The organism is Erythrobacter mangrovi (assembly GCF_013260645.1).
GTDB classification, from domain to species: domain Bacteria; phylum Pseudomonadota; class Alphaproteobacteria; order Sphingomonadales; family Sphingomonadaceae; genus Qipengyuania; species Qipengyuania mangrovi.
On sequence record NZ_CP053921.1, the window covers coordinates 1,399,724 to 1,453,769 of the forward strand.

Here is a 54,046-nt window from a genome sequence, read left to right on the forward strand (position 1 = left end):
TCGCGAAGCTGGCGTGCGTACGCTTGAGCGCGAGCTGGCGCGCCTTGCTCGCAAGAGCTTGCGCCAGATCCTCGAAGGCAAGGTCAAGAGCGTCACCATTACGCCCGACAACCTTGCCGACTTTGCCGGCGTGCGGAAGTATAAGCACGGCATGAGCGAGGACGAGGCGCAGGTTGGCGCCGTAACTGGCCTGGCCTGGACGGAAGTCGGCGGCGAACTCCTCACGATCGAGAGCGTCACCACCGTGGGCAAGGGCGAGGTGAAGACCACCGGCAAGCTCGGCGAAGTGATGAACGAAAGTGTCGCGGCGGCCTTCAGCTTCGTTAAGGCCCGCGCGCCTCACTACGGGATCAAGCCGAACCTGTTCCAGCGCCGCAACATCCATGTCCACCTTCCGGAAGGCGCAGTGCCCAAGGACGGTCCTAGCGCGGGTATCGGCATGGTCACGTCGATTGTCTCGACGCTGACTGGCGTCCCCGTGCGGCCCGATGTTGCGATGACCGGGGAAGTCACCCTGCGCGGCCGCGTGCTGCCGATCGGCGGCCTCAAGGAGAAGCTCCTCGCTGCATTGCGCGGCGGTATCAAGAAGGTCCTGATTCCGGAAGAGAACGTCAAGGACCTCGCCGAGATTCCCGCCAATGTGAAGGAAGGTCTGGAGATCGTTCCTGTCGCCCATGTCGACGAAGTTCTCGAGCATGCCCTGTGCGCCAAGCTCGAGTCGATCGAATGGACCGAGGCGGACGACCTGGCCAGCCAGCCGGACCACCCGCACGCGCCGCCACCATCGCGAACCGCGCACTGATCGAGATCATGCTGCGACGCAGCGACTCGGGGTTGCTTCCGAGTGGTTTTTTCAGTTGCGGATCGGAACCTTTCTTGCGCGCTTGATGCCAAACGCTGCGTTAACTGCGAAACCGGTGAAATTTGCCTCGCAAACGACGCATTTTGGCCGATTTTGGCTTTGACACCCGGGCCAAAAAACTCTCAATTCGTCTCCCTTCGCGCAGGCGATTCACAGCCCATTTTTTACAAGAAAAACGAGGGGGGTTCCCGACAATGAACAAGAACGACCTGATCGGCGCAGTCGCCGACGCCAGCGGCCTTTCCAAGAGCGATGCTGCGGGTGCGGTTGAAGCGGTGTTCGATTCGATCACCAAGGCGCTTACCAATGGTGACGAAGTTCGCCTGGTCGGTTTCGGTACGTTCTCGGTTGCCAAGCGCAAGGCATCGACCGGCCGCAATCCGCGAACTGGCGAACCGATGACGATCAAGGCCTCGAAGCAACCCAAGTTCAAGGCCGGCAAGGGCCTGAAGGACTCGGTCAACTAAGATTAGCATTGAATTCGCGCGCCGCTCCGTCAGGTGGCGGCGCGTGAAACGAAAAACGCCGCACCGGCAAGCGCTGGTGCGGCGTTTTCCTTGATGGAGGCCCGGGCAATCAGTCGAATACGATAAGCGCCGTCGGGGCTTGCGCGGTGTTTGGCGAAACGGACCAGCTCAATACTTGGCCTCGCGAATGGGGGGCCGGTCCTTCGTCGGTATTGTTGGCAAGGATATGTCCGTCGGTGACGATGCTGAATGTCCCATCCAGTATAGCTATTCGTCCAACCTCACTTTCATCACCCATCATGGCGAGCTGGGTGAGGCCTGTCATCCCAGACGGCATGCCCTGGAACGGGCTGCCGTTCTTCTCAGCACCGAATGCAGGTGCATCGACCCGCACCTGGTTTCCATCCCGCAGCACGATCGTGACGAAGGCATTGGCCATCGGAAGCTTCTCGACCGTCGGAAAGCTGAAGTCGTGGCTCAGTTGGCCGGCAATGTGAAAGTCGATGTCGAAGATACCATCACCGACATACTCGACCTTGTCCCATCCGCGCTGGCGCTCGAGCTTCTTCGCGAACTCCTGCGCTGCTTGTGGGTCGGTGGGATCGATCCCGCCCAGCAGGACCTTTAGCTCCTCGGCGTCCTTCTTGCGCTTGGCAGCACGGTCCTCGGCACCAGCGTCCCAATCGGCCTGCTGCTCGGCTATCTCTTCCGCGGTGCAGTCACGCTCTTCGAAGGTTTCGTCGTCGAGGCAATTGGGCGTGAAGGTTTCTTCCTCTTCGCCCATTTCTCCAAGCTTGCTGAGCGCCAGCATCTGGATTTCGCCGTCGTAGCTGTACGAGAAACTGCCATCCTTCATCAGCGTAAGTTCGCTGGTGAACTTGCCAGGGGAGAACAGGCAGCCGGTCAACATAAGTGCACTTGCACCGGCCAGGGCCAGGCCCCGGATCGTCTTGAATTCCATCACTCCCAATCCCCCCAGAATCGTACCTAGCGTGTGGCTACGGCGTATAGCGAGATCGCCGCGGCATTCGAAACATTCAGGCTTTCGATTTCCTCACCGATCGGCAGCTTGGCCAGCGCGTCGCAGTGCTGTTCGATGTTGTGCCGCATGCCTTCTCCTTCCGCCCCCAGAACGAGTGCGACAGGGCCCTCAGGAAGTGCTTCGGCCAATGTAGAAGCGGCTGCGCCGGTCAGGCCGATGCGCCAGTACCCAGCCTCGGCTATTTGCTCGAGCGCGCGGGCAAGATTGACCACGCGTACCCAGGGTAGCACTTCGAGCGCGCCGGAGGCCGATTTGCCGATCACTCCGCCTTCGGGCGGGGCGTGGCGATCCTGCGTTACCAGCGCGGCAGCACCAAACGCAGCGGCCGAGCGCATGATTGCGCCGACATTGTGCGGGTCGGTGACTTGGTCCAGCACCACGATTGGCCGGGACGAATCACCATCGAGCACTTCGTCGAGGTGGATGTCCTCCAGCGGGGCGCATTCGAGCACCAGCCCTTGGTGGGGCGCATCCTTCGCCACCAACCGGGCAAGGTCGCTGGCATCGGCGTATTCGAGCGGGAAGTCGTGGGGCAGCTCGCCGTCGAGCGATTCGATGCCTTCGCGCGTAGCCCACAGCTTGCGATGGACGCGCTCGGGGTTCTTGAGCGCTGCCTCGACCGCGTGCCGTCCCCACAAGCGCACCTGCCCCGTGCCTGCACGACCGCTGCCGCGCCCACCCTTCATTCGACCAGCCCTGCCGCGTAGAGCCTTCTTGCGTTCGCCTTTTGCCATCGGTTTCGTCCTGTATTCCAGCTTGGCTGCGGCCTGTGCCAGTGAGGCCATTGACAGGCAAGCGCCGCTTCGCCAAAGGGGCGCCTCTCGGCACGGGGTCCGGCTTCGGATCCCTCGATTTCTTCGTGAAATGGCCCGTGTGGACAGGTGGCCGAGTGGTTAAAGGCAGCAGACTGTAAATCTGCCCGCGCAAGCGTACGCTGGTTCGAATCCAGCCCTGTCCACCACCCGCCAACGGAAGAAACCAATTCAATCCTGCCACGCGATGGCGGCCGTCAGGAAACGGGATCGTTCGACCTGAGCTCGACGAATGGTGAGAACTTCGTCTCGCGTTTGACGAAGTTCGTTTCGTAACGACGCACGACCTGATCGACCTCCAGCACTTGTTCGATGACACAGTTGAATTCGGCCATGTTGTCGCAATCGACCAGCATCAGCAGGTCGAAAGCTCCGGCGAGTTCATAGCAGAACTGGACCTGCGGTGCCGCGTCAACGCGGCGCAACAGGGCAGCTTTGCCTCGTTGGTCTGTATGCTCGCCCAATTGAATCATCACGATTGCACGCAAGCGCCGTTCCGTAAGGCGTGGCGCAAGCAGCGCGACGGTTCGGGCAATCCAACCTTCGCGACGTAATCGCCTCAGCCGCCGAGCGAGGGCTGAAGGTGAAAGGGGGACTGCGCGGGCAAGCTCGTCGGCCGTCTGCGCGTCATTGCGCTGAACCAGGTTGAGCAGGGTTAAATCGAATCGGTCCAACATCGAGAGCTTCGTGCCAAAATTTGGCAGCATGCGCACTAATTTTGCGTACATTTGCTGCGCGAGAACTCCTACTGTATTGTTCAACTAAGGCAGTGGAGTTCTCGAATGCATCGTTTGGTTTTTCTGGCTGTTGCTGCAGCCACCCCTGGCGTTCTCGCTGCACAGAGCGCTGGCTCGGCAGCCGTTACTACCGAGGCGACGGTAGAACCATTCGACAAGGCGATCGCCCTCGAGGCCGTCGGCGTACTGGCAACCAAGCTGGAGCAGAACTTCGTGTTTCCAGCAGTTGGGAAAGCCTATGCCGCGATGCTCCGCGAGAACCTTGCGCTTGGCAAGTACTCGGAATTTGCCGACGTTCAGGCCTTTGCTGACGCCGTAACTCGCGACCTTCAGGCCGTGCAGAAGGATGGACACCTAAAGGTTCATATCGTTCCCCCCGAAGAGCGCTTGGGCCCCGGCAATGAGAACGATGCGGCTGCCTCCGAGCCTGCCGGGCCGCCGCAATCCATGAACACCATCTCAAGGTCGGGCTGGATTGCGGATGGCGTAGCCTACATTCGCTTCGAGAGCTTCTTTGGTACCGACGAAACCATGGACGCGCTTCGTGCATTCATCGCCGAGCATAGAGGTGCAAGATCGCTGGTCATCGATATCCGTACGCACCGGGGCGGAGGCCTCGATGAGATGGACCTGCTGTTTCCGCATCTCTTCTCCAAGACCACAGGTTTGCTGGCTATGGATACGCGCGCCTCCGTGATCGAGAATGGTGGAGGCCTGCCTCCGCAGGAAACCCTGCGCCTTGTCGCCGCACCGGAAGGCATAGTGCGGCACGAACATGTGGTCACGCCTGCCAACGATGGGGCATTCCAGAATACCAAGGTCTATGTGTTGACGGCGAAACGGACCGCATCGGCAGCCGAGCACCTCGCGTTGGCGCTCAAGCGGGCGGGTCGCGCGACCTTGATCGGCGAGACCACACGCGGCGCGGGCAATTTCGGAGGAATGGAGCCGCTCGATGCGAGCTTTACCTATGCCGCCTTCATTCCGTTCGGTCGCACGTTTGACCCGGACACGGGGCAGGGCTGGGACGGCATTGGGATCGAACCGAATATCGCCGTTCCCGCCGATCAGGCATTGGACGAAGCGCTCCGGCTTGCCGGAGTTGGTCTTTCAGGCGAAGCGGCATTGGCAGCCATGAAGTAGCCTGCGGGTGCTCGCTTCGGTATCCTGATGACGTGGGTTGCGGGATCGTGGACCCTGCCGGCGCCGTCACGGTTCTGAGGAGATCAACGTCAGATTCGTCTGTCGCCCATCGAGGAAGCGGACCGTCGAACCATCGAAGAACGCGTCTTCCTCGGTGCGGAAATCCACGACTTGGCCATCCCATTCGGGCACGGCATTGTGGGACGTGAGCTCAATCGACCACGTTGTATGCGGGCGGATGTGGTAATTGCCGCGAGGGTCGCCATTCTGGTTGTCCCAGAAGCCGATTGCTGTTCCAGCGCCGTGGCCGTGAAAGCCGATTGGGTGGCTGTAGATCGAAGGATTCAACCCTTCCGATAAGGCCTGCTGACGAGCCAGTGCAAGGACCTCATTGCCGCTTCGGCCCGTCTGGAATGAGGCGCGCAAAATGTCCTGCACTCGATTGCTGGCGGCAAGGCCTCGCGTCAGCCCTTCTGGTGCTGCGGTCTCTCCTGGCTTGAGCACGTAGGCGAGGTGCTGCGTGTCGGTGTTGAGCCGGAGGTAGGTTATCCCGAAGTCGGTCCACAGCAGGTCGCCCGGTTGAATGACTACCTCGCCTTCGAGCATTCCTGTCGCGCCGCGGCGCTGGATGCCGACCGATGGCTGGAACCAGGTGTCGAGGCCCAGTTCGGCGAGTTGTTGGCGGTACCACCACACGACGTCGTTGGTGGTGGTTTCTCCGGGAGTGATGACCTTTCGCGAGAAAGCCTCTTCGATCAGCGCATGGGCCAGGCGCACGATGCCGGGGTAGATCGCCAGCTCCTCGGTACTGCGCGACTCAAGCCAGCGTAGCGACAGCGTTTCGCCCGACACGATCCGTTGACGATATGCCTCTGGCAGGGCTGTCAGCATCGCATTGTACTGGCTCAACGTCAGGCCATCGGCGAAGGCGGTGAGATCCGACGTATTGATCGCGATGGTCGCCGGATCGCGGTCTGCGATAATGTCCGCAACCGCCCGCCACTGGTCCGGCTCGTCCGCGGGGTCCCAACTGGGCTGGAACAATTTACCCAGGCCGTAGCGGCTGACGGTCAGCCGTTCCACTGACCGTCCATCGCCAGGGTCGAAGAAGACCAGGATGGTGCGCCTGCGGGCATGCATGCTCTCGGCATCGAGCATGGTCGCGATCACCGGATCCTCGAAATACTCCCGCGCGGTGACGATCCACATTGCTGTGCCGGTCTCGCGCATGATCTCCGGAATGACGGTTTCCAGCCGCTCGGCGAGGATGCGGTCGATCACCGCAGCACGATCGCGCATTGGCAGGATTGGCGGGTATTCGGGCGCGACCTGCTCATCGTCGCTCATCGGCAAGATGGGGGCCGCTGGGATATCCGCTGATGCAGTCGCGGCATTGCCGCATGCACAAAGCGCGACCGCAGCAAGGATCGTCTTGCAGTCCGCTTTATACCCCTTAGCCGGCACGCATGGCCAGTTCGTCAGCGTCGAGGATGATGACCTCTCGCCGGGCGGGAAGATCGATCAACCCGTCCTTCTTGAGCTTGGTAAGCTGGCGACTGACCGTCTCGATGGTCAGTCCGAGCACGTCGGCGATCTGTTGGCGAGAAAGGGGCAGGCTGACGGCCTGCGGCCCTTCGAGCCCGTTAAGAGCGCAACTCTTGTCTTCCAGGCGATCGACCATCTCGATCAGGAAGGTTGCCAGCTTCTGTTCGGCATTCATCCGACCCAGCAGCAGCATCCAGCGCCGTGTGCGATCGAGTTCGGCCAGCGTACGCTCGAGAAGCTTGTGCTCAAGGCGAGGGTGCTCACGCGCGAACCGGTCAAAGTCGCGGCGCTCGAACACGCAGACATGCGCTTCGGTCAGGGCCTCGACGCCATAGGGCGTAGTCTGGCCGAAGGGGCGGCCGAGGAAATCCGATGGGTAGACCAGGCCCAGAATCTGTTCCTTGCCGTCGGCGGTCTGGGTCGAAAGCTTGAGCACGCCCTCGATAACATTGGCAACGAGGATCGCTTCATCGCCTTCCCACAAGAGCTGCTCGCCGGCCTCCAGGCGGCGGCGGCGCCCGATGTCGTTGAGCAGGCCTATTTCCCGATTATCGAGATCGCCGCAAATGGCGCGATTGCGGATTGCGCAGGCATCGCAGAAATTGGTTGGGCGATCGGTGGCGGGAGCATCCATACCGTCGGCCATAATGCGAAGGGACGCGAGTGCCAACCTTTGCGGTGCGTCTTGCCCCAAGGCGAGGCGGCGCTTAATCCGGCATCCCATGAATCAGGACACCACGATGACCGGACGCCCCGTCATTTCCGCTACCGGGTTGTTTACGCCCGTGGAAAGCATCACCAATGAGGAACTGGTTGCTAGCTTCAACGAATATGTGAAGCGACACAATGAGGCCCATGCAGAGGCAATCGCCGCAGGCGAAATGGAGCCGCTGCAGGAAAGCTCGGTCGAGTTCATCGAGAAGGCGAGCGGAATCAAGGCCCGTCATGTGATGGCCAAGGAGCCGGTGCTTGATCCCGACATCATGGCCCCGCGCTGGCCCGAGCGCTCGAATGAAGAGCTGTCGATCCTGGCCGAAATTGGGGTCAAGGCGGCACGGGATGCCCTGGCGCGCGCCGGGCGTGATCCCAAGGATGTCGATGCGGTACTCTGTGCCGCCTCGAACATGGAGCGGGCCTATCCGGCGATGGCGATCGAGATCCAGCAGGCATTGGGGATCGACGGCTTCGGGTTCGACATGAACGTCGCGTGTTCCAGCGCCACATTCGGCATCCAGACAGCCGCGGACTATATCCGCTCGGGCAATGCCCGGAGCGTGCTGGTGGTCAGCCCGGAAATTACCAGTGGCCACCTCAACTGGCGTGACCGGGACAGCCATTTCATCTTCGGGGACGTCGCTACAGCAGTGCTGGTCGAGGATGCTGCAATCGCGCCTGCGGTGCATTGGGACATTCTAGGTACTCGCCTCAAGACGGTGTTCTCCAACAATATTCGCAACAACTTCGGTTTCCTCAATCGTGCGAATCCCGGCAGCGAGGGGAGCGCGGACAAGCTCTTCGTCCAGGAAGGCCGCAAGGTGTTCAAGGAAGTGGTCCCGATGGTCGCCGAAATGATCGTATCGGAAGCGGGCAGGCTGGGGCTCGATCCGCATGCGTTGCGGCGGCTTTGGCTGCACCAGGCAAATGCTGGCATGAACCGCCTTATCGCGCACCGCGTGCTGGGCCATGAAGCAAATGCAGACGAGAGTCCGACCGTTCTCGATACCTATGGCAATACGTCGAGCGCGGGCTCGATCATTGCCTTCCACCTTCACAATGAAGACCTCGCCCCAGGTGATACAGGGCTGATTTGCAGCTTCGGTGCCGGGTATTCGGCCGGCACGGTGTTTGTGCGCAAGGCCGCGTGACGGGTTGTGGCACCGCGCCGCTAGGCTTAAGTGGCCCCCATGGCAGGTGATCTCCTAGACAACCGCGGCCGCGGCGACGTCCGCTGGTCGTTCCCCTCAATCCATCCCGAAGGACGCAAGTTCGGCGTTATCGCCGTCGTGATCAGCTTGGCTTTCCTGTTGGGCCTCGACTGGGAGATAATCGGCTGGCCGCTGTTGCTCCTTTCAGGAGGGGTGTTCGCCTTTTTTCGCGACCCGGAACGCGTGGTCCCGCAGGATGATCGCGTTATCATCGCTCCGGCCGATGGGCTGGTTTCACTGATTACCGAGGTCGAGCCGCCCGCAGAGATGATGGTCGACGACGGGACGGGGCACGACGGGCTCAGCCCAGGCAAGGTGACGCGCATCTCGATCTTCATGTCGGTGTTCGATGTACACATCAACCGCGCCCCGATCGCTGGCACGATTCGCCGCGTGATCTACATTCCGGGCAGTTTCCTCGATGCCGGTCTCGACAAGGCCAGCGAAGAGAACGAACGCCAGCATATCCTGATCGAGCGGATGGATGGTCTCAAGATCGGCTTTACTCAGATTGCCGGCCTGGTGGCGCGGCGTATCGTGCCCTTTGTGAAGCCCGGTGACACGGTCGGGGCAGGGCAACGGATCGGCCTGATCCGGTTCGGTAGCCGGGTCGACGTCTATCTGCCGGCGGGCACCGATTCCAAGGTCCTGCTCGGCCAGCGCATTGTCGCGGGCGAAACCATTCTCGCCGAAATTGGATCGCAGCAGCTGCTCGAGGGTGTTTCGCAATGAGCGCTGCGCCCGACAAGACTTCGGCCGAGCCGGAGGAGCGGGCGAGGCTTGGACCCAAGGCGGCGGAGGACGAGCGTCCACTGTTGGGACGCTCGCGAGGACTTTCGCTGCGCGCCATGGTCCCCAACGCGATAACGGCAGCAGCGCTGTGTTCGGGCCTTACGGGAATCCGCTTCGCGATCTCGGAGAACTGGGGCGCTGCCGTGGTCGCGATCATCCTGGCCGGGCTTCTCGACGGGATCGACGGGCGCATCGCCCGCGCGCTCAACGCGCAATCGCGGTTTGGCGCGGAGCTCGACAGTCTTGCTGATTCGCTTAGTTTCGGCACGGCCCCTGCGATCGTGCTCTATCTGTGGTCGCTTTCAGTCGAGCCGCGCCTGGGCTGGTTTGCCGCACTGGCTTTTGCGATCTGTTGCGCCCTGCGCCTCGCGCGCTTCAATGCGCAGATCGATGTCGAGCATCAGCCGCACAAGTCGCTGGGCTTCCTCACCGGTGTTCCGGCGCCGCTGGGTGCGGGCCTGGCCTTCGCGCCCTTCTATCTCTGGATGGCGACCGGGCTCGAGGAATTTCGCCAGCCCCTGCTGGTGGGCCCGTGGCTTGTCGCAATCGCGCTGCTGATGATTTCGAACATGGCCACGCCAAGCTGGGCGTCGCTTCGCCCACGTCGTGGAATCAGGCTGGAAGTGCTGGCCTTCGTTGGCCTGCTTTTCGCTGCGCTGCTGGTGGAGCCCTGGTGGACGCTTAGCGCGATCTGCGTCGGCTATCTGTTGCTGCTGCCATACACTCTGGTCCGCTATGCGCGGATCAAGCGACGCGGCTGATCGAGGCTTTCACCGGCTGGCGCGTCCCGCCACGACCGAATCCCGAACACCCTCCCGCTGAAATCGTGGGGCGCAGATCCGGCAGCGGTGCCACGATCGCCGTGCGGATCACTTCGCGTCGCAGCTGGCCGAAAGCGGACCACCAGCGCAGGCCGCTATCGGCCAGCACGCCCAGCGCTGCGACGGCAGTGAGGGCGAAGAGTGCGACTAGGAACAATGCGAACATAGCAAATTCTCCCTGCCCGACTGTTGAAAGCTCTGTTGACAGCCAGGGGATATCTGGTGGAAAACCCGTATTGCCCGCCGGTCGTTCCGGCGATGAGAACAATGTTCCTGTTTTGTTCTCACAAGTCAAGCGCTTTTCGCGCCGGGTTTTCGTTTTTTTACGACGAATGGAGGGTGGATTTCCCTCTCGATGACGGCTAAGGGCGCGCGGTCCGCAACGGATTCGGCCAATTCGGCCTTTTCGTAGTCGGGCAAATCCACATGGAAAGCGCACATACCGGTGCTCGTCGCGGGACACTCCGCATAACGGGTTCCAGCTTTCCAGAGGCAGAACCGGAAAGGAATATGATTATGGCGGCTCCTACCGTCACCATGCAGCAACTGATTGAGGCCGGCGCACACTTCGGCCACCAGACCCACCGTTGGAACCCGCGCATGAAGCCGTACATCTTCGGCGCGCGCAACGGCATCCACATCATCGACCTGTCGCAGACCGTGCCGCTGTTCGCGCGCGCGCTCGACTTCGTCCAGCAGACCGCGCGTTCGGGCGGCAAGGTGCTGTTCGTCGGCACCAAGCGCCAGGCGCAGGAAGCGGTTGCCCAGGCTGCCCGCGCTTCTGGTCAGCACTTCGTCAACCACCGCTGGCTGGGCGGCATGCTCACCAACTGGAAAACGATCTCGCAGTCGATCAAGCGCCTCAAGACGCTTGAAGAGCAGCTTTCGGGCGACACTTCGGGCTTCACCAAGAAGGAAGTCCTCCAGCTCACCCGCGAACGCGACAAGCTTGAAATGTCGCTCGGCGGTATCCGCGACATGGGCGGCATCCCCGACGTGATGTTCGTGATCGACGCGAACAAGGAAGACCTGGCGATCAAGGAAGCCAACGTCCTCGGTATCCCGGTTGTCGCGGTGCTCGACACCAACGTCGATCCCGAAGGCATCGCCTTCCCGATCCCGGGCAACGACGACGCGGCTCGCGCGATCAAGCTTTACTGCGATGCGATCGCCCAGGCGGCGAGCACGGGTCGCGGCGAAGGCATCCAGGATTCGGGTGCCGACATCGGCGCGATGGAAACCCCGCCCGAGGAAGCCATCGAGGCCTGAGCCTTTCGGTGACCGGGCGCAGCAACGCGCCCGTCACATACCGAAGCTACGCGCCGGGCCGCTCATCGAAGCTGGCCCGGTGCCCGCACTTGAGATTTGAGAAGGAATTATACCATGGCTGCATTCACTGCCGCTGACGTGAAGGCTCTGCGCGAAAAGACCGGCGCGGGGATGATGGACGCCAAGAAGGCGCTCGACGAAGCCAATGGCGACATGGAAGCCGCGGTCGACGCGCTGCGTGCCAAGGGCCTTGCCACCGCACAGAAGAAGTCGAGCCGTACTGCGGCCGAGGGCCTGATCGGCGTATCCGTTCAGGGTACCAAGGGCGTGGCGGTAGAAGTCAATTCGGAAACCGACTTCGTCGCCAAGAACGACAAGTTCCAGGACTTCGTGCGCAAGACCACCGCGGTCGCGCTGGACCTGGACAGTGACGATGTCGACGCGCTGAAGGCCGCTGCCTATCCCGATGGCGGCACCGTGTCCGACAAGCTGACCGACAATGTCGCCACCATTGGCGAAAACCAGCAGGTCCGCCGCATGAAGACCGTGTCAGTCGCGCAGGGCGCGGTTGTCGCCTATATGCACAATGCGGTTTCCCCCGATGCGCAGGACCTTGGCAAGATCGGCGTGCTGGTGGCGCTTGAAGGCGATGCCAGCGCCGATGTGCTTGCTACTCTGGGCCGCGATATTGCCCAGCACGCGGCTGCCATGTTCCCGCTGGCGCTGGACGCCGATGGCCTTGACCCGGAGGTGATCGAGCGCGAGCGCAAGATTGCTGCCGAAAAGGCGGCCGAAAGCGGCAAGCCCGAAAACGTGCAGGAAAAGATGGTTGAAGGCGCGGTGAAGAAATACGCCAAGGAAAACGCGCTGCTTAGCCAGATTTTCGTGAAGGACGGCAAGGCAACGATCGAAGAATATGTTGCCCGCACTGCGAAGGAAGCAGGCAGCTCGATCAAGCTGGTCGATTATGTCCGCTTCCAGCTTGGCGAAGGCATCGAGAAGGAAGAGAGCGACTTCGCTGCCGAAGTCGCCGCTGCCGTCGCCGGCTAAGCGGAAACGCTTCCTACAGGATTGGGCCGCCGGAGTTCGCTTCGGCGGCCTTTTTCGTATGTGTCGGGTCGAGGCGGCGGGAGCTTGTTGACGAAGTACAGACGGGGGTTCGCCTTTCCGTAGGGAAGCGCGTCGCGGAGGCGGGAATTACGATATGAAGGAGCCGACGCGAAGCTAGCGCGCGCGTTTCGAGTAGGAAATACGGTTGGACCTGCATGGCTGAGCACTAGAGCGCGAGCGCTACCAGCTCGACCCGCAACACTTTTCCGTGATGCTCCTTGACCAGCACCAGGCCCACGTCGGGGCAGTAGAACTTCTCCTCGATCGAGCCACGTTCCAGCGCGGTCCATTCCTTGGTCACCACACAGTTGTGCAGGTCATGATCGAACACCTCGCTGTTGTAGAGCGAGATCCACGCACCGGTGCGCAGCACCTTGGCCTGATCCTCGGCAAAACCCTCGTAGTACTCTTGATAGTACTCGGTGCCCGGCGTGGGCTCGGCAAGCATCTGAATGCCGGCCACGGCGCCGTTCACACCGGCCTCCCATGAGCCGTCGTTGGGCTCGCAATTTCCCGCACCATCGCAGTCTTGCGAGTATTCGCCGAGGTACCAGACATTGCCGCTGTCGTCCTGTGCGAACCAGTCTTCGGTGTCTTCGACAAGCTCACCAGCGTCGTACCCATCACAGGCCTCGTCTTCATAGGCGGCATCATGAACAACCCGCGTATCGATCCCCGCCACCGCCCGGACATCGGAAGTGACCGTCACAACGTTCCATTCGCACCCGTCTTCGCCTTCACCCATGTACGTAAGGACCGTGCCCGGAACGAGCGGGAAGTATTGGTTGTGAATGTCGAGCGGACTTGAGAAATTCGCCGGATCATAGATCAGTTCGATCTTTCCTCCGCCGTAGGCCCACGCGGGCATCAGCAAAAGAATCGCCGCGCCAAACAAGACGAGGGCCTGGAGTGCGAAGTGGGCCCACCTGCCCTTCACAGGCGGCAAGAGGGTCATCTCATGTTTGGTCAGCATTGGCATCGCCACTTCCACTATCTGTGCGAGATTGGCTCCCTGAATCCACTGAGCTAGTTCGAACGTCGATTGTCCCTTGGCTGGATTGTTCAAGCCTGGATCGAGCAATTTTGCGCAGTAACCGTCAATTCCCCAAGGCAGCTGCGTCTATTCAAGTTGGCAAAAGCCGACTCGCTCAGCCTTGTGATCATACACCGAACGATGACCAGCCGGCAAAGGATCGCCTCTCGCCGGCCCAAACCAGATGAACTGCTCACTCATCTCGTGGTCACGGTTCGAACGAACCGATGCGAAGTTTGCGTGTGCACGGAGTGGGAAATACGGTTCTTACGGGATCCCTATGGACGGCCTAATCCCGTCACGACCATTCGCTCTCTCTCGGCAATTGGGTCCTAGACACTCCGCCGTCGCCAATCGAACCCGAGCTGGAGGCTGCAGCTTGCGCTGGTCAATGAGATCGTCACCCGACCGCCAGTCCGATTGGGGATGAAGGGAATATAGAACTGCCGAAAAGTTCCGTCCTCGCGGGCGCTTAGCCGGTACTCGACGCCAGGAATCCGTCCATCGATTTCCTGCGCCGCATCGTTGGTCAGCCGGTACCGCACGGGTTCCCCGGAACGGAATCCGACTGCCGAAATCCGGTAGAACAGCCCGTTGCCGATGATGTCTGCCCGGCAGGTGCCCGTCTCGACCTCGTCGACCAGGCGCCAGCCTCTCGCGATAGTGATGTCTTCGCTCGCAGAAGCCGGGAAGGGCAGTGTGATCGCCAATACTGCCAAGGCGATCTTCGACATGCCGTGCGCTTTGCTCATATGCACCCCCGCGATGGATGCAGCCAGACTAGCACCTGTGGCCAAGGGTGCGGCGCCCAATCTTTGCCTTGCTTAGAAACGGGACAATGCGATGGCCCGAGCTTCCGAAGGGCTTAATGAGGGGCGTATTCAGAAATCGAACGTGCCGGAGAAGATCGGTACGCTTGTCCCCGAAACGCTGGTCCTGATTTCCGGACCGACGCGCCATGCGCGCGCGGCGATCAGGCTGGGACGACCCATCTCCAGCCCCTGGTGCACGGTGAAGTCGATTTCGTCGCCGCCTAGCCGATCGAGCAGCAGGCCGGCCAATGGCGCGTTGGCGCTGCCCGTTGCGGGATCTTCCCAGGTTCCGGCCAGCGGCGCGAACATGCGCGCCCACAGGGTCCGCTCTTCGCGGGCGTAGACGAACAGCGAGAAGCGCCCGTTGAGTTCAGGATAGTCATCGGCGGCGCGATGGAAGGCCGCCAGATCGGGGGTGCAGCGCGCCACGGCGTCGCGTTCGATCTCGGCGAAGATATAGGGATTGCCGCAGGTCGCGAAGATGGGGGCGTGGGTCGTCGCGACGATGTCGCTCGCCGCGATCTGCAGGCATTCGGCGATGCGCTCGTGCGGGAACTCCATGCCCATGACCACCGGCTGCGGGGCCTCGACCGTACCGCCCACAGGCGAGCCGTTCGCATCCCGCGAAAGCGTGACCTTGGCGATGCCGGCGGGGATTTCGAGCCGTGCCATATCGCCATCGATCATGCCCTTCCGTGCCATGACGAATGCGGTTCCGATCATCGGATGGCCCGCGAAGGGCATTTCATGCTTGCGGTTGAATATCCGCACGCGGGCGTCGTTCGCGGGATCGGCGGCACGGAGGACGAAGGTCGTCTCGCTATAGTTCATTTCGGCAGCCAGTGCCTGCATCGTGGCATCGTCGATGGCGTCGGCTTCGACGAACACGGCCAGCGGATTGCCGCCAAAGCGCCGGTCGGTGAACACGTCGACGGTTTCGAAACGCACGGATGCCATGGAACCTCCTCTTGACGAGTGGTTCGGTAGTTGGCAAAAAAACGAAATGCAAGGCGAAAAGATCTATCGTGTCCTGGCCAATGCGCACCGACTGCAGATCCTCGAATGGCTCAAGGACCCGGCCGCCAACTTCCCGCCGCAGGTCGACGGCGACCTGGTGGAAGACGGCGTGTGCGCGGTGCTGATTGCCAAGAAGCTGGGGCTGACACCCTCGACACTCAGCGAGCATATGCGCCTGCTGGTGGAGGCGGATTTCGTCACGCCCAAGCGGATCAAGCAATGGACCTTCTACCGCCGCAATGAGGGGCGGATTGCCGAAATTGGTAAGGCGCTCGCCAACGGTTTGTAGGCGGGTAGGTCTCCAGAAGGGCTGACATTTGGAAACCGGTCGGATCCGCCGTGTAATTTTGACTCTGCGGGGCGTCGGCACGGTGCGGTGACGCACTCTCGACCGCTTGTTACACGTGGTTTGCCGACCAGTGTCCGAAGTGCAATGCAGAGGCCTATCTAGAATATCTAATAATCAACTGATTATTCATAGTCTCACCAAATAACGTTGTGCAATCAACGGCATTGCGGAGAGTAGTATGCTGCGTGCGAGTTTTCTGGCGAAGTACTTGGCGGCGATGGAATCTCCCCTAACGGCTTGCGCCAATGATTGTTCGAGCACAGTCAGGAATGGGTGGTGGCCCTTGGTTCTCCTCGGTGTATTCGTCATGTTCTGGTCGTGGAAGTGGGTCCGTCAAGCTCCTGCGGGGATCGCATTCGAACCGAATGATCCCGCAATGTTAGTCGCGAAAGCAGAGGCAAGGGAGAGCCTTCCGACGTTTTGGCATGCCTATCACCACCCAGATCCGAATGATCGGGAATTCATACTGAAGTTCAATCTCACTCCCGAGAGCGATGCTGAGTTGATATGGGCAACTGACATAGCTGTCCGCGGTGATCGGGTTTTCGGGAGACTTGGCAATCAACCGCTCGCACCAGACTTCCACCAAGGGCAAGAAGTTGAGATTGACCCTGATCAGATCGTAGATTGGTCATACGTCAAGAATGGGGTCGCCCAAGGCCACTTTCAGACAAGAGTGATGATGTCGTATATGCCAAGTCATGTAGTCAAGGAAGCCAAGCAACAATTGGGCTGGGCCGACTGAAGATAAGCAATCTAGCATCGTTGCCGCTGTTGGAGGACATTCGCTTCGGACCTAAAATCAATCGTTCGGCGGCATATCCCAATAACCCAAAGCGGCAACTCGGTTAGCGACCACGATCGCGGGCAATAGGCGGAGTTGTCAGGAAAACTACATGGCCGACGCGACTCGATACACAGGCATGACCGTAGTTGAACGTCTCTTTCATGCTGGTCTGATGGAGGCATTTGATACCGCTGTAAGAGCGAGGAATCGCGCCAAGCTGCTCCACTTGCTCAGGTTGGTGGATATTGAGGATGCCAGGGCTTCTGTGGACATGATACTTAAGGATCCGGAGCGCTATGGCTGGTAGCATGGGGCACTTCACGCCCTTTAGCGGTCGAATTTACCTGACACGAAATACTCTGCGAGCAGGCTGGTTGAAGACGAACCGGTTGCGAGTATCGGTGAAGTGCTGGGCATTGCGGTTATGGTCGAGAGTATGCTGAACCCCTACGCAAGTCGCGCTGAAGCCCTGAGATCGAAGAGTCCTCAGCTGGTCGGGGATTTCGTGCTCTACGCCACCAAAGATGGGGGCAAGCACTGGCCTGCCTGGCCCGGTTGGGGGTGTCTTTGCAGGCTCGGTGAAGGACTCGATCAACCGGGTTATATTGCCTGGCCGCTACTGGAAGAGCCGCTCCAGCCGGGAGATAAGCGCGAAAACGTTGGATTTGTCTTCTTGTCCGCAGAGGGAGCTGACGTCATGCGCAATGCAGGGAAGTTCTACCTATGGGACAGCGGATTGATTGGGGAAGTGTCAGTCGTCGATTAGCGCTCGCTTGCCATCCGAAAAGGCTCAGCCTGGAGTGTCCGCAAGCCTTCACCTTGTATGATCAAACAGTGCGGCACCAGCATCACAAGGGGTGATTGTCTATGTCGCTTTGATCTCTGCTATGAGAGCAATCGCGACAGCTCTGAATTGCGCGCTCGCAAGAAGCTCATCAACAGCTCGGGATATTGCTCGGACACGGCGGCTTGCACCGATGGGCGCTGCATGATGCGATCGCGCCAGGCTGAGGTGCGCGGCAGTCCGTCGGTCACGCCCAGCGGCAACTTTGCCTCGATGACGTCGAAATAGCGCATCGCCGTCGCCCAGACGCCGTCGATCAGGCGGAACTGCTCGCCTTCGAAGAAGGGACCGGCGATTTCGGGCTCGATCCGCTCGAACTTGGTGCGGATCTCTGCGCGCTTCGCTTCGAACGCCGCCGCGTCGGGCGCATTGTAGAGGCCGGCGATCGCATTGAGCAGGGTCGAGCCGAACTCGATCCAGCTCCGCTGCCGCGCGCGTGCCAGCGGGTCGGTGAGGTGGAGCGCGGGGGCTGCGGTCTCGTAGAGGTATTCGGCGATCACCTGGCTCTCGAACAGGGCCGTGCCATCCACTTCGAGCACAGGGGTCTTGCCCAAGGGCGAGATTGCCAGGAACCAGTCGGGCTTGTTGCCGAGGTCGATGTCGACCCGTTCGAACGGCACGCCCGCCTCCAGCATCACGATCGCGGCGCGTTGAACATAGGGGCAAAGCTTGTGGCTGATAAGGCGCATTTCGGTCACTCGTTGAATTTAGATGCATTTGCATATAAATATGGAAGAGGCGACGACAAGGGGTGGGGCGTCTTGGTTGGGAATGACCAGTTGGCGGATGGCGATTCGGCGAGGGCGTGGCCCGCGGTCGTCCGGGCTTACCAGGATGTTCGGCGCGATGCGGAAGCCGCGCTCAGGCGCCACGGGCTGAAGTCTCTCGAGGAATATGACGCGCTGCTCGAACTGCGCAGGGCTGCGCGGCCGCTCTCGCTATCCGAACTGGAGGCCGAAACGCTGCTGCGGCAGTACCAGATTTCGCGCCTTGTCGACCGGCTCGAGGCGAGGAGATTGGTGGAACGCGCGGTGGCGCCCGACGATGGCCGATCGCGCCTCGTGACGCTGACCAAGGCCGGCCGACTGACCCAGAAAGCGGCAGGGCGCGCCTATGCCGAAGTGCTCGACAAGCGCTTCGCAAACCGGCTGGCCAACGACGAGCTTTCGATGCTTCGGCGGTTACTTCTGCGCGTAGGCGCCGATTGAGTCCTTATCATTACTTGTTTGCCCGGAGCGTGGCCGCTAAGCCGCGCGTCAACCAACCCACTTCGTCAGGTTTTCTGCATGCCCCTGTCTTCCATGAAACGCGTCCTGCTCAAGCTCTCGGGCGAGGTGCTGATGGGCGACCAGCAGTTCGGGATCGACCCGGCCTTCGTGCTGGAACTGGCGAAAGAGGTGAAGGCGGCCAAGGACACCGGGCTCGAGATTTGCCTCGTCATCGGCGGTGGCAACATCTTCCGCGGCATGGCCGGGGCGGCGCAGGGCATGGACCGTGCACAGGCCGACTACATGGGCATGCTCGCCACGGTGATGAACGCGCTGGCGATGCAGAGCGCGCTCGAGCAGATCGGCGTCCAGACCCGGGTGCAGAGCGCGGTGCAGATGGACCAGGTGTGCGAGCCGGTGATCCGCCGCCGGGCCGAGCGGCACCTCGAAAAGGGGCGTGTCGTCATCTTCGCGGCTGGCGTCGGCGCCCCCTATTTCACCACCGATAGCGGTGCCGCCCTGCGGGCCGCCGAGATGAACTGCGACGCGCTGCTCAAGGGCACCAGCGTCGATGGGGTCTATGACAGCGATCCGAAGAAGAACCCGGACGCAAAGCGCTTTGACACAGTGAGTTACGGCAAGGTCCTGGCGGATGATCTGAAGGTCATGGATGCCAGCGCCGTGGCGCTGTGTCGCGACAACAACATTCCGATCGTGGTCTTCTCGATCCGCGAGAAGGGCAATCTTGCCCGGGTCATCGCGGGCGAGGGCGTGCAAACGGTCGTCACCAACTGAGCAGAACGGAAGAATAGAGGAAGCCGACATGGCCAAGTACGACAAAGCCGATATCGAGCGCCGCATGAAGGGCGCTGTGGAGAGCCTCAAGGGCGATCTCGGCGGGCTGCGCACCGGGCGCGCCAACACCAGCCTGCTCGATCCCGTGGTGGTCGAAGTCTATGGCGCGATGATGCCGCTCAACCAGATCGCCACCGTCTCCGCCCCCGAGCCGCGCATGCTCAGCGTGCAGGTGTGGGACAAGTCGAACCTGACCGCGGTGGAGAAGGGGATCGCTAAGGCCAATCTCGGCCTCAACCCGATGATCGACGGCCAGACGCTGCGCCTGCCGTTGCCTGACCTGACTGAGGAACGTCGCAAGGAGCTCGCCAAGCTGGCTGGCAACTATGCCGAGCAGGCCAAGATAGCGATCCGCAACGTCCGCCGCGACGGCATGGAAGCGCTCAAGGAAGATGAGAAGAAGAAGGAAATCTCCGAGGACGAGCGCAAGCGGTCCGAGGACGACGTCCAGAAACTGACCGACAAGTATGTCGCGGAAGCGGACGCGGCGGCCCAGGCCAAGGAAAAGGAAATCCTGAGCCAGTAAGCGGCTCGGGGTTGGCAAGAACATAATGAGCGGGGAAGGGCAGCACGCACGGCACGTCGCCATCATCATGGATGGCAACGGTCGCTGGGCGAAGCGCAAGCACCTGCCGCGCGCCATGGGGCATCGCAAGGGCGTAGAGGCGGTGCGCGAGCTGGTGCGCAGCCTTAGAGACACCTCGATCGAATGCCTGACGCTCTACGCTTTCAGCAGCGAGAACTGGAAGCGACCCGAGGACGAGGTCGACGATCTGATGAACCTGATGCGCAAGTTCATCAAATCGGACCTGCCCGAATTCATCGCCAACGACGTGAAGCTGCATATCCTTGGCGATTGGCAGGCGCTCGCACCCGACATCGTGGAGATGCTGGAGGACGCGCTGGAGCAGACCAGCAAGGGCTCGCGCACTCTGGCGGTGGCGCTGAATTACGGTTCGCAGGCGGAAATCGTGCAGGCCGCTCGCAAGGCGGCTGCTGCCGGTGAGATCACCGTGGAGAGCCTCGCCGCCAACCTCTTTTCGGCTCCGCTCCCCCCGCTCGACCTGCTGATCCGCACCAGCGGTGAGGTGCGCCTGTCCAATTTCCTCTTGTGGCAGGCGGCCTATGCCGAGATGATCTTCACCGATGTCCTGTGGCCGGACTTCACGCCCGACCACCTCAAACAGGCACTCGAGGATTTCGCCAACCGGGAGAGGCGCTTTGGGGGACGCTGAGACAATCGCCGCAGCCGCGCCGCGCAAGAACGCGGACCTTCCTGTACGAGTCGCTTCGGCGGCGGTCATGCTCGCGGTGGCAATCGGCGCGCTGATCGCAGGTGATCCCTGGCTCGACCTGTTCATCGGTGCCGTGGTGCTTGTGGGCTTCGGAGAGCTTGTCCGATTGGTGTGGAAGGCGACCCCCAACCTTGCGTTGCGGCTGGGAGGGATCGCCTTCGGGGTAGCCTATATGGGTATTGCCGGCCTGGTCATGAGCCGTTTGCCCGTCCCGCTGGTGATCGGGCTCGTCGGCACGGTGATCTGCATCGATACCTTCGCCTATTTCACCGGCCGTGCGCTGGGCGGACCCAAAATCGCCCCCTCCATCAGCCCGTCGAAGACCTGGGCGGGCCTGTTGGGTGCCATCATCGGGGCAACGCTATGGTTGGTAATCTGGGTTGCCGCCGTGCGCTATCCGATGACTGGCAGCATGCTGCCGCAGTTCGACATGATCGATATGAGCCAGATACTCTTCATCGGCCCGCTTGCCGCCGTCTGCGCACAGGCGGGTGATTTCTTCGAGAGCTGGCTCAAGCGCAAGGCCGGGGAGAAAGACTCCTCGCAGCTCATCCCGGGCCATGGTGGGGTATTCGATCGTATCGACGGGATGATTCCGGCCGCGCTGCTGGCAGGCGCGTTGCTGGGCGGCGCCGGATGACCCGCTCGATATCCATCCTCGGCGCAACCGGTTCGGTCGGGGCGTCAACGCTCGACCTGATCCGTCGCAATCGCGCCGATTGGCGGGTCGTCGCGCTGACCGCCAATGGCAATGTCGCCGAACTCGCCGCATTGGCCCGCGAGTTTGCCGTTGAAGTGGCGGTGGTCGCCGATGAGAAGCGCCTGGGCGATTTGCGCGAAGCGCTCGCGGGTACGGGTATTGTGGCGGCAGCAGGACGCGACGCGCTGTGTGAGGCAGCTTCCCGTCCGGTGGACATGACGGTCGCCGCGATCGTCGGTTGTGCGGGCCTTGGGCCTGTGATGGCCGCGATTGAGCAGGGCGGCACTATCGCGCTCGCCAACAAGGAAGCGTTGGTTTCCGCCGGCGACGTGATGACCGCGGCAGTGGCAAGGCACGGCGCCACGCTGTTGCCTGTGGACTCGGAGCACAATGCGATCTTCCAGTGCCTTGCGGGTAGCCGGATCGGGGACGTCCGCTGGATCACTTTGACCGCCAGCGGTGGCCCCTTGCGCCTGGTCGAAGATCTCAGCGCAGTGACACCGGAGCAGGCGATCGCACACCCGAATTGGGACATGGGCGCCAAGATCAGCGTCGATAGCGCGACCATGTTCAACAAGGGCCTCGAACTGATCGAGGCGCATCACCTGTTTCCCGTCGGTCTCGACCGGATACGCATCGTTGTGCACCCGCAAAGTGTGATTCACTCGATGGTCGAATACCGCGATGGCTCGACGCTGGCGCAGCTCGGCCCATCCGATATGCGTGTACCCATCGCTTCGTGCCTGGCCTGGCCACAGCGGATGGACACGCCATGTGCGCCGCTCGATCTCGCCGCCATCGGTGAATTGACCTTTTTCGCTCCGGACGAAGTGCGCTTCCCCGCGACCCGCCTGGCGCGAGAGGCGGCCGAAGCGGGTGGGGCGGCGCCGGCCGTACTCAACGCCGCGAACGAAGTGGCCGTCGCCGCCTTTCTCGCACGTAAGATTCCGTTCAGCCGTATTGCCGTATTGGTAGAGCGTGTGCTGGACGACCGCAGCTTTTCCTCAGCGCCCGGGTCCCTTGAAGAGGTTCTGGGCGTTGACGCAGAGGCGCGCATGCGGGCCACCGAATTGTTGGAGCTAGCCTGACCTTGGACCTGACCTTGCCCCTGTGGGTTTACTACGTGATCGGCTTCCCGCTGCTGTTGGGACCATTGGTGACGGTGCACGAACTCGGCCACTATCTCGTCGGCCGCTGGTTCGGCGTGCATGCGGAGGCTTTCTCTATCGGTTTCGGTAAGGAAATCTGGGGTTTCACGGACAAACGTGGTACGCGCTGGAAACTCGCGCTGCTTCCGCTTGGCGGCTATGTCCAGTTCAAGGGCGATATGAACCCGGCGAGCATTCCCGATGCCGAGGCGATTGCCAATGCCACCGTCGACGAACGCGTGGGCAGCTTCCATCACGCCGCGCTTTGGAAACGGGCGCTGATCGTCTTTGCCGGACCTGCGACCAATATCCTGCTGACGCTGGCAATCTTTGCCAGCTTCTTCGCTTTCTTCGGCAAGCCGGTTCCTGCCGATGCCGAACAGCAGCTTACCATCTCCACCTTTGCCGAGCAGTCGCCGGCCCGCGAGGCGGGACTGAAGGTAGGGGATCGCATCGTATCGATCGATGGTGAGGCAGTGCACGGCTTCCGCGATGTGCAGGATGCGATCCTGCTCTATCCTGGGCGGACCCTGGACATCACGGTACTGCGCGGTGGTACGGAGCTGACCATTCCCGTTACTGCGGGTAGCCACGAGATTACCGACAAATTCGGCAATGTTTCGCGCATTGGGCTGGTCGGTATCGCGGCGACGGATGCGACCTATGCTTACGAGCCGCAGGGGCTGGTTTCGAGCCTCGGTCTCGCGGTCGACCACTCGCTCGGGATCGTCGATATGATGGTGACCGGCATCGGCCAGATCGTCAGCGGCGAAAGGTCGGTCAAGGAACTCGGCGGACCGGTCAAGATCGCCAAGTATTCGGGTGAACAACTGAGCCTGGGGTCGCTCGCCTTCATCAACTTCGTGGCGCTGATCTCGCTTAATTTGGCATTCATCAACCTGCTGCCAATCCCGGCTCTCGACGGCGGGCACCTGGCTTTCTACGCGGCGGAAGCGGTCCGTCGGAAGCCAGTCGGTCCGCGCGGTCAGGAAGTGGCGTATCGTGCCGGCGTGGCCCTCGTGCTCATGCTTATGATCTTCGTCACTGTGAACGACCTGGCGGGTCTCCCGGTATTCGGGAAATAGCCGGGGAAAGGAAAGGCGAGGGGTCGGCAAATCGCTGCAGCAATGCTTGATTGGCGGGGTCGCATCGGGCAGGGGACGCACAGGCTGCCCCATACCGTGTGGCCTGACGCCGGTTCGGGGCAGCTGCCTGCCGGGTCTTCGAGATTTTGAAGAGGACGGGGATCCCCTTGTCGATGACTGATTTTGCATCTGCTGCCGCGCGTCGCACCACCCCTCATGCGCGGCTGGCAATCGCCTTGCTGGCTGGGACCATGCTGGCGGGTGTGCCGCAGATCGCGGCAGCTCAAGAAGAGAGTGAGGAAGCCGCAGCGCCCGCTCCCGTTCCGCAACAGGACACGGTGCGTACGATCGCTGTGATCGGAGCGCAGCGTCTCGAGCCGCAGACGATCCTGTCTTATATCAGGCTGCGGGTAGGCGACACCTGGACTCAGGCCCTTGGTGACCAGGTCCTCAAGGACCTTTACGCTACCGAACTCTTCTCGACCGCCAGTGTGGTCAACAACAGCGGTGATGTAGTAATCACCATTGTTGAGAACCCGGTGATCAACCGCATCATCCTCGAAGGCAACAAGCGGCTCAAGAACGACAAGATCCTGCCCGAAATCAGGCTTTCGCCGCGGCAGATCTTCACCCGTTCCAAGGTTCGCGCCGACGTGGCCCGCATCATCGAGCTGTACAAGCGCCAGGGGCGTTTTGCCGCGACGGTCGAACCAAAGATGGTGGAGCTGAGCCAGAACCGCGTCGACATCGTTTACGAGATCAACGAAGGACCGAAGTCCAAGGTCCGCCAGATCAACATCATCGGTAACGAGAAGTTCTCCGATGGCGACCTGCGCGGGGAAATGCTGACCAAGCAGGCGCGGTTCACGAGTTTCTTCAGTTCGAACACCAGCTACGACCCTGACCGCCTTGCCTTCGACCAGCAGAAGCTGCGCCAGTTCTACCTGACCGAAGGTTACGCCGATTTCCGCGTCGTCTCGGCTGTGGCCGAGCTGACGCCTGACAAGCGCGACTTCATCATCACCTACGTGATCGAAGAGGGCGAGCGCTACAAGTTCGGCGACGTGAAGGTCGAAAGCCAGATCCGCGACTTCGACAGTGAAGCGATGACCGGTCGGTTGGCGATGACGGGAGGCGACTGGTACGATGCCAAGGCGGTCGAGGATACTGTCGAGCAGCTGACCGAGTTGGCCGGAACCTTCGGCTACGCCTTTGCCGACATCAGCCCCGAGTTCAATCGCAACCCCGAAACGCTGACGATGGACGTGACCTACGTCCTGCGCGAGGCGCCGCGCGTCTACGTCGAGCGGATTGACGTCAACGGCAACACGCTGACGCAGGACAAGGTTGTCCGCCGTGAGTTCCGTGCCGCGGAAGGCGATGCCTTCAACTCACTCGCGATCAGACGCTCGACCGCGCGCATCAATTCTCTCGGCTTCTTCCAGGAGAATTTCGAGATCAACCAGGTCGAAGGCAGCCAGCCCGACCGGATCGTGCTCGAAGCGAATGTGGAAGAGCAGGCCACGGGTGAACTCCAGCTGTCCGCTGGCTTCAGCTCGCTCGAAAGCTTCATCCTTGCCGGCTCGATCCGCCAGCGCAATTTCCGTGGGCGCGGCCAGACGATTGGGCTCAGCCTCAACTACTCGCGCTATTCGCGTTCGGCTCAGATCAGCTTCACCGAGCCATACGTGTTCGATCGCAACATTTCGCTCGGTTTCGACGTCTATCGCCGCGACTACAACAGCTTCAATTTCCGCAATAGCCAGCGGAACACCACGTTCGAGCAGGCCACGACGGGGTTCTCTCTTCGTGCAGGTGTTCCGGTGACCGAGTACGTGTCGGCAATCGGCAGCTATACCTTCAATTACGATGACGTTACGCTGGGGCGGGAGTACTTCAGCGATCGTGATGGCGACGGGGTGTTTACCTGCGATCCGATCATCGCCGGCCGTTATCTGTGCGAAGCTATTGGCAACCGGGTAAGTTCGATTATCGGCCTGACACTGGCTTACGATACACTCGACAGCCGCCTGCGTCCGTCGCGCGGTGAGACTGCAAGCATCACTACTGAATTTGCGGGCCTAGGTGGGTCGGTTAAATACCTGCGTGCCAGGACGCGTGCGGCAAAGTACTGGTCTGTCGGTTCGGGATTCATTTTCTCGGTAACTGGCGAGGGCGGCTACATCCATGGACTTGGTGGGAGCGATACTCCCGGTACCGACTCCGTTCGCCTGACGGATCGCTTCCAGCTCGGTGAACCGCAGATTCGTGGCTTCGACATTCGCGGCATTGGCCCACGCGTCGTTCGTTTGCAGTATGTCGATGACGACAATGATGCGACAACACCGGACGTTCCGCAGTCGATTGAAGAGGCCCTCTCTGGTCGTCGTCGTATCGACGACGCGCTCGGCGGACGTGCGTACTATTTGGGGCGTGCCGAACTGGAGCTTCCGCTCGGATCCGGCGCGCGCGAACTGGGCCTGCGTCCGTCGATCTTCTTCGATGTTGGATCGTTGTTCAAGGTGACGAGGCCGATCCTGCAAGACTTCCCCTTGGGGATTCAGGAACAGGATGCCAATGGCAATCTGATCTACCTGCAGCGCAGCGTCGATGATCGGGGTAACGATGTGATTCTTCGTGTCGCCAACCCCACCGCGCCGGATGGTAGCGCAAACTCGCCGTCGTACATATCCGGGACGAACTTCAAGGAGGTGTTCGTTGGCGACAGCCCGTCCCCGCGCGTCTCGATCGGCATCGGCGTGAACTGGAATTCGCCTTTCGGGCCGTTCCGGATCGACTTTTCCAAGGTGCTCAAGAGCCAGACCGGCGATGACACCAAACGCTTTTCCTTCAACGTAGGGACCCAGTTCTGATGACTTCCAAGACCAACATTCTTTCGGCCGTCGCGCTTGCCGGCGCCGCCTTAATCGCCGTTCCCGCTTCGGCACAGGTTGCAGGCATTGCGACCAGCAGCCCCGAAGCCGTGATCGTCCGCTCGCAGGCTCGGATCAACGCCTACCAGCAGATCGAGACGCAGTATGCCGCGCAGATCCAGCAGGTCCGCACGCTGCGTCAAGAAGCCGCGACGCTCCAGCAGAGCCTCGACACCAACAAGGACGGCCAGCTTTCGCAGCAGGAAGTCCAGGCCAATCCCACCGTGGTGCAGCAGATCCAGCAGAAGGAACAGGCGATCCAGACGGCTTCGCAGCCGATCGTGCTTGCCCAGACCTACGCGATCGAGCAGCTGATCAACGACTACGCTAACGTCCAGCAGCAGGTGATCAACCAGAAGAAGATCCAGATCATGCTGACGCCCGATGCGATCCAGTGGGCACCGGAGGTGGTCAACGTGACCGATGACCTGGTCAACGTGCTCAACCAGCGCGTCCCTGCCGTCCAGATCACGCCGCCGGCAGACTGGCGCCCGCGCCAAGAATCGCTCCAAACGCAGCAGACCGTTTCGCAGGTCATCCTGCAGGTCGCCCAGCAACAGGCCGCCCAGCAAGCTGCGCAACAGCAGCAGCCGACTGGTCGCTAAGCGCGAACGAACAGGGGCAGGAAGATGAGCGATTCCGGTTTCGACGTCGTCGAGGTGCTGAAGCGCCTGCCGCACCGCTACCCCCTGCTCCTGGTCGACCGCGTCAAGGAACTCGTTCCCGACGAACGTATCCATGCGGTCAAGGCGGTCAGCTTCAACGAGGATTTCTTCCAGGGGCACTTTCCCGGCGCACCGATCATGCCCGGTGTGCTCCAGATCGAGGCGCTGGCGCAGGCTGCCGGCGTGCTCGCGGTGGAGAGCCTCGGGCTCGCGGGTTCGGGCAAGCTGGTCTATTTCATGGCGATCGAGAACGCCAAGTTCCGCGCGCCGGTGACACCGGGCGTGCTGCTCGATCTCAAGGCCAGCTTCGTCCAGAAGCGTGCGCGGGTGTGCAAGTTCGCGGGCGAGGCTTCGGTCGAGGGCAAAGTCACCTGTGAAGTCAGCTTCACCGCGATGATCGCCGACGCTCCCGAATAAGGTTGCCAACTTGGGCGCTCGCCGCTATGCGCGCGCCTTTCCCATTCACAGCTGGACCGGTCGGAACCGTTCCGAAGCTAGAAGGACGCTTATCATGAAGGCCGAAGGGCACCCCGACTATCACATGATCACGGTCAAGATGACCGATGGTACCGAATTCCAGACCCGCTCGACCTGGGGCAAGGAAGGCGACACGCTCGCGCTCGAAATCGACCCGACCAGCCACCCGGCCTGGACTGGTGGTCGCCAGCAGCTGCAGGAAGGTGGCCGCGTTGCCGCGTTCAACAAGCGTTTCGGTGGTCTTTCGCTCAAGAAGTAAGCTTCTCACGCGATCAAGAAATCAGGGAAGGGCGGTCCATGGGGCCGCCCTTTCTCGTTTCGCCAGGCCTATTCTGCGCAATTAATGCAGCGGGTGGCAATTGGGCGAGCTTCCAGTCGGGCACGGCCGATGGGTCCCCCGCAGGATGCGCAGGTCCCATAGGTTCCATTGTCGATCCGCAGCAGCGCGGCTCGAATCTGCGCAATTTCCTGTCTCAATACGTCGTCGACCCCGGCCAGCGCTTCATCGTCTGCCAGATCGATGGCCTGTTCGCTCGAATCGGCTTCCAGCGGGTGGCGCAGGTCGTCTTCGACAGCCTCTGCGCGTTCAAGCAGGTCGTCCATGCGCTTGCGCAGTATCTCGGCCAAATCTGAATAGTCGGTCATCACCACCCCCAGGGTTTCTCGCGATACCACTTGGTTATCACGTATTTCAGTCCTTTGCGCACCTTCATCCCGTGATGGATGGTGTTGGGATTGCCTCGTCCATCAGGGTGTCGGTTATTCCAGCATAGCAGCTTGCCAGCTTCCGGCTGGAAGATCTTGCCAACTGCCTTGAACCGTGTCGCACCCCCGGCCTCCACGTCATTGAGATAGATCATGAATGTCCAGGTGCGCTGCCCGGCAATCGAGCAGTATTTGGTCCAGTCGGCGCCGCCCGGGTTGAAATAGTCGCAATGGGCCTTGAACTCCTGGCCTATCGCATAGCGCTGACCCTGGACGGGTTCTCCATGGCTCGGGTCGATGCCATTGAGCGCCTCCAGCAGGCTTTCGAGCCTCTCGACCACCGGTAGCCCTGCTTCGAGATCGCAGGTCTCGCTGGTTCGGAAATAACGGTCATCCCCCGCATCGGCGAGGGTCGAGGGGCGACGGTCCTGTTCGATCAGTTCCATCAACTCGCGGCACAGGTCCTGCGACAGGAAGTTGCGCAGCTGGAACAGCTCGACCTTGTCGCTGGGCACCCGCTGCATGTCACTGCGCGCGAGGAGTCGTTCTGCCGAAGATTCGCCGGGCCCCATCGAACGCGAGGATAGACGTCTGTCGGAGCTCGCGAAAGATAGTTACGTCGCGCGTGATCTGTGCGCTTTTTCACTTCCCATTTAGGACGTGTTGTGCAACAGGCCCTCGCCGCTGCGGCAAGCGGGTTGACGCCCGCCCAGCCGCGCGTATCAGGCCCCCTTCCCGGACGGTTCCGGGGGCATGTGGCGATCGTAGCTCAGTTGGTTAGAGCGCCGGTTTGTGGTACCGGAGGTCGCGGGTTCGAACCCCGTCGATCGCCCCATCTTCCCCCCGATTTAACCGCTCATCACGAGGAATTGGGGCAAGAGCTATGACGGCTTTCTGGACCGAAGCGGATTTCGACGATCACGAGCTGGTGGAGGTCGTGCGCGACCCCAAGAGCGGCCTGACCGCGATTATCGCGCTTCATTCGACATATCTCGGCCCCGGCGCTGGCGGGACCCGCTTCTGGCACTACGCCAATCCTGCAGACGCGATGCGCGACGCGCTGCGCCTGTCACGCGGGATGAGCTACAAGAATGCCATGGCAGGCCTGCCGATGGGCGGAGGGAAGGCCGTCATTCTCGCTGACAAGGACCGTACCAAGAGCCCCGAACTGCTTGCGGCCTTTGCCGATGCGGTTCAGGCGCTGGGCGGCAAATACGTAACTGCCGAGGACGTCGGTATTTCCGAAGCCGACATGGCGGCCGTGGCGCAACGTACCCAATACGTATCGGGCCTGCCGGTCGAGGGTGAGGATACGGCGGGCGGCGATCCCGGTCCGTTCACCGCACTCGGCATTTTCCTCGGCATCAAGGCCGCGGTGAAGCACAAGCTGGGCAAGGATAGCGTCGAGGGTGTCCACGTCGCGATCCAGGGTACCGGCAGCGTCGGCGGCGGTGTAGCCCGCCTGCTGGCGAAAGAAGGCGCGCGGCTTACGCTTTCGGACATCCACATGGACCGTGCAGAGGCCCTTGCAACCGAGCTTGGCGCCGACACAGCCGCGCCTGAAGCGATCATGTCGGTCGCCTGCGATGTCTTCAGCCCCAACGCCCTTGGCGCGATTCTCGACGACGAGGGGATTGCCCGCCTCGACTGCCAGATCGTCGCCGGTGGCGCGAACAACCAGCTTCGTCGCCCGGAGCATGGCCCCATGCTGGCCAAGCGCGGTATCCTCTACGCTCCCGATTACGTCATCAATGCAGGCGGGATCATTTCGGTGACGCTCGAATACCTGTGCCGCAACGAGCAGGCGCCTTGCGACATCAACGAAGTGCGCAAGCGGATCGCCCAGATCCCGGGCCGTCTCGAGACGATCTGGACGGAAAGCGACGCCAGCGGCGCTTCTCCAGACCAGGTCGCGGACCGCATGGCGCAGGAGCTCATTGGGCGCTGATTTGCCGGTTAGCCGTTGGAGCATGGCATTAGGCCATTGTTTCCAGCGCCAAGCACTGCCAAAGCGGCGACCGGACAGGTAATCGATGCACGGCTTCGCCAACCCCAAACGCTTTCTTTCCCTTGCAGGCTGGTTGACCCCGCTCCTTTTGGCGAGTGGATTGCTGGTCAGCGCGGGTGCGCTCTGGTGGGGGCTGACCCGCGTCCCGCCCGATCGTTTGATGGGCGAGACCGTTCGCATCCTGTTTCTCCACGTCCCCACGGCATGGCTGGGTATGGGCGGCTGGACCGCGATAGCGATCTCGAGCCTGGTGTTCCTGGTCTGGCGGCATCCGCTGGCGGCGCTCGCCGCGCGTGCCGCGGCCGTACCCGGCCTGGTCTTCACCATCATCTGCCTTGCCACCGGATCGATCTGGGGGCGGCCGACCTGGGGTAAATGGTGGGTCTGGGACGGGCGACTGACCAGCATGCTGGTGCTGGCGTTTCTCTACGTCGCCTATATCGCGCTGGCGCAGGCGGCTGAACGCGAAGGCGTAAGCCCGCGCATCCCGGCGATTTTCGGCCTGCTGGGTGCAATCAACATCCCGATCATCAACCGCAGCGTGGTGTGGTGGAATTCGCTTCACCAGCCGCCCAGCATCACCATGGGCAAGAGCGCGATCGATCCAACCTTCCTCAATCCCCTGCTGATTGCCGTGCTCGGTTTCTCGCTGCTGTTCGGGGGGGTGGTGCTGGCCCGCATGCGGGCGTTGCTCGCCGACATCCAGGCTGATGCACGATTGCGCCGCAAAGCGATGGAGACGGCCTGATGCGCGAAGCACTGGACCAGTGGAATTTCGTCGTTGCCGCCTACGTAATTGGGGTAGTCAGTACGCTGGCCATGGTCGCCTGGAGCTGGATCGATATGAAGCGCGCCGAAAAACGCCGCGAGGAGGCACGACGGAAGTGAGCCAGATGAAAGCCAAGCACCAGCGGCTCGTACTGGTTACTCTCGCGCTGGTCGCGATTATCGGGGCGGGGCTGCTCGCCGTGTATGCGCTGCGCAACCAGGCGAGCTACTTTTATCTCCCCGAACAGATGCTCGCCGACCCGCCGCAGCCGGGGCAGGCGGTTCGCCTTGGCGGAATGGTCGAAGTGGGTTCGCTGAAGACCGACCCTGACGGCGTGACGATGCACTTCATGGTCACTGGCAAGGATGATTCGCGTGTCCCGGTCCGTTTCAGCGGAATTGCCCCGGATCTCTTCGTCGAGGGATCCGGCGTCGTTGCGGAAGGAAAGCTCGGCGCCGACGGGACCTTCGTCGCCGACAACCTGCTCGCGAAGCATGACGAGAACTATGTCCCCAGGGAACTTGAGGGGATGAACGAGCATCAGGCCGCCAAGATGGCCGAGGAAACCACGGTCGGCCTCAAGTGATTGCAGAACTCGGTCTTGCTGCCCTGTGGCTCGCTGCAGCGCTCGCTGCGCTGCAACTAGTGGCGGGTTTCCTGGCGGCACGCGCCGATGGCGAAACTGAGCTTGCGGCGCTGATCCGGCCGGCGGCCGTGGTGCAGGGCGCCCTTGCAGCCGTCGCATTCGCCATGCTGATCTGGCTGTTCGCAATCACCGACCTCTCGGTGAAGCTGGTGGCGGCCAATTCGCACTCAATGAAGCCGCTGGTGTTCAAGATCGCCGGCGCCTGGGGCAACCACGAAGGTTCGATGCTGTTGTGGGTGACGGTCATGGCACTGGCCGGAGCGCTCATCGCGCTGGTCGAACGGCGCCTGCCCGAACGGACAATGCAGGCGACGCTTGCCGCACAAGGCGTTGTATCGCTAGGATTTTATGCCTTCCTGTTGTTCAGCTCGAACCCGTTCGAGCGCTTGCCGATTCCGGCTGCGGAAGGTCAGGGGCTCAACCCGCTGCTGCAGGATCTCGGCCTCGCCTTCCACCCGCCGACACTCTACCTCGGATACGTCGGACTTTCCGTGGCCTTCAGCTTCGCCGTGGGTGCATTGATCACGCGACAGGTCACTTCCGAATTCGCGCGCGCCATGCGGCCATGGGTGCTCGGTGCCTGGGTTTTCCTGACGATCGGCATTACCGCCGGTTCCTACTGGGCATACTACGAGCTCGGCTGGGGTGGCTGGTGGTTCTGGGACCCGGTCGAGAACGCGTCTTTGATGCCCTGGCTTGCCGCGACGGCACTCCTCCATTCGGCCAGTGTGCTGGCCAGCCGCGATGCGCTGCGTACCTGGACGATCATGCTCGGCGTGGTTGCCTTCTCGATGAGCATGGTCGGAACCTTCCTCGTGCGTTCGGGCATTCTGACCAGCGTCCATGCCTTCGCCGTCGATCCCGAACGCGGGAGCTTCATCCTGGCGCTGCTGGCACTTTACATCGGTGGTGCGTTGCTGCTGTTCGCACTGCGTGCGAGCACGATCAGTGAGGGCGAACGGTTCACCGTCGCCAGTCGCGAAGGGGCACTGGTGTTCAACAACGTCATGCTCAGCGCGATCCTGGCGATCGTGCTGCTTGGCACGCTCTACCCGCTGGTGACCGAGGCCTTCGACGTGCGCGTTTCGGTCGGGCCGCCCTATTTCAACCCAGTCGGCGCGATCTTCGCGGTACCGATGCTGGTGGTGATGACCGTCGGCCCGCTGCTGCGCTGGCGGCAGGACCGGCTGGAGCGCGTGCGCAACGAGGTGGCGCTGGTCGCCGCGCTGATGCTGGCGGCACTGGTGCTGTTCAGCCTGCTTGCCAGCGTGTCTTTGCTGCCGCTGCTTGGCCTGGCGCTGGGCATCGGGGTTGGCGTTGCCAGTATTCTGCCGCTGCGCGGACGCAAGCTCACGCGGGTTCCCCTGGCGACCTGGGGCATGGTTGTGGCGCATTTCGGCATCGCCGTGGCGCTGCTCGGCATGGCCAGCGAAAGCGCTTTTTCGACCGAGAGACTCGCGGCGGTGCAAGTGGGCGAGGCAACCACGGTCGGTCCGTGGGCGATCACGCTTGAAGGCGTGGAGCCGGTTGCCGGACCCAATTGGACCGCGCTCGAGGGCCGCATTGCCGCGCGCTATGACGGTGGTGAGCCCACGGTTATCGATCCGCAGGCGCGCAGTTTCTGGGCGCCACCGCAACAGACCACCGAAAGTGCCCTGATAACCCGCTGGAACGGCCAGCTTTACGCCGTGGTCGGCGACCAGGCAACCGATGGCCGCTGGCAGTTGCGGCTGTGGTGGAAACCCTTCGTGACGCTGATCTGGTACGGCGGCCTGCTGGTGGCGCTTGGTGGCGTTCTCGCCTTGGTTGGCCGGGTGTTGAGCGATCTCAAGCGCCGACACGTGGTCAAGCGCATGGCGGAACGGCGCAAGGAACAGGAGGCGCTGTCATGAGCTGGCGCCTGTGGATCCCGTTGCTGCTGTTTTCCGGCTTCCTGGGCCTTGCGGCCTACCAGCTGACACAGCCGAAGGACGAATTCGTCGAGAGCCGCATGATCGGCCAGCCGCTTCCCTATTTCGACCTGCCGGCCGCTGCCGATGGACTGGTCGGCGCGAAGAATGCGGATTTCGCCGACGGCAAACCGCGCCTGCTCAATATCTGGGCGAGCTGGTGCGTCCCCTGCATCGCCGAGGCTCCACAGCTGGAAGCGCTGAAGCAATCCGGTGTCGAGATCGTCGGCATTGCGATCCGCGACCGGCCCGAAGACGTCACCCGTTTCCTGGGCCAATACGGCAATCCCTATGTCGCCGTAGGTCGCGACGACCTGTCCGAAGTCCAGCTGGCGATCGGCTCCTCCGGCGTTCCGGAGACCTTTGTGATCGATGGCAAGGGTGTGATCCGCTACCAGCACATCGGCGATATCCGCGCCGGCGATGTCCCCACGCTGCTCGCCAAGCTGCAGGAGGCCGCACAATGATCGGGCGCATTTTCGCGGTACTGATGCTGGCCCTGGCGGTTCCTCTCGCGGCGCAGGACACCATGCCGCCGGCACCCTATGCCTATCGCCAGCTCGACGATCCGGCGCAGGAGGCCGCGGCGCAGGAATTGATGGAGACGCTGCGCTGTCTCAAGTGCCAGTCGCAGTCGATTGCCGATAGCGATGCCCCGATGGCTGGCGACATGCGCCACCAGGTTCGCATCCGCATCGCCGCGGGCGAAGAGCCTGAGGCCATCCGCCTGTGGCTGATGCAGCGTTATGGCGATTATGTCAGCTACAAGCCCGAAGTCAGCGCAAGCACCTGGCCACTGTTCGCGGTGCCGCTGCTGCTGGCACTGGTCGCGGGCATGATCCTGTTGCGCCGCTTCAGGGGGCGCGCATGACCTGGGTGCCGATCCTTGCGCTCGCGGCGTTGACCTTTGTCGGGGCGATCTTCCTGCTGAAGTTGCCGCGCACGGTGTGGATGCTGTTCGCTGCCGGCTTGCTGTTCGGCTTGGCTGGATACGCCTTGCAGGGCTCGCCGGGTCTGCCCTCCGCGCCGGCTTCGGGTGCCGTCGAGCAATCGGCAGAGACCGGGGAACTGCTGGTGCAGGCGCGGCGGGAATTCTATCCCGAGGGCCAGCTTCCGTCGCGTTTCGTCGTTACGGCAGACGCCTTTGCGCGGCGCGGGCAGTTCGAACAGGCGGCGAATTTCCTGCGCAACGCGGTTTTGGAGAATCCCAACGACGGCGAGGCCTGGCTGGCGCTTGGCAATGCCCTGGTCGAACATGCCGAAGGCGAATTGACGGCGGCTGCGCTCTACGCTTTCACCCAGGCCGAGCGGGTCCAGCCTGGCAGCCCGGCGCCGACATATTTCGTCGGCCTTGCGTTCCTGCGCGCCCGGCAGCCGGAGCGGACCCGCGCGCTATGGTCCGAATTGCTGGCGAGGGCACCCGAGGATGCACCCTGGCGCCCTGTCCTGGCCGCACGACTTGTGCGGCTGGAGGAATTGATGGGTATCTCGCAAGAGGCGGAAGCAGAGGGATCCGGGCAGTAAGCCGCGGGTTCAGTTTTCGTTGCGGTGCGAGATAGAGGCTGCTAATCGCCGCAGCCTTGCGCCGGTACGCCGGGGCGCAATCGCAGGTTTTTGACGCAATGCGGCAGGACAATCTTATCCCATGAGCGAGGCCACCGTGCCGCAGACAGCCACCCCGGACGAAGCTTCGGGCGAGGGCGAACACACGCATGGCCACGGCCATGGGACCCGCACTGCGCTCGCGATCGGTGCGATCGGGGTCGTGTTCGGCGACATCGGTACCAGTCCGATTTACGCGTTCCGCGAAACCTTTTCCGGGACGGTTGATATTGCGATTGACCGGATGCACGTACTCGGTGTCGTAAGCTTGATCTTCTGGTCAATGGCAATCGTCGTGGCCCTGCAGTACGTCACCATCCTCATGCGTGCCGACAACAAGGGGCAAGGCGGCAGCCTCGCACTGATCGCGTTGATCAGTCGCCATATCGGCAGCACGAAGTACGGTTGGCTGGTCGTACTGCTGGGCGTTTTCGCCACTTCCCTGTTCTATGGCGACAGTATGATCACACCGGCGATCTCGGTCCTTTCGGCGGTCGAGGGGCTCACGGTGGTCGACCACCGGCTTGATCCGCTGGTCATCCCGATCGCGCTGGTCTTGCTGGTCTTGTTGTTCCTGTTGCAGCGCCGGGGGACGGCAAAGGTGGGCGCACTCTTCGCGCCAGTGATGATCATCTATTTCCTCACGATAGCCGGGCTGGGGCTCAACCAAATCGCTCAAAACCCGGACATCCTGTGGGCGCTCAGCCCCTATTACGCGGTGATGTTCTTTGTCAGCGATGGGTTGGTTGCCTTCATCGCGCTGGGCGCGGTTGTGCTGGCGGTGACCGGCGCGGAAGCGCTTTACTCCGATATGGGGCACTTCGGGCGCGGCCCGATGCGGCTTTCCTGGTTCGGGTTCGTGATGCCATGCTTGTTGCTCAACTATTTCGGCCAAGGCGCGATGATCGCCAGCTTGCAGCCGGAACAGGCGGCCGAAGTAGTCAAAAATCCCTTCTTTCTGCTGGCGGGCGAGGAGTACCGTCTTCCGCTGGTGATCCTCGCAACAATGGCGACCTTTATCGCCAGCCAGGCCGTGATCTCCGGCGCTTTCTCGATTACTCACCAAGCTATGCAGCTCGGCTTCATGCCGCGCCTCTCTATCCGCCACACTAGCGAGACTGAGGCAGGCCAGATCTATATCCCGGTGATCAACTGGGCATTGATGGTTGCCGTGATCGTACTGGTCCTGACCTTCCAGTCTTCCTCAAACCTTGCCGCGGCCTACGGCATCGCCGTCACTGGCGCGGTGACCATCGACACGCTGCTAATGGGCGTTTTGTTCGTAGGTGTCTGGAAGTGGAAATGGTGGGCTACGCTCCCGGTGGTCGTGTTTTTCCTTGTGGTCGACGGGGCCTATTTCGCCGCGAACCTGCTCAAGGTCCCGGCTGGTGGCTGGTTCCCGCTGGTCGTCGGCCTCGTCGCCTTTACCCTGCTCACCACCTGGTCGCGCGGCCGCAAGCTGATGCGCGACCGCATGAGCGAAGTCGCGCTACCGATTGAGATCTTCGCCAAGAGCGCCAAGAACTCCGCCACCCGCGTACCCGGCACGGCCATCTTCATGGCCAGTCAGACTGCCGGCGTGCCATCCGCGCTGCTCCATAACATCAAGCACAACAAGGTGCTCCACGAACGCGTGGTGATCCTGACCGTGCTTATCGCTGACACCCCGTACGTCGATAGGAACAAGCGCTGTGAAATCCACGATCTCGGCGACGGCTTCTACCGGGCTATCTTGCATTATGGGTTCATGCAGGAAACCAACGTGCCGGAAGGATTGAAGGAAATGGAACGCTGTGGCGGCAAGTTCGACATGATGCACACAAGCTTCTTCCTCAGCCGACAGACCTTGCTCCCGAGCGCCAAGCCCGGGATGCCAATCTGGCGCGAGAAAATCTTTGCCTGGATGTTGCGCAACGCCGCGACTGCGATGGACTTCTTCAACCTCCCGACCAATCGCGTGGTCGAACTGGGCAGTCAGGTGGAGATTTGAGGCGGGACTGGCGTCGCTGAATCGTCCGCTATCGATACGATTGCGGCCGTAGGATTAGCGTGGCACGGTCCGATTATGCGTCAGATTTGCGAACTGGTCAGTCCGTCCGGAGTACGGAAGCTTTACCTGTACGAGCGGGATGATTGTCGTTTCTGGTTCGAAGAGTCTTATAAAGATTTTGACCAGCATATAGGTAGTTGTTGGGCATCGTGTTTCCAGTCTGGACTTTACGACACGCTCGAAGCCTTGGAAGCCGATATGCGAGCCATGGTCCCTTGGCTCCGGGCGCAGCCGTAGTTTCCGCTTTCTACCCAATCTCGACTACCAGTTCCAAACCTTAGCCCGCTCGTCTTTCATCACTTCGGCTTCATCTTACAAGCCAGCTAATGCTTCAGCAGCATCGGGGGCAGGACGCGGGGCGAGCGCGTTAACCAGCGTGTCGACCAACGGAGCGAGCGCGGCAAAGGCAGCCTTATGCGAGGCTTCAAAGCGCTCGTCACCAAACTCCTGGTATTCGATCCCCACATGGTGGAACGCTTCCACGCCAAGATAGCGTGACGCCGTGCGTACATGCGGGGTCAAGCTGTCGCGACCCTCGTTGGGTCCTCCTGGGGCGAAGCCGAATTCGCCGAAGGATGTGAGCAGGATGAGTGTTTTGCCCCAAAACACCGGTTCAAGCGGTGCATCACCGCGGGCGAGGTCGAAGGTGAAGGTCTTGTCGACTCTCACAACCTGGTCGAACCACGCCTTGAGCGCGGCGGGCATGCCGTAATTGTACATCGGCGTTGCCATGACGATGATGTCGGCGCTGGCGACTTCGGCAATCAGTTCATCGGAAAGCGCCAGAAGTTGCTCCTGATCGGGGGTGCGCTCCTTTGCGAAAGCCGCCGCAATCCAGTTTTCGGTGACGATCGGAGGCGGGTTTCTGCCGACGTCGCGCAGGATGATCTCGTCTTCCGGACGCCGCTCATGCCAACCCAGAGTGAAACTGTCAGCAAGAGCGCGGGTAAGAGAACGCGAGGTCCGCGCGCTGGCGTCGATGCGTAGCAGTTTGGTCATTGTCGCAAGTCTCCTGAGGCAATGTCTTGTCCACGGTGCAGATCGTGGCGCAATCTCCGTGGATGAAGGGAACTTCCCGTTCGAATCTGATGCGGCCATTCTCCGGACTCGGGAGTGATCTGAGAATGAGTGCTTGCGAGAACATCGGCAAAGGGTCAGAATTCAGCCATGCATGAGCAAAATTCATTCAAGGAGTGAACCTTGAACGTCTCTTCGATCTCTCTTCCGGCATTACGTTCGTTCGATGCGGCGGCCCGCAAGGGCAGCTTCAGGGACGCGGCGGCGGAATTGGGAGTCACGCCGACCGCAGTCTCGCACCAGATTCGTACGCTCGAGGACCAGCTCGGTGTCGCGCTGTTTTTGCGCGAAACCCGCAAGGTCACCCTAACCGAGGAGGGCAATCGCCTTGCCTCCGCCACTGCAAGGGGTTTTCGCCAGATCTACGATGCGCTCGGCGACTTGCGCGACGTTTCTTCGCGCCTGACAATCGCCACGACTCCGTCCTTCGCTGCATTGTGGCTGGTCCCGCGCCTCGCAGATTTCGAGGCGAAGCATCCCGCCGCGAGTGTCCATGTCGAGACCTCTACCAAAATGGTGGATCTCGAGCGTGACCGGCGGGTCGATATCGCCATTCGCTATGGGACGGGTGAGTATCCCGGACTCGTGGCCACACCTGTCGCCGGCGAGACATTCGGAGCCTTCGCTCATCCGGAACTGCTCAGGACATATGTGGAGATCGAGGATATGTCCCTGATCGAAACGCGGTGGAGGGAGCGGTCCCTCGATCAGGTCGGTTGGGATGATTGGCTCAGGGCGCAGCAACTCGATCCTGCAAGGTTCACCAACCGGCGCAGCTTCGATCAAGAGCAGCATTCAATTCAGGCCGCGTTGGCAGGGCAGGGCATGGTCATTGCGAGCAGCCTGCTGGTTGCGGACATGCTCGACCGGGGTTGGCTCGCGCAATATCGGCCCGAGGCGCGAATTCGCGGTTTGCGCTATACGGCAGTTGCTCTGGCCGGGCATTCGGACACCCGCAAGGTTCGCCAGTTCCTAGCGTGGCTCACGGCGCAGGCGAGCAACTAGGCTACGCCGGGCATTTGCGTCATGCGGTTGGCGGTTCGTCCGTCATAACCTCGGCCTCATCCTCCAGCGCCAGCCCGTGCTTCAGCAACATCGGGATCTGGGTGAACGTGAACAGGAAGCTCAGTGGCATGAACACCCACAGCTTGGCCCAGAGCCAGCTTTCGAAACTCAGTTGCAGGCGCAGTACCTCGTTGAGGCCGGCGAGGACGAAGAAGAAGAAGCCCCAGTTGCGCGAAAGCTTGAGCCAGCCTTCATGGTCGACGCCCTCGAACGCGGCCTCGAGCAGGACCTGGAGCAGCGCCTTGCCGCGTAGCCACCCGCCAACCAGCAGCACGCCGAACAGCAGGTAGATCGCGGTCGGCTTGATCTGGATGAAGCGTTCGTCCTGCAGCCAGATGGTCAGCCCGCCAAACCCGACGATCAGCGCGGTCGAGAGCAGCAGCATCGGCGAAATATGGCCGAATTTCAGCTTGCTGAAGACCAGCGCAAAGACAGCCGCAATCATGAAGGCGATCGTCCCGTAGATCACCGCCGCGATCTCGCCGAAAGTCGAATCCGCGGGCGGCTGATAGAACTTGTAGACGCCCAGGAAGACCAGCAGCGGGCCATAATCGACGAGGATATTGAGCCAGCCGGACTTCGGCCTGGGCTTCGTTGCCTGGGTATCTGCCATCACGCCACTCCCGCGATCACGCGTGCGACCAGGTCGGGGTCGAAGGGGCGCAGGTCGTCGATCTTCTCGCCCACGCCGATCGCGTGGATCGGCAGGCCGTATTGTTCCGCCGCCTGCACCAGCACGCCACCGCGCGCAGTGCCGTCGAGCTTGGTCATGACCAGGCCGGTGACGCCCGCGACTTCCTTGAACACGTCGATCTGGGCGAGGGCGTTCTGGCCGTTGGTGGCATCGAGCACCAGCACCACGTCATGTGGCGCCTCGGGATTGAGGCGGCCGAGGACCTTCCGGATCTTGGCCAGTTCGTCCATCAGCTCGCGCTTGTTCTGCAGGCGCCCGGCGGTGTCGACGATCAATACGTCGGTGCCCACCTCGGTGGCCTGCTTGACTGCGTCGAACACGATGCTCGCCGGATCGCCGCCTTCGGGCCCGCGCACGATCGGCACGCCGACGCGTTCGGCCCAGGTCGCCAGCTGGCCGATCGCTGCCGCACGGAAAGTGTCACCCGCGGCCAGCATCACGCGATAATCGTCTTCCTGGAACAGGTGCGCCAGCTTGGCGATGGTGGTGGTCTTGCCGCTGCCGTTGACGCCGATCACCAGCAGCACCTGCGGGCGCGGGAAGGCAGTAATCTCGAGTGGCTTGGCGACCGGGCGCAGGATCGCGGCGATTTCCTCCGCGACGGCTTCCTTGAGTTCCTTCTCGCTGATCTCCAGCCCAAAGCGCTTCTCGCGCAGCTTTTCGCGAATGCGCGCGGCCGCGCTGGGGCCGAGGTCCGAGAGGATCAGCGCATCCTCGACATCGTCGAGCGTCGCGTCGTCGAGCCGCGCCTTGCTGACGACCTCGGTGAGGTTGCTGGTCAGCTTCTCTGATGTCTTGCGGAAGCCGCCGAACAGGCGTTCGGTCCAGCTCGGTTTGTCACTCATTGCAGCAGGCCATTCTCATGCTTGGTTGGCGTCACGGTGAGGATGTCACCGGGCCTTGTGCCCAGTGGCAGGGCAACGCGGGCGAAGTTCGGGGTGTAGCCGGTCCCGTCGCGCTCGGCGAGGACGCTTTGGGGCTTATCGACCAGCGACGCCAGCCACTCGTCGCGAACATGTGTGGTGGCTGCGCGGAGTTCGGCGGCACGGCGCCTGATCAACTCGCGCTCAAGCTGCGGCATGCGCGCGGCAGGTGTGCCGGGGCGGGGTGAATAGGGGAAGATGTGGCCATGGACGATCCGCAGCTCGCGGATGATCGACAGGTTGGCCGCGTGGTGTTCCTCGGTCTCGGTCGGGAAGCCTGCAATAAGATCTGCGCCCACTACGAGATCGGGGCGACGGTCTACAAGACGCTCTACAAGCTCTACCGCATCGCGCCGCAGGTGCCGCCGCTTCATCCGCTTGAGGATGAGGTCGTGCCCGTGCTGTAGCGAGAGATGCAGATGCGGCATCAGCCGCTCTTCGCTGGCGAAGAGCTCGAACAGCAGCGGATCGATCTCGACCCCGTCGAGCGAGGACATGCGCAGCCGGGCTAGTTCCGGGAAAGTCGAAAGCACTGCGCGCACCAGCTCGCCGAGCGGTGGTGTGTCGGGCAGGTCGTGCCCCCAGCTGGTTACGTCGACTCCAGTAAGCACCACTTCCGGCGCACCGTGGGCGACGTGGCGCTCCACCTCGCCCAGCACTTGCGCGATGGTCAGCGACCGGCTTGGTCCGCGGCCCTGCGGAATGACGCAGAAGGTGCAGGCATGGTCGCAGCCGTTCTGGACGGCAATGAAGGCCCTAGTGCGATCTTGCGGCTTGGGTGGGGTATCCGCGGGGACGTTCCAAGCCCGGGGATCGATCTTGGCCGTGTTGGCGATCAAACCATCGACTTCCGGCATGGCGGCGATCTGGTCGCGTTCGACCTCTGCCGCACAGCCGGTCACCAGCAGGCGTGCGCCGGGGTTCGCGCGGCGCGCGCGGCGAATGGCTTGCCGGGTCTGGCGCACGGCCTCGGACGTGACCGCGCAGCTGTTGATGACGACCAGGTCTTGTTCCTGCGCCAGCATGGCGCGGATCTGTTCGCTTTCCGAGATATTGAGTCGGCAGCCGAGCGAAATGACCTGTGCGCCGCTCAAGCGAAGTCGTCCCATTCGAAGCTGCCGCGATAGGCTTCAGTGGCGGGGCCCGTCATGCGGATACGGTTGTCATCGCCCCATGCGATCGTCAGGTCACCGCCGGGCAGCGTGACGGTCACTTCACGGTCCACAAGCCCGCGGCGCATCGCGTGGACGGCGGTTGCGCAGGCCCCGGTGCCACAGGCACGCGTCAGGCCCGCACCGCGCTCCCACACGCGGAGGCGGATGTGGTGGCGGTCTTCAATGGTCGCGACGTTGACGTTGACGCGCTCGGGAAACAGCGGATCTTGCTCGATTTCCGGCCCGAGCACGTCGAGCGGTACCGTGTCCGTGTCGTCAACAAAGAAGATCACATGAGGGTTGCCCACGTTGACCGCGCCGGGGCGATCGAGACGGTCCCAGCCAACCGGCATGAGGCTGGTGTCCATGCCATAGGCCAGCGGGATCGCGTCCCAGTCGAAGCGGGGTTCCCCAATGTCGACCGTCGCGCCTTTGCCTTGCGGCTCGACCGCGATGGTACCGCCTCCGGTTTCGACAGTGGCGGCGGACCCGTGGAGCAGGGCAACCGCACGGCTGGCATTGCCGCACGCCTCAACCTCCCCGCCGTCGGCATTGAAGATGCGCATGCGGAAATCGGCGACCTCGCTCGGCTCGAGCAGGATCAGCTGGTCGCAACCAATGCCGGTCTTGCGATCGGCGATGGCGCGCGCGAAGCCGCTGCCGATTGCGGGCAGGGCACGGGCACGGGCGTCGAGCACGACAAAGTCGTTGCCCAGCCCATGCATCTTGATGAAATCGACGCGCATCCGGATGCGCATCTATGCACTGGGGGGCGCAGCGTCCAGTGGCGAGAGGTTAGCCGGCCTTTGTGCCGTTTCCGCGCCGATCGTCGCGCGAGCCGAAATCGACCTCGGTGACGTTGCCCGCAGTCGGTTTGGCCAGCAGGTCCTGGCGTTCGAGCCGGGCGAGAACCTGGTCGGCCGGTTCGGGGCGACCATAGTGGTAACCCTGGCCCTTGAGCTTGCCCATGCGGCGCAGCGCATCGAGGACCTTCTCGTTCTCCACACCCTCAGCCGTGATCGGCAGCTTGAGTCCGTCGCCCATCGAGATGATCGCATCGACCAGCTTGCCGTTGTGTTCGTCTTCCTTGAGTTCGGAAATGAAGCTGCGGTCGATCTTGAGCCGGTCGAAAGGCAGGCTACGGAGCTGCGACAGGCTGGAATAGCCGGTGCCGAAATCGTCAAGGCTCACATGCACACCCTGGTTGCGCAGCGATGTGATCATCGACCGGACCATGCCGATGTTCTCGTGCAGGCAGCTTTCGGTGATCTCGATGTCGAGCCGGTGCGCAGGGAAATTGTGTTTGACCAAAAGCTTGAGCAGCTTCTGGGCAAACCATGGATCGCGCATCTGCACTGGTGAGATATTGACCGACAGTGTGAGGTTCGGATCCCACTGCTTGGCGTCCTCGAAGGCCTGGGCAATGAGCCTTTCGCTCATATCCCCGATCACGCCGATCTCTTCGGCGATGGGAATGAAGATGTCGGGGCCGACCATGCCCATTTCGGGCGATTCCCAGCGCGCGAGCATCTCAAAGCCGGTCAGCTGGCTGGTCTCAAGGTCAATCTGCTGTTCGTAGTAGGGGCGAAACTCGCCCAGCGCGATGCCGCGACGGATCCCCGCTTCGAGTTCGTTGCGGAAGCGCAGTTCGTTTTCCATCGGCGGTTCGAACCAGTAGAAGCGGTTCTTGCCCTGCTTCTTGGCGTGATACATGGCGATGTCCGCCTTGTGCATCAGCTTCTGCGCGGACACCAGACCAAGCCCGGTCTCGTCGAGTTGCGTGCTCGAGGCGATCCCAATCGACATCGTGACATCGATCGATACGCCCTCGTACTGTACGGGCTTCGCCACCGTGTCGATCATCTGGTTGGCCAGCTGGTCTATTCTGTCGGGAACCTGCTGGTGATAGGGTACGACGCAGACGAACTCGTCGCCGCCCAGGCGTGCCACCAAGCCGCCTTCAGGCAAAAGTTTGAGAATGCGCGCAGCGACTGCGCGCAGCACTTCATCACCGGCTTGATGCCCGTTGAGGTCGTTCACTTGCTTGAAGTTGTCGAGGTCGACTGCAATTGCGGCGAGTGCGCGGTCGCCCCTGGGATACTCGTCCAGCAGGTCACCCAAGGCGATGGTGAGGCTGCGTCGGTTGTGGCAGCCTGTCAGGTGATCGATGTCGGCGAGGCGGCGCGCCTCCTGCTCCGATTGACGTCGCTGAACGAGTTCGGAGTTCAGCGCCTTGTAGCGGTTCCAGCCGAGCAGGATCAGTGCGATATTCAGCAGCAGCGCATTGGTGAGCGCGAGATCGGGCGAAGGCGAGTTGCCAAACCATGCTCGAACGAGCGCGGGCAACGCTACGCCCGCAGTGCCCACAAACAGGATAATAGCTGCCAGCGCAATGCCCAGGGTGACGAGATCATGCTCACCGCTGCGCGTGAATCTGCGCGATCCGGATCCATGTCCGCTTTCCTGAAATTTGGTCCCTGCGGCCAAGCGAGCCCCCTGGTTTCAACACTCATGCGGGCATAAGGCCGGTGAGCTAAAAAGCAGTTAATCGGTCGGGGTAGTCAATATGGATCATGCGGGGTAGGTCGCGGCTGACAAGCCTCAGGAATCAAACGGAGTCATACCCGCATGCGCTATTGGCTGATGAAGTCCGAGCCCGATGTTTACGGATGGGACGACCTCGTCGCTGAGGGTGAAGGTACCTGGGACGGGGTGCGCAACTACCGCGCACGCAACAATCTGGCGGCGATGGAGGTTGGAGATCTTGCGTTCTTCTATCACTCGAACATCGGCCTGGAGATCGTAGGCATTGTCGAGATAAGTGTCAGCGGGATCGGGGATCCCACCGATGACACCGGCAGATGGGCCGCGGTGAAGGTAAAGCCGGTGGAAAAGCTCCCGCACCCAGTCACGCTCAAGGCGATCAAGGCAGAGCCTAAGCTCGCTGAATGCGAACTAATCAAGCTGTCACGCCTGTCGGTCGCGGAAATCCGCCCCGAGGAGTGGGCGCAGATCCTGTCGATGGGCGGTATGTGAACCCTTAGCGGTTGCGTAGGCCCGAAACGGTTGCACCGCTGGCGGCAAGTTGCTCGATCTCGATCACGCAATGGATGAGCCGCAGGCCCTTGCGATCCTTTGCTTCGAGCAGGGCAGACTGGAAAGCCCCGGTTGTTTCGGCGAGAGCTGACCATCCACCGTAGGCAGCGCCGAGCGCCGCGAAATCCGGGTTGGCGAGGCGGGTCCCACTGATCCGCTCTTCACCGGGAAATTCGCGTTCCTGATGCATGCGGATTGTGCCGTATGCGCCGTTGTCGACGAGTATCACGATCAGGTCGGCGCCGTGCTGAACGGCGGTGGCCAGTTCCTGCCCGTTCATCAGGAAATCACCATCGCCTGCGACGGCGACCACGGTACGATCGCGGTGGCGCAAGGCCGCGGCAACTGCAGCGGGAACGCCATAGCCCATTGCACCACAAGTCGGTGCGAGCTGGCTTGGGTAGCCTGCATAGCGCCAGTAACGATGCCACCAGCCGGCGAAGTTCCCGGCACCGTTGCAGACGATAGTGTCGCTCGGCAGCGTTTCGCGCATGAAGGCGACCGCCTGGCCCATGTCGAGCGCATGACCGTTCGGCTGCGGGGTCGCCCATGCCTCCCACTCGGCATGTGCCTCGGCCCCAGCGTCGAAGGACAGGACATCGCCCTCGTCCCACAGCGCCGCGCTTTCGGCGAATTCGTCCATGCCCGCACAAATCGCGAGGTCAGCGGGATAAACCCGGTTGAGCTCGTTGGCATCGGGATGAACATGGATCAGCTTGCGATCCTTGGCCGTCAGTGGCGGGACCGTATAACCGTCGGTGGTAGCCTCTCCGAGCCGCGCGCCTACCGCAAGGATCAGGTCGGCATTCTTCACGCGTTCGACCAGCTTCGGATTGGGGCCGTATCCCAGGTTGCCCGCATAGACCGGGCTCGAAGGAACAATCGCGTCCTGCCGCCGGAAGGCGGTCGCCACAGGAATGCCAAGTCGCTCGGCAAACAGCTGGAAGTGCGCGCGGGCCTTGGCGTTCCATCCTGCACCGCCGATGATTGCCACCGGGGCGGCGGCGTCGCCGATCAGCGCCATCATCGCCTGGATCGCGTCCGGACAGGGGGCCTGCGCTGGGCGCTCGACCCGCGGGCGCGGACTCGCATCCGTGTCGTGGCTCAACATGTCCTCAGGAAGTGCGAGCACCACGGGGCCCGGGCGACCTGAAATCGCGGTGGCAAAGGCACGAGCGACATATTCGGGAATCCGGTCGGCAGAGTCGATCCGCGCAGCCCATTTGGCGACGGGGCCGAAGAAGGCGGCGAAATCGACTTCCTGGAAGCCCTCACGATCACGCATCTCGCTGTCCACGTCGCCGACGAACAGGATCATCGGCTGCGAATCCTGCATCGCGACGTGTACGCCGATGCTGGCATTCGTCGCGCCCGGCCCGCGTGTGACGAAGGCGACGCCGGGCCGCCCGGTCATCGCGCCGTCGGCGCACGCCATGAACGCCACGCCGCCTTCCTGGCGACAGGTCACAACCTCAATCGCATCCTGCTGGCCAAGGCCGTCGAGGATTTGGAGGAAGCTCTCTCCCGGCACGGTGAAGATACGGTCACAGCCCTGTTCGATCAGGCAGTCGACGAGCAGCCGCGCAGCGGCGGGAGTGGCAGGCGCTTTCATGGCCAGCGCGACTAGCCCGCGACGCGGGGGCACGCAATCTCGGAAATCTTGGCACGGATCGGCGAGGCAGTCCCATCTCGGGACAGCGCCAAGCGGAAGGGATACCAATCCATTAAAAAAGCGTTAACTCCATACTATGCGACGCTCACTTGTCCTGACCACCGAGTCCGCACGCCACTGGATGCGGATGATGCTGCCCTCCCGCCGCACGGCCTTCGCGGATCTGCCGGCCAGCGCGCCGAGCGACTGGAAGTTGACTGCCGGCGATATTCGCGGCGTCGCGACGACCTATTTCGCCACGGTCGCAGCCGTACTCGCCTTTATTGTCTGAGTATCAAGCCACCTGCGCGGCAGCATTGCTTTCCGCGCGGTGCAGGCGATCGCCAAGCCAAGCCGAGAACAGGCACATGGCGGCGCACATCAGGACCTGTTCGACAATCGGAACCCCAGCAGCGCTGAGAGCCGTCGCCAGTAGTGATCCGATCACCATGGCACCTGAATTGACGATGTTGTTGGCTGCGATCGTGCGCGATGCCTTTTCCGGGGCGACGCGCGTCGTCAGGAAGGCGTAGAGTGGAACCACGAACATGCCACCGGCAATCGCGACGCCCAGCAGGCAAAGCAGCAGTACTGCGGCCATCGGCCATGAGACGAAGTCCGCTACGCCCAGCAGTTCGGTCGGCGCGTCGGCCTGCCATAGCTTGCACACGAAATAGAACGCCAGCACGAACACTGCCATCATCAGTACGGATCGGGCCGCGTAACGCGCGGAAACCGATCCCTTGAGCAGGCGATTCACCGCAACAGAGCCGATCGCCACGCCAATCGAGAACACGACCAGGAACAGGCTCGCCACCTCTTTCGATGCCATCAGGACATTCTTCGCCAGTGGCGGAAACTGGATGAAAAGCACGGCCCCGATCGTCCAAAAGAAGCTGATCGCGAGGATCGCGTAGTAGACTTCGGCATTGTGCATCGTGTCGCGCACCAGGCGCACCGAGGCGCGCAGGATATGCCAGTCAAGCTTCTCGGGCTGTCCCTGCGGCGGTGCGGCGGGAACCTTCAGGCTGACGAGCCAGCCGATGACGGCTGTGACCACAATTCCGACCGCTGCGACCTCGACGGGAATCCAGCCCGCCAGGATGGTTCCGGCGAGGATCGCGACATAGGTCCCGGCCTCCACCCAGCCTGTTCCAGCCAGGACCTCCTCGCGGCGTAAATGCTGGGGCAGAATGGCGTATTTGATCGGACCGAAGAAGGTCGAATGGACGCCCATTGCGAAGAGCGCGACGAGCAGCAGTGGGATGGCGAAGGTGTCGACCGCAATCCCTTTCCAGGCGAGCGTCAGCCCAACGGCGCCGACGAACATGATCAGGATCTCGCAGAACTTCACGATCCGGATGATCCGCGCCTTGTCCCGCATGTCGGCGAGCTGGCCGGCAAGCGCGGACAGAATGAAGAAGGGCAGGATGAACAGACCTGAGGCGAGGGCGCTGAAAGCCGCTTCGGTGCTTTCGTCGTTGTACACCTGGTAGACGACGAACAGGACCATCGCGGTCTTGTAGAGGTTGTCGTTGAAAGCGTTGAACAGCTGCGTGACGAACAGCGGCAGGAAACGCTTCGAACGCAGCAAATCGGTACTGGTATTCATGACCCCCCGGGGCACAGCCTCGTCTCGGCTCCATGTGTAGAGCTATCGCGTTCGCGGACAAGGACATTCGATGACTTTTGCGACGGGCCGACTGGCGCTAGACAGGCGGGCGATGCTGACCTTGCCCAATACCCTCACGCTATCGCGGATCGTGGCGATACCGCTGCTCGCCTTCCTGTTGTGGTGGCCCGGGTGGGAGCAGGGTTACCTTGCGGCCTTTGTGCTTTACTGCGCGATGGGCATCACCGACTACTTCGACGGCTATCTTGCGCGCTCGAGTGGAACGGTGTCGAAGCTCGGCATCTTCCTCGATCCCATCGCCGACAAGATCATGGTTGCTGCGGTGATCCTGGTGCTAGCAGCGCAGAACGTGCTGCGCGGACCCTATGTGGGGGATGCGCATGTCATCGCCGGCCTCATCATCCTGATGCGCGAGATCGCCGTTTCGGGCCTGCGCGAATTCCTTGGCCCGTTGCAGGTTTCGGTGCCGGTCAGCCGCTTGGCAAAGTGGAAGACGACCTTCCAGATGGTTGCACTCGGCTCGCTGATACTAGGCGAGGGCTTGCCGCGCTGGACCATGACAGTCGGCGATATCGCCGCGAATGTGCCGCACACGGTTGGTTTGACCACACTTTGGGCCGCCGCCGCGCTGACGGTGATTACCGGTTGGGATTACCTACGGGTCGGCCTCAAACACATGGACTAGCCTTGGCCGGCGGGCGGTGAGTCGACGATTTATAAAGGATTTGCGGCCAAAAGCAGGCATATGAGTGCCTCGCTTCACCTATTCCTATCCGTGCTGCTGAAGTTCGGCGCCGTTGCCTTTATTCTCAATGAAGTGCGCGGGCTCGTGCTGGCCGCGCCGGTGATTTACGGGCTTTACCTCTCGGGCGGTACTCCGATGGCGATCTATATCGCAGCGTGTTCGCTGGGCGGGATCGCGTTGAGCGTGATTGTTCCGATTATTGCCGTGAAGAAAGCCGATCGCTTCCTCAAGGCACGCATGACCGCTTGAATTTGTCGAAGTCCGCCTTCGGACTTCACCCGGCGCGCAGTTCCTTTGCCAACAGTTCGAAATCGTCCCGGCGCGGTGAGTTCTTGCGCCAGATCAGCGCGATCTCGCGAGTAGCGTTCTTGCTCTTGAGCGGGCGGGCGACGACGTCGGTGCCGTTCAATATGCCTGCATCGACCGCCATTTTCGGCAGCATGGTGAGGCCCAGGCCATTGTCGACCATCTGCACCAGCGTGTGCAGGCTCGTGCCGATCATGGTCGCCGAAGCGCGCAATTCGGGGCGGTTGCAGGCGGCCAGCGCATGTTCCTTGAGGCAGTGCCCGTCTTCGAGAAGCAGCAGGCGCCCCTCGTCGATCATGCTCGGGGGGATCACTTCTGGTGGATCGCGCGGGTCGTTCTTGGGGAAAGCGACGTAGAGCTCGTCGTCGGAGATATGTGCCTTCTCGACCTCACCGGTGGCGAAGGGCAGCGCGAGTAGCACGCAGTCGACTCGGCCGTGCTGGAGCGACTCGACCGCATCGTGGCTGGTTTCTTCGCGCAGGAACAGCTGGAGATCGGGGCGCTCTTTGCGCAGGCGCGGGAGGAAGCGCGGCAGTAGGAAGGGGGCAATCGTCGGGATGACGCTCATCCGAAGTTGCCCGGCAAGCGGCTTGCCCGCAGCCTGGACGAGATCGGCCAGCTCCTCAGCCTCGCGCAGGATGCGGTGGGCCTTCTCCACCACCTGGTTGCCCAGCGCGGTGAAGCGGACGACCCGGCGGCTGCGCTCGACCAGCGTGATGCCAAGCAGCGACTCGAGCTCGCGGATGCCTGCCGACAGGGTCGACTGCGAAACGAAGCTGGCCTCTGCTGCGCGGCCGAAGTGGCCATGTTCGTGCAGCGCGACGAGATATTGCAGCTGCTTCAAGGTGGGGAGGTAAGTGCTCACTCCGCTGCCTGAGTCTCGAGCATGCCGGCGTGGACTTCATCGACATGGGTCATCAGCAAACGACCGTTCTTCACCGCGAAGGCAAGTTTGCCTTCAACCAATTCGAGCGCGTCCTTGCCGAACACTTCAAAGCGCCAGCCCTGGAGCAGTGGCAGATCGCGGACGCCTGCGGCGAGCGCCTCCATCTCGTCAGCGCGGGTCAACAGGCGCGCGGCGACGTCGATCTCGCGTGCACGGATCTTGAGCAGCAGCTTCAGAAGGTCGGCAACCAATGCGCCTTCTTTGCCCAGCGGCGCACCGACCTTCGGCTTTTCGGGCATTTCTTCCTTGGGCAGCGGCTCGGCCTTCTCGAGCACTTTCATAAGACGCTTGCCGATGTCATTGTCTTTCCACGCATTCGACAGTCCGCGAACCTTGATCAGTTCGGCCTGCTTCTTGGGCGGATGACTGGCAATATCGGCCAGCGTCTCATCGCGCATGATGCGCCCGCGGGGGATATTCTTGTGTTGCGCCTCAGCCTCGCGCCAGGCCGCCAGCGCCTTCAGGCGCCCCAGCACCGCCGGATTGCGCCCCGGCTGGCGGATGCGCCGCCACGCGAGGCCCGCGTCATTGGCGTAATTCGCCGGGTCGGCGAGCTTGTCCATCTCTGCATCGAGCCAGGCGCCACGCCCGGTCTTGATCAACTTGCGCAGGATCTTGGGGAAGATCTTCGACAGGTGCGTCACATCGCCGATCGCATATTCGATCTGGCGGTCGGTCAACGGGCGCCGGCTCCAATCGGTGAAGCGCGCCCCCTTGTCGATCGTCAGGCCGAGCCAGCTTTCGACGAGGTTGGCATATCCGATCTGTTCGGACTGGCTGATCGCCATCATCGCGATCTGCGTGTCGAAGATCGGATGCGGGGTCTTGCCGGTGAAATTGTAGACAATCTCGACGTCCTGTCCGCCGGCGTGGAAGACCTTGAGTACATCCTCATTGTTGCACATCAGGTCCCACAGCGGGGAAAGGTCGATTCCATTGGCCAGCGGGTCAATCGCCGCGGCTTCTTCCTCATTGGCGATCTGCACCAGGCACAGTTCGGGCCAATAGGTGTTCTCGCGCATGAATTCGGTATCGACGGTGACGAAATCGCTCTTCGCCAGCCTCTCGCACAAGTCGGCGAGGGCGTCGGTCGTGGTAATCAGGTCGTGTATCTTCATTGTATCTTTTCTGTCTGTCGGGCGGAGTGCCGCCCCCGGGCCATCAGAGGCCCAATTCCTGCAGTGCCTCCCAAGCTTGACAAAAAGCCGGGCTTGCCCTGTTAGCGCGCGCGATTCCTGCTAGAGGAGCGCTCGCGCCGCGCCCCTAGCGCCATAGCTCCGAAAATGGAAAGATTTTAGATGCACGCCTATCGTACCCACAACTGTGCCGCGCTGACCAAGGCAGATGTCGGCGAAACTGTCCGCCTGTCGGGCTGGGTGCACAACAAGCGCGATCATGGCGGCGTTCTGTTTGTCGACCTGCGTGACCACTATGGAATCACCCAGATCGTTGCCGACAGCGACAGCGAAGCGCTGCCGGTCCTCGAAAAGCTGAAGCTGGAATCGGTCGTCACGATCGACGGAACGGTAAAGGCGCGCGCCGATGTGGCGGTGAACCCGAACCTGCCGACCGGCGAGATCGAAGTGTTCGCCCGCGGCGTGACGGTGCAGAGCCGTGCGGACGATCTGCCGCTGATCGTCAACTCGGCCGAAGACTACCCGGAAGAAACGCGCCTCAAATACCGCTTCGTCGACCTGCGTCGCGAGCGCGTCCATGCCAACATCATGCTGCGCAGCAAGGTGATTTCCAGCCTGCGCCGCCGGATGCAGGATCAGGGCTTCACGGAATTCCAGACCCCGATTCTCGGCGCATCGAGCCCCGAAGGCGCGCGCGACTACCTCGTGCCCAGCCGCCTCCACCCGGGCCGCTTCTATGCGCTCCCGCAGGCGCCGCAGATGTTCAAGCAGCTGTTGATGGTCGCCGGCTTTGACCGCTATTTCCAGATCGCGCCCTGCTTCCGCGACGAAGACCTGCGCGCCGACCGCAGCCCCGAGTTCTACCAGCTCGATTTCGAGATGAGCTTCGTCACGCAGGAAGACGTGTTCCAGGCGATCGAGCCGGTGCTGGCGGGCGTGTTCGAGGAATTCGCGAACGGCAAGACCGTGACCCCGGCGGGCACATTCCCGCGCATTCCTTACGCGGAATCGATGCTCAAATACGGCACTGACAAGCCTGACCTGCGCAATCCGCTTATCATCAGCGACGTGACCGAACATTTCACCACTTCGGGCTTTGGCTTGTTCGAGAAAATCGTTGGTTCGGGCGGACGCGTGCGCGTGGTTCCCGCGCCCAACACGCATGAGAAGAGCCGAAAGTTCTTCGACGACATGAACGACTGGGCGCGCCGCGAAGGCTTTGCCGGGCTTGGCTACGTCACCCGCAAGGGTGGCGAATTCGGTGGCCCGATTGCCAAGAACCACGGCACCGAAGGCATGGAGAAGCTCTATGCCGAACTCGGCCTGGGCGAAAACGACGGGCTGTTCTTTGCTGCAGGCAAGGAGAAGGATGCCGCCAAGCTCGCCGGTGCTGCGCGCACCCGCGTGGCCGAGGAACTGGGCCTGATCGAAGAGGGATGCTTCAAGTTCTGCTGGATCGTCGACTTCCCGATGTTCGAATACGACGAGGAGCAGAAGAAGATCGACTTCAGCCATAACCCCTTCTCGATGCCGCAGGGCGAGATGGAAGCGCTGGAGACGCAGGATCCGCTGACGATCAAGGCCTGGCAGTATGACATCGTCTGCAACGGCTACGAGCTCAGCTCGGGTGCGATCCGGAACCATCGCCCGGACATCATGTACAAGGCGTTCGAGATCGCCGGCTATTCCAAGGAATCGGTCGACGAAAATTTCTCGGGCATGATCGAGGCGTTCAAGCTCGGCGCACCGCCGCATGGCGGCTCGGCGCCGGGTATCGACCGCATCGTAATGCTGCTGGCCGACGAGCCGAACATCCGCGAGGTGATTGCCTTCCCGCTCAACCAGAAGGCGCAGGACCTGATGATGGGTGCGCCCAGCCAGGTAGAGCCGCGCCAGCTGCGCGACGTGCACATCCGTACCGTGGAAGCACCCAAGACGGCCTGACGATGCAGGTCGGGGACGTCGACCGCCTGCTGCAATTGACGCTACGCGACGTCGGGCTTAGCCTTTGCGCAGGCGGGACGACCCGCTGCGGCGAGGGTTTCGATCGAATGGCGATAGCCGACTGCTTCAGACTAAATCGCGTTTCTCGGTGTGGCTTCCACACCCTGCTCGCCGCGAGCGTGACCTTCGGCCTTGCTGCGCCCTCACAGGCGCA

61 protein-coding genes and 2 tRNA genes (2 of these 63 cut by a window edge) are annotated in these 54,046 nt (G+C 62.0%); 41 read left to right on the plus strand and 22 right to left on the minus strand.

The features are described from left to right. Together lon and HQR01_RS07255 are read left to right on the plus strand one after the other, a co-directional pair. Window positions 1-802 carry the 3' portion of an endopeptidase La gene (lon, locus tag HQR01_RS07250; RefSeq protein ID WP_173213897.1) on the plus strand. Its footprint begins 1,592 nt before the window's first position, so 802 of the gene's 2,394 nt are visible here — the last part of the coding sequence; its start codon lies beyond the left edge, outside the window; it ends in the stop codon at window positions 800-802. Window positions 803-1,056: 254 nt separating this feature from the next. Then, the gene (locus tag HQR01_RS07255; protein ID WP_173213899.1) at window positions 1,057-1,329 is read left to right on the plus strand and encodes an HU family DNA-binding protein; all 273 of its coding nucleotides are present in this window, start codon (window positions 1,057-1,059) and stop codon (window positions 1,327-1,329) included. A 109-nt stretch (window positions 1,330-1,438) separates the two neighbouring features. Here the strand turns inward: HQR01_RS07255 and HQR01_RS07260 are convergent, their stop codons facing one another. After that, a complete protein-coding gene (locus HQR01_RS07260) occupies window positions 1,439-2,290 on the minus strand; it encodes a hypothetical protein (RefSeq protein WP_173213901.1) in 852 nt (283 codons plus the stop codon). Window positions 2,291-2,316: 26 nt separating this feature from the next. After that, window positions 2,317-3,105, minus strand: coding sequence for a 23S rRNA (guanosine(2251)-2'-O)-methyltransferase RlmB (gene rlmB, locus HQR01_RS07265; RefSeq protein WP_173216211.1), 789 nt, complete (start codon window positions 3,103-3,105; stop codon window positions 2,317-2,319). 141 nt (window positions 3,106-3,246) lie between these two features. On the opposite strand from rlmB, the gene HQR01_RS07270 reads away from it, so the two are divergent. Further along, window positions 3,247-3,332 (plus strand) — tRNA-Tyr (locus HQR01_RS07270). Window positions 3,333-3,380: 48 nt separating this feature from the next. Here HQR01_RS07270 and HQR01_RS07275 read toward each other — a convergent pair. After that, on the minus strand, window positions 3,381-3,944 hold the full coding sequence (locus HQR01_RS07275; protein ID WP_173213902.1) for an Lrp/AsnC family transcriptional regulator: 564 nt from the start codon (window positions 3,942-3,944) through the stop codon (window positions 3,381-3,383). Window positions 3,945-3,965: 21 nt separating this feature from the next. Here HQR01_RS07275 and HQR01_RS07280 point away from each other — a divergent pair, with 21 nt between their 5' ends. Continuing rightward, window positions 3,966-5,063 (plus strand): S41 family peptidase, encoded by a 1,098-nt coding sequence (locus tag HQR01_RS07280; protein WP_173213903.1) that lies wholly within the window; start codon window positions 3,966-3,968, stop codon window positions 5,061-5,063. A gap of 66 nt (window positions 5,064-5,129) precedes the next feature. On the opposite strand, the gene HQR01_RS07285 is transcribed toward HQR01_RS07280, so the two are convergent. Beyond that, window positions 5,130-6,410, minus strand: a complete 1,281-nt coding sequence (locus HQR01_RS07285) for a M24 family metallopeptidase (protein ID WP_173213905.1) — start codon at window positions 6,408-6,410, stop codon at window positions 5,130-5,132. A gap of 106 nt (window positions 6,411-6,516) precedes the next feature. Next, on the minus strand, window positions 6,517-7,254 hold the full coding sequence (locus HQR01_RS07290) for a Crp/Fnr family transcriptional regulator (RefSeq protein WP_234030284.1): 738 nt from the start codon (window positions 7,252-7,254) through the stop codon (window positions 6,517-6,519). Between the two features lie 76 nt (window positions 7,255-7,330). Here HQR01_RS07290 and HQR01_RS07295 point away from each other — a divergent pair, with 76 nt between their 5' ends. From HQR01_RS07295 to HQR01_RS07305, 3 genes are read left to right on the plus strand one after another with little or no spacing between them, the layout of a single operon-like run. Then, window positions 7,331-8,473 (plus strand): beta-ketoacyl-ACP synthase III, encoded by a 1,143-nt coding sequence (locus tag HQR01_RS07295; RefSeq protein ID WP_199800361.1) that lies wholly within the window; start codon window positions 7,331-7,333, stop codon window positions 8,471-8,473. A 39-nt stretch (window positions 8,474-8,512) separates the two neighbouring features. Next, window positions 8,513-9,265 (plus strand): phosphatidylserine decarboxylase, encoded by a 753-nt coding sequence (locus HQR01_RS07300; RefSeq protein ID WP_173213907.1) that lies wholly within the window; start codon window positions 8,513-8,515, stop codon window positions 9,263-9,265. Beyond that, window positions 9,262-10,086, plus strand: coding sequence for a CDP-alcohol phosphatidyltransferase family protein (locus HQR01_RS07305; protein ID WP_173213909.1), 825 nt, complete (start codon window positions 9,262-9,264; stop codon window positions 10,084-10,086). Before HQR01_RS07300 ends, HQR01_RS07305 begins: the two co-directional genes overlap by 4 nt. Here the strand turns inward: HQR01_RS07305 and HQR01_RS07310 are convergent. Next, on the minus strand, window positions 10,070-10,312 hold the full coding sequence (locus HQR01_RS07310) for a hypothetical protein (RefSeq protein ID WP_173213911.1): 243 nt from the start codon (window positions 10,310-10,312) through the stop codon (window positions 10,070-10,072). The genes HQR01_RS07305 and HQR01_RS07310 overlap by 17 nt on opposite strands. Window positions 10,313-10,662: 350 nt before the next feature. Here HQR01_RS07310 and rpsB point away from each other — a divergent pair, with 350 nt between their 5' ends. After that, window positions 10,663-11,415: a 30S ribosomal protein S2 gene (gene rpsB, locus HQR01_RS07315; protein WP_173213913.1), complete on the plus strand. Its 753-nt coding sequence runs from the start codon at window positions 10,663-10,665 to the stop codon at window positions 11,413-11,415. 114 nt (window positions 11,416-11,529) lie between these two features. Next, a complete protein-coding gene (gene tsf, locus HQR01_RS07320; RefSeq protein WP_173213915.1) occupies window positions 11,530-12,465 on the plus strand; it encodes a translation elongation factor Ts in 936 nt (311 codons plus the stop codon). Window positions 12,466-12,691: 226 nt separating this feature from the next. Here tsf and HQR01_RS07325 read toward each other — a convergent pair whose 3' ends face one another. The 3 genes from HQR01_RS07325 to HQR01_RS07335 form a co-directional block, all read right to left on the minus strand. Continuing rightward, the gene (locus HQR01_RS07325; protein WP_173213916.1) at window positions 12,692-13,498 is read right to left on the minus strand and encodes a hypothetical protein; all 807 of its coding nucleotides are present in this window, start codon (window positions 13,496-13,498) and stop codon (window positions 12,692-12,694) included. A gap of 392 nt (window positions 13,499-13,890) precedes the next feature. After that, the gene (locus HQR01_RS07330; RefSeq protein WP_173213918.1) at window positions 13,891-14,310 is read right to left on the minus strand and encodes a hypothetical protein; all 420 of its coding nucleotides are present in this window, start codon (window positions 14,308-14,310) and stop codon (window positions 13,891-13,893) included. Window positions 14,311-14,439: 129 nt separating this feature from the next. After that, complete coding sequence (locus HQR01_RS07335) at window positions 14,440-15,327, minus strand: PhzF family phenazine biosynthesis protein (protein WP_173213920.1); 888 nt, start codon at window positions 15,325-15,327, stop codon at window positions 14,440-14,442. Window positions 15,328-15,373: 46 nt separating this feature from the next. Between HQR01_RS07335 and HQR01_RS07340 the strand changes: the two genes are divergently transcribed. The 4 genes from HQR01_RS07340 to HQR01_RS07355 all read left to right on the plus strand — a co-directional run bounded on the left by HQR01_RS07340 (window position 15,374) and on the right by HQR01_RS07355 (window position 17,289). Then, window positions 15,374-15,676 carry an ArsR/SmtB family transcription factor gene (locus HQR01_RS07340; RefSeq protein WP_173213922.1) on the plus strand — a complete coding sequence of 101 codons (303 nt, stop codon included), beginning with the start codon at window positions 15,374-15,376 and terminating at the stop codon, window positions 15,674-15,676. Window positions 15,677-16,112: 436 nt separating this feature from the next. Next, the gene (locus HQR01_RS15410; RefSeq protein WP_407644605.1) at window positions 16,113-16,481 is read left to right on the plus strand and encodes a DUF2314 domain-containing protein; all 369 of its coding nucleotides are present in this window, start codon (window positions 16,113-16,115) and stop codon (window positions 16,479-16,481) included. Window positions 16,482-16,632: 151 nt separating this feature from the next. Then, window positions 16,633-16,830: a hypothetical protein gene (locus HQR01_RS07350; protein ID WP_173213926.1), complete on the plus strand. Its 198-nt coding sequence runs from the start codon at window positions 16,633-16,635 to the stop codon at window positions 16,828-16,830. Between the two features lie 117 nt (window positions 16,831-16,947). Further along, window positions 16,948-17,289 carry a hypothetical protein gene (locus HQR01_RS07355; protein WP_234030285.1) on the plus strand — a complete coding sequence of 114 codons (342 nt, stop codon included), beginning with the start codon at window positions 16,948-16,950 and terminating at the stop codon, window positions 17,287-17,289. 119 nt (window positions 17,290-17,408) lie between these two features. Here HQR01_RS07355 and HQR01_RS07360 read toward each other — a convergent pair whose 3' ends face one another. Next, complete coding sequence (locus HQR01_RS07360) at window positions 17,409-18,056, minus strand: glutathione S-transferase family protein (RefSeq protein ID WP_173216218.1); 648 nt, start codon at window positions 18,054-18,056, stop codon at window positions 17,409-17,411. Window positions 18,057-18,128: 72 nt separating this feature from the next. On the opposite strand from HQR01_RS07360, the gene HQR01_RS07365 reads away from it, so the two are divergent. The 11 genes from HQR01_RS07365 to rpmE all read left to right on the plus strand — a co-directional run bounded on the left by HQR01_RS07365 (window position 18,129) and on the right by rpmE (window position 27,992). Then, window positions 18,129-18,575, plus strand: a complete 447-nt coding sequence (locus tag HQR01_RS07365) for a MarR family winged helix-turn-helix transcriptional regulator (RefSeq protein ID WP_173213928.1) — start codon at window positions 18,129-18,131, stop codon at window positions 18,573-18,575. Between the two features lie 78 nt (window positions 18,576-18,653). After that, window positions 18,654-19,370, plus strand: a complete 717-nt coding sequence (gene pyrH / locus HQR01_RS07370; RefSeq protein WP_173213930.1) for a UMP kinase — start codon at window positions 18,654-18,656, stop codon at window positions 19,368-19,370. A 28-nt stretch (window positions 19,371-19,398) separates the two neighbouring features. Then, a complete protein-coding gene (gene frr / locus HQR01_RS07375) occupies window positions 19,399-19,956 on the plus strand; it encodes a ribosome recycling factor (protein ID WP_173213932.1) in 558 nt (185 codons plus the stop codon). 25 nt (window positions 19,957-19,981) lie between these two features. Continuing rightward, a complete protein-coding gene (gene uppS / locus HQR01_RS07380; protein ID WP_173213934.1) occupies window positions 19,982-20,665 on the plus strand; it encodes a polyprenyl diphosphate synthase in 684 nt (227 codons plus the stop codon). Then, on the plus strand, window positions 20,652-21,365 hold the full coding sequence (locus HQR01_RS07385) for a phosphatidate cytidylyltransferase (RefSeq protein WP_234030286.1): 714 nt from the start codon (window positions 20,652-20,654) through the stop codon (window positions 21,363-21,365). The genes uppS and HQR01_RS07385 overlap by 14 nt, the downstream gene beginning before the upstream one ends. Then, window positions 21,362-22,513, plus strand: coding sequence for a 1-deoxy-D-xylulose-5-phosphate reductoisomerase (gene dxr / locus HQR01_RS07390; protein WP_173213938.1), 1,152 nt, complete (start codon window positions 21,362-21,364; stop codon window positions 22,511-22,513). Before HQR01_RS07385 ends, dxr begins: the two co-directional genes overlap by 4 nt. A gap of 2 nt (window positions 22,514-22,515) precedes the next feature. Continuing rightward, a complete protein-coding gene (gene rseP, locus HQR01_RS07395) occupies window positions 22,516-23,658 on the plus strand; it encodes an RIP metalloprotease RseP (protein WP_234030287.1) in 1,143 nt (380 codons plus the stop codon). 173 nt (window positions 23,659-23,831) lie between these two features. Then, a complete protein-coding gene (gene bamA, locus HQR01_RS07400) occupies window positions 23,832-26,531 on the plus strand; it encodes an outer membrane protein assembly factor BamA (protein WP_173213940.1) in 2,700 nt (899 codons plus the stop codon). After that, complete coding sequence (locus tag HQR01_RS07405; protein ID WP_173213942.1) at window positions 26,531-27,196, plus strand: OmpH family outer membrane protein; 666 nt, start codon at window positions 26,531-26,533, stop codon at window positions 27,194-27,196. Before bamA ends, HQR01_RS07405 begins: the two co-directional genes overlap by 1 nt. Window positions 27,197-27,220: 24 nt before the next feature. Continuing rightward, window positions 27,221-27,673, plus strand: coding sequence for a 3-hydroxyacyl-ACP dehydratase FabZ (fabZ, locus tag HQR01_RS07410; protein WP_173213944.1), 453 nt, complete (start codon window positions 27,221-27,223; stop codon window positions 27,671-27,673). 94 nt (window positions 27,674-27,767) lie between these two features. After that, window positions 27,768-27,992 carry a 50S ribosomal protein L31 gene (gene rpmE / locus HQR01_RS07415; protein ID WP_173213946.1) on the plus strand — a complete coding sequence of 75 codons (225 nt, stop codon included), beginning with the start codon at window positions 27,768-27,770 and terminating at the stop codon, window positions 27,990-27,992. A 68-nt stretch (window positions 27,993-28,060) separates the two neighbouring features. On the opposite strand, the gene HQR01_RS07420 is transcribed toward rpmE, so the two are convergent. Then, on the minus strand, window positions 28,061-28,378 hold the full coding sequence (locus tag HQR01_RS07420) for a TraR/DksA family transcriptional regulator (protein WP_173213947.1): 318 nt from the start codon (window positions 28,376-28,378) through the stop codon (window positions 28,061-28,063). Further along, complete coding sequence (locus HQR01_RS07425; protein WP_234030288.1) at window positions 28,378-28,962, minus strand: prolyl hydroxylase family protein; 585 nt, start codon at window positions 28,960-28,962, stop codon at window positions 28,378-28,380. Before HQR01_RS07425 ends, HQR01_RS07420 begins: the two co-directional genes overlap by 1 nt. A 234-nt stretch (window positions 28,963-29,196) precedes the next feature. Here HQR01_RS07425 and HQR01_RS07430 point away from each other — a divergent pair. The 10 genes from HQR01_RS07430 to HQR01_RS07475 all read left to right on the plus strand — a co-directional run bounded on the left by HQR01_RS07430 (window position 29,197) and on the right by HQR01_RS07475 (window position 37,402). Continuing rightward, window positions 29,197-29,273: transfer RNA gene (locus HQR01_RS07430), tRNA-His, on the plus strand. Between the two features lie 48 nt (window positions 29,274-29,321). Further along, window positions 29,322-30,386: a Leu/Phe/Val dehydrogenase gene (locus HQR01_RS07435; RefSeq protein WP_173213951.1), complete on the plus strand. Its 1,065-nt coding sequence runs from the start codon at window positions 29,322-29,324 to the stop codon at window positions 30,384-30,386. An 85-nt stretch (window positions 30,387-30,471) separates the two neighbouring features. Further along, complete coding sequence (gene ccmC / locus HQR01_RS07440) at window positions 30,472-31,194, plus strand: heme ABC transporter permease CcmC (RefSeq protein WP_173213958.1); 723 nt, start codon at window positions 30,472-30,474, stop codon at window positions 31,192-31,194. Then, entirely contained in the window at window positions 31,194-31,334 is a 141-nt protein-coding gene (locus HQR01_RS07445; RefSeq protein ID WP_173213960.1) for a hypothetical protein, read from the plus strand. Before ccmC ends, HQR01_RS07445 begins: the two co-directional genes overlap by 1 nt. A gap of 5 nt (window positions 31,335-31,339) precedes the next feature. After that, window positions 31,340-31,801 carry a cytochrome c maturation protein CcmE gene (gene ccmE / locus HQR01_RS07450; RefSeq protein ID WP_173216222.1) on the plus strand — a complete coding sequence of 154 codons (462 nt, stop codon included), beginning with the start codon at window positions 31,340-31,342 and terminating at the stop codon, window positions 31,799-31,801. After that, window positions 31,798-33,753 carry a heme lyase CcmF/NrfE family subunit gene (locus HQR01_RS07455; protein WP_173213962.1) on the plus strand — a complete coding sequence of 652 codons (1,956 nt, stop codon included), beginning with the start codon at window positions 31,798-31,800 and terminating at the stop codon, window positions 33,751-33,753. Before ccmE ends, HQR01_RS07455 begins: the two co-directional genes overlap by 4 nt. Further along, window positions 33,750-34,277 carry a DsbE family thiol:disulfide interchange protein gene (locus tag HQR01_RS07460; protein ID WP_173213964.1) on the plus strand — a complete coding sequence of 176 codons (528 nt, stop codon included), beginning with the start codon at window positions 33,750-33,752 and terminating at the stop codon, window positions 34,275-34,277. The genes HQR01_RS07455 and HQR01_RS07460 overlap by 4 nt, the downstream gene beginning before the upstream one ends. Continuing rightward, the gene (locus tag HQR01_RS07465; RefSeq protein WP_173213966.1) at window positions 34,274-34,681 is read left to right on the plus strand and encodes a cytochrome c-type biogenesis protein; all 408 of its coding nucleotides are present in this window, start codon (window positions 34,274-34,276) and stop codon (window positions 34,679-34,681) included. Before HQR01_RS07460 ends, HQR01_RS07465 begins: the two co-directional genes overlap by 4 nt. Further along, window positions 34,678-35,334, plus strand: coding sequence for a tetratricopeptide repeat protein (locus HQR01_RS07470; RefSeq protein WP_173213968.1), 657 nt, complete (start codon window positions 34,678-34,680; stop codon window positions 35,332-35,334). The genes HQR01_RS07465 and HQR01_RS07470 overlap by 4 nt, the downstream gene beginning before the upstream one ends. Window positions 35,335-35,455: 121 nt before the next feature. Continuing rightward, window positions 35,456-37,402 carry a potassium transporter Kup gene (locus HQR01_RS07475; RefSeq protein WP_173213970.1) on the plus strand — a complete coding sequence of 649 codons (1,947 nt, stop codon included), beginning with the start codon at window positions 35,456-35,458 and terminating at the stop codon, window positions 37,400-37,402. A 372-nt stretch (window positions 37,403-37,774) separates the two neighbouring features. Here the strand turns inward: HQR01_RS07475 and HQR01_RS07480 are convergent, their stop codons facing one another. Next, a complete protein-coding gene (locus tag HQR01_RS07480) occupies window positions 37,775-38,461 on the minus strand; it encodes an FMN-dependent NADH-azoreductase (RefSeq protein ID WP_173213972.1) in 687 nt (228 codons plus the stop codon). A 201-nt stretch (window positions 38,462-38,662) separates the two neighbouring features. Here HQR01_RS07480 and HQR01_RS07485 point away from each other — a divergent pair, with 201 nt between their 5' ends. After that, window positions 38,663-39,544, plus strand: a complete 882-nt coding sequence (locus tag HQR01_RS07485; protein ID WP_173213974.1) for a LysR substrate-binding domain-containing protein — start codon at window positions 38,663-38,665, stop codon at window positions 39,542-39,544. 19 nt (window positions 39,545-39,563) lie between these two features. Here HQR01_RS07485 and HQR01_RS07490 read toward each other — a convergent pair whose 3' ends face one another. Genes HQR01_RS07490 through HQR01_RS07510 form a run of 5 tightly spaced genes read right to left on the minus strand, consistent with a single transcriptional unit; the run spans window position 39,564 to window position 44,862 of the window. Then, a complete protein-coding gene (locus HQR01_RS07490; RefSeq protein ID WP_173213976.1) occupies window positions 39,564-40,217 on the minus strand; it encodes an inner membrane-spanning protein YciB in 654 nt (217 codons plus the stop codon). Further along, window positions 40,217-41,143: a signal recognition particle-docking protein FtsY gene (ftsY, locus tag HQR01_RS07495; protein ID WP_173213978.1), complete on the minus strand. Its 927-nt coding sequence runs from the start codon at window positions 41,141-41,143 to the stop codon at window positions 40,217-40,219. Before ftsY ends, HQR01_RS07490 begins: the two co-directional genes overlap by 1 nt. Beyond that, window positions 41,140-42,315 carry a MiaB/RimO family radical SAM methylthiotransferase gene (locus HQR01_RS07500; RefSeq protein ID WP_173213980.1) on the minus strand — a complete coding sequence of 392 codons (1,176 nt, stop codon included), beginning with the start codon at window positions 42,313-42,315 and terminating at the stop codon, window positions 41,140-41,142. Before HQR01_RS07500 ends, ftsY begins: the two co-directional genes overlap by 4 nt. Further along, window positions 42,312-43,121 (minus strand): diaminopimelate epimerase, encoded by an 810-nt coding sequence (dapF, locus tag HQR01_RS07505; RefSeq protein ID WP_173216224.1) that lies wholly within the window; start codon window positions 43,119-43,121, stop codon window positions 42,312-42,314. Before dapF ends, HQR01_RS07500 begins: the two co-directional genes overlap by 4 nt. Before the next feature lie 49 nt (window positions 43,122-43,170). Next, window positions 43,171-44,862: a putative bifunctional diguanylate cyclase/phosphodiesterase gene (locus HQR01_RS07510; protein WP_173213982.1), complete on the minus strand. Its 1,692-nt coding sequence runs from the start codon at window positions 44,860-44,862 to the stop codon at window positions 43,171-43,173. Window positions 44,863-45,003: 141 nt separating this feature from the next. On the opposite strand from HQR01_RS07510, the gene HQR01_RS07515 reads away from it, so the two are divergent. Beyond that, window positions 45,004-45,411: an EVE domain-containing protein gene (locus tag HQR01_RS07515; RefSeq protein WP_173213984.1), complete on the plus strand. Its 408-nt coding sequence runs from the start codon at window positions 45,004-45,006 to the stop codon at window positions 45,409-45,411. 4 nt (window positions 45,412-45,415) lie between these two features. Here the strand turns inward: HQR01_RS07515 and HQR01_RS07520 are convergent, their stop codons facing one another. Continuing rightward, complete coding sequence (locus HQR01_RS07520) at window positions 45,416-47,083, minus strand: thiamine pyrophosphate-binding protein (protein WP_173213986.1); 1,668 nt, start codon at window positions 47,081-47,083, stop codon at window positions 45,416-45,418. Window positions 47,084-47,219: 136 nt separating this feature from the next. On the opposite strand from HQR01_RS07520, the gene HQR01_RS07525 reads away from it, so the two are divergent. Further along, window positions 47,220-47,414, plus strand: a complete 195-nt coding sequence (locus HQR01_RS07525; RefSeq protein WP_173213987.1) for a hypothetical protein — start codon at window positions 47,220-47,222, stop codon at window positions 47,412-47,414. 3 nt (window positions 47,415-47,417) lie between these two features. On the opposite strand, the gene HQR01_RS07530 is transcribed toward HQR01_RS07525, so the two are convergent. Then, window positions 47,418-48,734 (minus strand): MFS transporter, encoded by a 1,317-nt coding sequence (locus HQR01_RS07530; protein WP_173213989.1) that lies wholly within the window; start codon window positions 48,732-48,734, stop codon window positions 47,418-47,420. Window positions 48,735-48,846: 112 nt separating this feature from the next. Here HQR01_RS07530 and pgsA point away from each other — a divergent pair, with 112 nt between their 5' ends. Both pgsA and HQR01_RS07540 read left to right on the plus strand, forming a co-directional pair. Then, entirely contained in the window at window positions 48,847-49,440 is a 594-nt protein-coding gene (pgsA, locus tag HQR01_RS07535; protein WP_173216226.1) for a CDP-diacylglycerol--glycerol-3-phosphate 3-phosphatidyltransferase, read from the plus strand. A 60-nt stretch (window positions 49,441-49,500) separates the two neighbouring features. Next, on the plus strand, window positions 49,501-49,749 hold the full coding sequence (locus tag HQR01_RS07540) for a hypothetical protein (protein WP_173213991.1): 249 nt from the start codon (window positions 49,501-49,503) through the stop codon (window positions 49,747-49,749). A gap of 25 nt (window positions 49,750-49,774) precedes the next feature. On the opposite strand, the gene HQR01_RS07545 is transcribed toward HQR01_RS07540, so the two are convergent. After that, a complete protein-coding gene (locus tag HQR01_RS07545; RefSeq protein WP_173213993.1) occupies window positions 49,775-50,671 on the minus strand; it encodes a hydrogen peroxide-inducible genes activator in 897 nt (298 codons plus the stop codon). Beyond that, window positions 50,668-51,870: a ribonuclease D gene (rnd, locus tag HQR01_RS07550; RefSeq protein WP_173213995.1), complete on the minus strand. Its 1,203-nt coding sequence runs from the start codon at window positions 51,868-51,870 to the stop codon at window positions 50,668-50,670. Before rnd ends, HQR01_RS07545 begins: the two co-directional genes overlap by 4 nt. A gap of 180 nt (window positions 51,871-52,050) precedes the next feature. Here rnd and aspS point away from each other — a divergent pair, with 180 nt between their 5' ends. Together aspS and HQR01_RS07560 are read left to right on the plus strand one after the other, a co-directional pair. Next, on the plus strand, window positions 52,051-53,832 hold the full coding sequence (aspS, locus tag HQR01_RS07555) for an aspartate--tRNA ligase (protein WP_173213997.1): 1,782 nt from the start codon (window positions 52,051-52,053) through the stop codon (window positions 53,830-53,832). A gap of 2 nt (window positions 53,833-53,834) precedes the next feature. Beyond that, window positions 53,835-54,046, plus strand: the 5' end (the start) of a protein-coding gene (locus tag HQR01_RS07560; protein ID WP_234030289.1) for a hypothetical protein. The gene runs 502 nt beyond the window's last position; only the first 212 of its 714 coding nucleotides appear in the window; the start codon lies at window positions 53,835-53,837; its stop codon lies off the right edge, out of view.

Excerpts from the sequence above, each read along its gene's own strand:
- HQR01_RS07435 (WP_173213951.1), top strand. The coding sequence starts at position 29,322 with ATGACGGCTTTCTGGACCGAAGCGGATTTCGACGATCACGAGCTGGTG.
- HQR01_RS07310 (WP_173213911.1), bottom strand. The coding sequence starts at position 10,312 with ATGTTCGCATTGTTCCTAGTCGCACTCTTCGCCCTCACTGCCGTCGCA.
- HQR01_RS07295 (WP_199800361.1), top strand. The coding sequence starts at position 7,331 with ATGAATCAGGACACCACGATGACCGGACGCCCCGTCATTTCCGCTACC.
- HQR01_RS07360 (WP_173216218.1), bottom strand. The coding sequence starts at position 18,056 with ATGCGCCTTATCAGCCACAAGCTTTGCCCCTATGTTCAACGCGCCGCG.
- HQR01_RS07285 (WP_173213905.1), bottom strand. The coding sequence starts at position 6,410 with ATGAGCGACGATGAGCAGGTCGCGCCCGAATACCCGCCAATCCTGCCA.
- HQR01_RS07420 (WP_173213947.1), bottom strand. The coding sequence starts at position 28,378 with ATGACCGACTATTCAGATTTGGCCGAGATACTGCGCAAGCGCATGGAC.
- HQR01_RS07290 (WP_234030284.1), bottom strand. The coding sequence starts at position 7,254 with ATGGCCGACGGTATGGATGCTCCCGCCACCGATCGCCCAACCAATTTC.
- ccmC (WP_173213958.1), top strand. The coding sequence starts at position 30,472 with ATGCACGGCTTCGCCAACCCCAAACGCTTTCTTTCCCTTGCAGGCTGG.
- HQR01_RS07330 (WP_173213918.1), bottom strand. The coding sequence starts at position 14,310 with ATGAGCAAAGCGCACGGCATGTCGAAGATCGCCTTGGCAGTATTGGCG.
- HQR01_RS15410 (WP_407644605.1), top strand. The coding sequence starts at position 16,113 with ATGTTAGTCGCGAAAGCAGAGGCAAGGGAGAGCCTTCCGACGTTTTGG.
- HQR01_RS07425 (WP_234030288.1), bottom strand. The coding sequence starts at position 28,962 with ATGCAGCGGGTGCCCAGCGACAAGGTCGAGCTGTTCCAGCTGCGCAAC.
- HQR01_RS07480 (WP_173213972.1), bottom strand. The coding sequence starts at position 38,461 with ATGACCAAACTGCTACGCATCGACGCCAGCGCGCGGACCTCGCGTTCT.
- rlmB (WP_173216211.1), bottom strand. The coding sequence starts at position 3,105 with ATGGCAAAAGGCGAACGCAAGAAGGCTCTACGCGGCAGGGCTGGTCGA.
- HQR01_RS07540 (WP_173213991.1), top strand. The coding sequence starts at position 49,501 with ATGAGTGCCTCGCTTCACCTATTCCTATCCGTGCTGCTGAAGTTCGGC.
- HQR01_RS07280 (WP_173213903.1), top strand. The coding sequence starts at position 3,966 with ATGCATCGTTTGGTTTTTCTGGCTGTTGCTGCAGCCACCCCTGGCGTT.
- HQR01_RS07325 (WP_173213916.1), bottom strand. The coding sequence starts at position 13,498 with ATGCTGACCAAACATGAGATGACCCTCTTGCCGCCTGTGAAGGGCAGG.
- rpmE (WP_173213946.1), top strand. The coding sequence starts at position 27,768 with ATGAAGGCCGAAGGGCACCCCGACTATCACATGATCACGGTCAAGATG.
- HQR01_RS07490 (WP_173213976.1), bottom strand. The coding sequence starts at position 40,217 with ATGGCAGATACCCAGGCAACGAAGCCCAGGCCGAAGTCCGGCTGGCTC.
- HQR01_RS07530 (WP_173213989.1), bottom strand. The coding sequence starts at position 48,734 with ATGAATACCAGTACCGATTTGCTGCGTTCGAAGCGTTTCCTGCCGCTG.
- fabZ (WP_173213944.1), top strand. The coding sequence starts at position 27,221 with ATGAGCGATTCCGGTTTCGACGTCGTCGAGGTGCTGAAGCGCCTGCCG.
- rpsB (WP_173213913.1), top strand. The coding sequence starts at position 10,663 with ATGGCGGCTCCTACCGTCACCATGCAGCAACTGATTGAGGCCGGCGCA.
- HQR01_RS07460 (WP_173213964.1), top strand. The coding sequence starts at position 33,750 with ATGAGCTGGCGCCTGTGGATCCCGTTGCTGCTGTTTTCCGGCTTCCTG.
- HQR01_RS07520 (WP_173213986.1), bottom strand. The coding sequence starts at position 47,083 with ATGAAAGCGCCTGCCACTCCCGCCGCTGCGCGGCTGCTCGTCGACTGC.
- uppS (WP_173213934.1), top strand. The coding sequence starts at position 19,982 with ATGAGCGGGGAAGGGCAGCACGCACGGCACGTCGCCATCATCATGGAT.
- HQR01_RS07475 (WP_173213970.1), top strand. The coding sequence starts at position 35,456 with ATGAGCGAGGCCACCGTGCCGCAGACAGCCACCCCGGACGAAGCTTCG.
- aspS (WP_173213997.1), top strand. The coding sequence starts at position 52,051 with ATGCACGCCTATCGTACCCACAACTGTGCCGCGCTGACCAAGGCAGAT.
- dxr (WP_173213938.1), top strand. The coding sequence starts at position 21,362 with ATGACCCGCTCGATATCCATCCTCGGCGCAACCGGTTCGGTCGGGGCG.
- rnd (WP_173213995.1), bottom strand. The coding sequence starts at position 51,870 with ATGAAGATACACGACCTGATTACCACGACCGACGCCCTCGCCGACTTG.
- HQR01_RS07405 (WP_173213942.1), top strand. The coding sequence starts at position 26,531 with ATGACTTCCAAGACCAACATTCTTTCGGCCGTCGCGCTTGCCGGCGCC.
- HQR01_RS07350 (WP_173213926.1), top strand. The coding sequence starts at position 16,633 with ATGGCCGACGCGACTCGATACACAGGCATGACCGTAGTTGAACGTCTC.
- HQR01_RS07335 (WP_173213920.1), bottom strand. The coding sequence starts at position 15,327 with ATGGCATCCGTGCGTTTCGAAACCGTCGACGTGTTCACCGACCGGCGC.
- pgsA (WP_173216226.1), top strand. The coding sequence starts at position 48,847 with ATGCTGACCTTGCCCAATACCCTCACGCTATCGCGGATCGTGGCGATA.
- pyrH (WP_173213930.1), top strand. The coding sequence starts at position 18,654 with ATGCCCCTGTCTTCCATGAAACGCGTCCTGCTCAAGCTCTCGGGCGAG.
- HQR01_RS07340 (WP_173213922.1), top strand. The coding sequence starts at position 15,374 with ATGCAAGGCGAAAAGATCTATCGTGTCCTGGCCAATGCGCACCGACTG.
- HQR01_RS07470 (WP_173213968.1), top strand. The coding sequence starts at position 34,678 with ATGACCTGGGTGCCGATCCTTGCGCTCGCGGCGTTGACCTTTGTCGGG.
- HQR01_RS07525 (WP_173213987.1), top strand. The coding sequence starts at position 47,220 with ATGCGACGCTCACTTGTCCTGACCACCGAGTCCGCACGCCACTGGATG.
- HQR01_RS07305 (WP_173213909.1), top strand. The coding sequence starts at position 9,262 with ATGAGCGCTGCGCCCGACAAGACTTCGGCCGAGCCGGAGGAGCGGGCG.
- tsf (WP_173213915.1), top strand. The coding sequence starts at position 11,530 with ATGGCTGCATTCACTGCCGCTGACGTGAAGGCTCTGCGCGAAAAGACC.
- dapF (WP_173216224.1), bottom strand. The coding sequence starts at position 43,121 with ATGCGCGTCGATTTCATCAAGATGCATGGGCTGGGCAACGACTTTGTC.
- HQR01_RS07260 (WP_173213901.1), bottom strand. The coding sequence starts at position 2,290 with ATGGAATTCAAGACGATCCGGGGCCTGGCCCTGGCCGGTGCAAGTGCA.
- ccmE (WP_173216222.1), top strand. The coding sequence starts at position 31,340 with ATGAAAGCCAAGCACCAGCGGCTCGTACTGGTTACTCTCGCGCTGGTC.
- HQR01_RS07445 (WP_173213960.1), top strand. The coding sequence starts at position 31,194 with ATGCGCGAAGCACTGGACCAGTGGAATTTCGTCGTTGCCGCCTACGTA.
- frr (WP_173213932.1), top strand. The coding sequence starts at position 19,399 with ATGGCCAAGTACGACAAAGCCGATATCGAGCGCCGCATGAAGGGCGCT.
- HQR01_RS07255 (WP_173213899.1), top strand. The coding sequence starts at position 1,057 with ATGAACAAGAACGACCTGATCGGCGCAGTCGCCGACGCCAGCGGCCTT.
- ftsY (WP_173213978.1), bottom strand. The coding sequence starts at position 41,143 with ATGAGTGACAAACCGAGCTGGACCGAACGCCTGTTCGGCGGCTTCCGC.
- bamA (WP_173213940.1), top strand. The coding sequence starts at position 23,832 with ATGACTGATTTTGCATCTGCTGCCGCGCGTCGCACCACCCCTCATGCG.
- HQR01_RS07515 (WP_173213984.1), top strand. The coding sequence starts at position 45,004 with ATGCGCTATTGGCTGATGAAGTCCGAGCCCGATGTTTACGGATGGGAC.
- HQR01_RS07300 (WP_173213907.1), top strand. The coding sequence starts at position 8,513 with ATGGCAGGTGATCTCCTAGACAACCGCGGCCGCGGCGACGTCCGCTGG.
- HQR01_RS07355 (WP_234030285.1), top strand. The coding sequence starts at position 16,948 with ATGGTCGAGAGTATGCTGAACCCCTACGCAAGTCGCGCTGAAGCCCTG.
- HQR01_RS07465 (WP_173213966.1), top strand. The coding sequence starts at position 34,274 with ATGATCGGGCGCATTTTCGCGGTACTGATGCTGGCCCTGGCGGTTCCT.